Consider the following 57,671-nt stretch of genomic DNA (forward strand, 5'->3'; position numbering starts at 1 on the left):
CATACAATAAAACTAAGTTACCACTGCTTAAAAATTGCTGAAGAGGACAAGCAATGAGAGTCGCGAGCGCCACACCTATAACACCATAAATATGCCCACGATAATCCCCGAACAAAGTACCACGACGCTGCCAGTTCGTCTTTTGCGATACGATCTCTGGGGATTGGTACACACACACTTCAAGTGGTAAGTTGGATTCTATCAACTGGTGGTAAAGGCGTTTTTTCCAAAACCCCCAGCGACGTTTGGCCCCACTGCCTACCAACACGGTATTCACTCTTTGCTCTTCTAGATAAGGTAGGATGGCAGCACAGCAATTCTCACCCCTTAACGTATCTACTTGCGCTCCCAGATCTTTCGCAAGATTCATCACATTATTTAAGTGCTTGCGTTGTATGGCATTTTGGGTAATGCCTCTATCCACCCATACGACACACCAGGCTATCTGGCGTCTTTCAGCAATTTGTCGTCCAAGACGAACCAAATAACAATGATCGCTGCTGGCGCTGACCAAGACAATTAACTTATCTCTAATAGCGTATTTTTGAGCGCTACTTCCTTGCATTAAGGCTGTCTCTAAATAGCTATCTACTTGATGCATGGCTCGTTTCATTGCAAGCTCACGCAACGCAGATAAATTGGAGAGCGAAAAAAAAGTATCTAACGCCACTCGCGCGTATTCAGGAAGGTAAACTTTTCCTTGCTTAAGCCGATCAATCAACGCAATGGGGGGCAAATCAATAAAGCGAATGTCATAGGCATCGTCGATGACGTTATCCGGTACGCTCTCGTGAACCGTCACCCCTGTAATTTGAGCAACCACATCACGTAAACTCAAAATATGCTGAACATTTACCGTGGTATAGACGTTGATTCCAGCCGCTAATAATTCAGCAATATCTTGATACCGCTTAGTATGGCGACTTCCAGGGACATTGGTATGAGCAAGCTCATCCACTAAAATCAATTCTGGTTTTTGCTCAAGTGCTGCATCCAAGTCAAACTCAGTTAAAACAGTATCATGATAATGGACTTCCTTACGTGGTAAGACATTCAACCCCACCATTATGTCTTGTGTCTCTTTACGCCCATGAGTTTCCAACAAGCCAACGAGCACCTCGACACCTTGCTGAACGCTTTCCTTTGCCGCGCTAATCATTGCGTAAGTCTTCCCCACACCAGGAGCTGCACCAATAAAAATAGTCAGCTTGCCCTGCGAAGATTGCTGTAACGCATTTAAAATGGCGTCTGCTTTTTGATCACGATGCTCTTCACTCATTTTCGCGCCCTATGTGGTAAGTGCTTCAACTAATCTTATCTAGTCATTATTTGGACTGAGTGTTATTAATATCGGAGAGTGTCTCTAGCGCTAAATTCAGCATCAAAACATTTACTCTTGCCTGACCAAAAATAGCCCATTGAGGGTGTTCAATGTGCTGATCAACTAATTTTTTTACCGCATTAACAGACAAATGCCGTTGCGCGGCCACCCTATCCACCTGCAACAAAGCTGCTGCTGGAGAAATATCTGGATCCACACCTGAACCGGATGCTGCCAATAAATCCACTGGAATTTGACTCGCAGTAACATGATCCGATGTCTGAATCGCCAAACTACGTTGCTCCACTTCTGCGCGCAATTTAAGGTTACTCGGCGCAAGGTTGCTACCGCCGGTAGACTTTGGATCATAACCTACTGCACTAGGGCGCCCATGAAAATAATCTGCACTTTGAAATAATTGACCAATCAATTTCGAACCAACAGGTTTGCCATTATGGTCAATCACACTGCCCGTTGACTGAAAAGGAAACAGTGTTTGCGCTACCATAGTGACACTACCTGTATAAATAATACCGCAAAGCACCAGCATCACTAGTGACATTCTGACAGCCAAAGCGATTTGTTTGGATAAACCACCTTGATGCCATTGAATAACACCCTCATGTAAATCGTCTGTTACTTTTGCATTCATGATCGTGGCTCCTAAAAAAATGAACTGATAATAACATCAAGTATCTTTATGCTAATAAAAGGCAACAACACACCACCAAGCCCATAGACCAGCATATTGTTTCTTAACAACTTCTCAGCCGTAATCGCTCTGACTTTAACCCCTTTCAATGCAAGCGGAATTAAAGCGGGAATAATCAAAGCATTAAAAATCAATGCCGCAATAACGGCCGATTGTGGGCTATGGAGATGCATCACATTGAGTGTTCCAATGATTGGAATCGCGGTGACAAAAATCGCCGGCAAGATAACAAAATACTTTGCCACATCGTTTGCAAGAGAAAAGGTCGTTAAAGCGCCGCGTGTAATTAATAGCTGCTTACCGATTTCAACAACGGACAGTAACTTCGCAGGGTCGGAATCCAAATCCACCATATTGCCAGCTTCTTTCGCCGCTTGTGTGCCTGAGTTCATAGCAAGCCCAATGTCCGCTTGTGCTAAAGCAGGCGCATCGTTTGTTCCCTCCCCCACCATGGCAACTAAGCGCCCTTTGGCTTGTTCTTCACGAATCAAAGCAAGCTTATCTTCTGGTTTGGCTTCGGCGATAAAGTCATCCACGCCGGCTTGCGCCGCTATAACCCCAGCCGTCACGGGGTTATCGCCAGTTACCATGACAGTGCGGACACCTAAGGCTCTTAGTTGGGCAAAACGCTCTGCAACACCTGGTTTCACCACATCGGATAAGGCAATCACCCCTAAAACGGCTGTATTCGAAGCAACGACCAGAGGTGTGCCTCCCTGTTTAGCCACTTTGCGGACCAGACCATCCATATCATCAGGCCAGGATAATTGGTGATCTCGCGCCCACGTCTTCATGGAATCACTCGCTCCCTTCATCATCAAAGAGCCGTCAACGAGCTGAACACCAGAAATACGAGTTTTCGGCGAGAAAGGAATAAATTCCGCATCCGCAGGCGCTTCAGGTTTATCAATGCCTTTGTTTTCCGCGAGCAAAACCACAGATTTCCCTTCAGGGGTTGGATCATCAAGGGACGACCACACCGCCGCTTTAATCATCTCGATGCTATCCGCATCTTTGGAGACCAGAAACTCCGTAGCTTGTCGATCACCAAAAGTAATCGTGCCTGTTTTATCCAGTAGTAAGGTATCAATATCACCAGCGACCTCAACCGCTTTCCCCGACTTTGCCACCACATTGGCTTTCAGCGCACGGTTCATGCCCGCAATACCAATGGCGGGTAACAAACCACCGATGGTCGTCGGAATAAGGCAAACCAGCAAAGCTATCAGCATGGTGTCATCCAAACTGGCTCCCATAAAGTGCGCCATCGCAGGCAGAGTCATGACAATCAATAAAAACACAGCACTTAGCGAAGAAAGCAAAACAGTCAGCGCTGTTTCATTCGGTGTTTTTTGTCGCTGAGCACCCTCAACCAAACCAATCATACGATCCAAAAAACTGTTACCAGGGTCATTCGCTACTTCCAAAACTACTTCACCACTGAGCAATTTTGTGCCACCGATGACACTAGAGTGATCTGTGCCAGATTCTCTCAATACCGCTGCCGATTCGCCAGTCACCGCAGACTCGTTCACTGTTGCCACTCCGACAATAATGTCACCATCAGCCGGAATATATTCGCCTGCCCTGACTTTGACTCGATCGCCTTTTATCAGATCAGCAGCAGCCACCCAGCTTTCACTTTCACCTTTGATACGACACGCCTTGAGAGATTGCTTTGCAGAACGAAGACTAGAGGCTTGACCTCGGCTTTTTGCCTCAGCTACTGACTCGGCCAAGTTCGAAAACCAAACTGTTAAAAACAAAATGATGGTCGTAATCAGCGCCATAGCATAAGGCTTATCTTGCACGGCTTGATATAGCGTCATGGCTGCACTTAACAAGGTACCCACCCAAACGATAAACATCACAGGGCTGGACGCCATTTTTAGTAAAGACAGTTTTTTTAATGAGTCCACGCTTGCTTGGCGCAACTCAGACATTGTCATGGTTTGAACTGTTTGATTTTTCATTGATTAATTCCCCACATGAACAGCAGACAATTGCAATGCTTCGCCGATAGGTCCAATGACTGCGGCAGGAAGAAAAGACAACACATTAATAACCAGGATGACGGCAATCAGCGTGACACAGAACGTTGGTGTTTCTAATGTCAAACCACCAGAACTGGCTGGAGTCACACGTTTTTTCGCCATGAGTCCAGCGATCATTAAGGGAATAACAAGAGGCAGGTATCGTCCTAACAGAATCATAAAAGCCGCACTGAGATTCCACCATGGCGTGTCATTTTTCAACCCTGCCATGCCAGAACCATTATTCGCAAACGCTGAGGCATACTCATAAAAAACCTGTGAGATTCCATGAAATCCTGGATTACTGTTCCCCGTAATACTTGGGAAAGACACGGCAATGGCAGTAATCCCAGAATACACAAGGCAGGCAGCACGATTAAGCTAGATAGCGGAGTCACTTCTTTAGTTTCAATTTTGCGTCCGAAAATTTCTGGCGTACGACCTATCATCAAACCAGATAAAAAGACCGCCAACCATACATAGACAATGAAGTTAACAAAGCCACACCCAACACCACCCCATATCGCATTAACCAGCATTCCTGAGCGCGCCATCAAACCACCGAGTGGATTGAAAGAATCCATCGAGGCATTCACTGAACCATTCGAAGTTTGTGTGGTTAATGCTCCCCATAAGGCGGAAAGTTCGGGGCCGAATCTCACCTCTTTGCCTTCCATGTTGGGACCCATTGCACTGGCTCCAACAAATGCGGCATTGGCTTGATTTTCACTGTAAATTGTCGCTGCTGTAAAAGACACACTGAGAATGGCCATAGTAGCAAAGGACATCCACGCAAATTTTTTGCGTCCAATCAGCCCCCCTGCCATAAAAACAACAGCAATAGGAATCAGAACAATGGCAATGGTCTCAATCACATCGCTCAAAGGCGTTGGATTTTCTAACGGGTCGGCGCTATTTGATCCATACCAGCCCCCACCATTGGTTCCTAGTTGCTTAATCGCTGCCATGGCAGAAACAGGGCCAACAGGAATTGCCTGCGATGACATGGATGACTGAGTATCCAGGGGCTGGACATGTTGCGCTCCGGAAAAAGTACTCGGCACACCTTGCCAAGCAAGCAAGAGCGCAACAATAAGAGACAAAGGCAGAAAGACACGCACTACGCCACGAACCACATCAACATAATAATTACCAAGGTCCCGCTCTTCTCCTTCTTTGGCTGTCTTATTATTCTTACCACCTGTCATGCCACGTAATACAGCCACGCAAATCGCCAACCCCATCGCCGGCGAAACAAATTGTAGTGTCACAATAAGAAAACCTTGGGATAGATAAGAAAGCTGAGCTTGACCAGCATAGTGCTGTTGATTGGTATTGGTAATAAATGATATAGCGGTATGCAATGCCAAATCCCAAGAAAGGGGCCCAATATGATCTGGATTAAACGGCAGTACTTGCTGGAATTTAAGAAGCAAAAACGCCACGACACCTAAAATCAGATTGCTCATCAAAAATGCCATACCGTAAGTACGCCACGTCATAGACTCATTTGGACTCACTCTCATCAGGCGATATAGAAGTGATTCAATAGGAGAGAAAAATCCATCGGTTATGTGTTTTTGTCCAGAAAACACTCCTGCCATATAGGATCCTAGTGGAATGGCCAACGCCACTGCAATTAGGCAGATCAGCACAATTTCAAACATAATCTTGCCTCTCTAAAACTTTTCTGGTGCAAACATTGCCACCATCAGATAAATAAAAAGCACAATGGATAGAACCAGCAGTAACCACGCCATTTTCTGTCTCCTCATGGATGTAGTAGATAAGGAGACAATAGAGATGAACGGCGTAAAATATCTAGATAGATATCTTGAGAAGGCGTAAAAAATCCATAAAGACTGACATAGCATCAAGCTTTATTGGTGCTGCATAGAGCGTTTATTGAAGAGGCTTATAGAACAAAATAGAAAATAAAAAAGCGCTTTTTAGGACAAGTCCAACAAAAAAGCGCTTTCATTGCAGTAAATATCGTAGAGCGCATCACGAACACCTTAGTAGGTTTTCTTATTTTTGCTCTTATCAGATGATTTTGCTGGTGCCTGAACTGAATGTTGAACGTATTCTTCTAAAATACCTGCTGTAAAGGCTTCACGCTCAGAAAGAGACGAAATACTCTCCGCTTCCCAGTTTATAAGGCGAATAAATACTGAATACTTTTTGATGTATTCATAGCCAACGTCTCGAACACTGATACCATGACTATCCATCAAATGTATCACTTGTTCTAGATTTTTTTGGGTTTCAAATTGTCCTCCTTCATTCGCAGCAATCAACAATCGCTGAATATGCTGAATGGGGTTCTCAGAGGCTTTAGACTCCTTTTTTGAAGCGCTGGCAGTCAAAAATTTGTCCAGCATCTCTTCGGTGTATATCTCTCTTTGATGGATATCGTCAATTTGTGCGGTTTCTCGCTCCAGAAGACGGATAAATAAACTTTTATTTTTTATATCGGAAAACTCTAAATCTTTTAAGGACAAGCCGTTGTCTTGCATAATATCCAGCACCGTTGCATAAGATTCCGACGACTCGGGACTCGAAGAAACAGCTAACGCAAGATGGTTACGTAGCTCGTGCATTATTTTCGCCGCACGATAATCTTCCTTACGCTGCAAATGCTGCTTAAAAGCCTCAACATGCTGATTAAGCGACTGTGTCAGCGACTCAAAGCCATGCAATGCTTCTTGCTCGTCTCGCAAGCTGGATAAACGAATACGAGCTCGTTCTTGCTCCCATGCCTCATGCGCTTTGGCGCGCGCTTGAAAGGCGCGTTCCATGGCTTCTTCAAAACTTTGCTCAATACGCGCACGCTCAGATCGTTCCTGTAATTCCTCTTGCTCTTGCTCTAAACGATAACTCTTTTTAACCAGCAACTTTTCTTCTGCCAGTTGCAACTGCTGTTTAAGAGCGTCCATCTGGGACTTCACTTTGGCCTCATCAAAATCTGCCAAGCGCTCATAAACCTTAGACCAGTACTTATCATCAGAAAAAGGAATGGTTGGATCGCTGGTTGAATATTGAGTTCTAAGAGTATCGGCAAATTCTTGTGTATTAGGGCGAAACGCCTGCGCTGCATCAATAACATTATCAGATGACATGGTTCCAGATGTCACATTTGTGCTCGATAAAGTGGATTCCTTTGAATCTGAAATAGGCTGCTCTTTATCTAAGTGAAGATCTTCCATCGGCTCCGCTACCTTTTCCTTAGGGGCTGTACTTTTATCATCATTTAGCTCTGGCGACTCTGCTGTTTGGTTATGTTCAGCTGACTGATTTTGCTTTGTATTTGTAGTAGGGGCTTCATCATGGGCCTGTTCACTATTACTCTCAGCATCAGCGTCCGACACTTTGAACTCAAAGTCGTCCTTTTCCTGTGCTTTTTTTGCTCCTGATTGCTCACTGTATGAGTGTTTAACCGCTTCTGCAAAAGGATCTTCCATTGATGAGTTAGCCCCCTCAACTAACCCTTCTTCAATATCATCTAAAATGGTCCTTACCGACGCATAAGCCTTACTCGGATCAGCCGTCTTTTCACTGAAGCGACGCTTAGAAACAGATTCTTGAAACACAGGATTAATCGGCACTTCTTTAGCGTGTCTTGGTGCCGCACCGCCCCAACTGACACGATATAACATGCTGGTATCACACAATTGCAGAATGGGTAATTCCCGCTGCAGTATAGAATATTGTCGAATCAAAGATTCCGCATGACGAAGCGCAACCACTGATTCACTTGAGTTCGTAGAAGTAGCAAGGTTAAGTAACTTAACAACCTTACTAATGGCTTTCTTTCTTCTGCGTATATTCATACAAATTGCCTTTCCAATATCAGCCAGTGTCGTCCATTAGTTAATAATACAGTTCACTATCGTCATCGGGTAGCGTCAAATCGTCTGACAATAGTGACCTAACCTTCTGCAAAATACTCGCCAATTCTTCTTGGGAATACGCAATGGCAGGCAGCTTTCCCCAAACAGGTTCAGGCCAAGAAGCATCGCCTTCAAATCTAACAATATGATGATAGTGGAGTTGCGTTACTTTATTGCCAATCGCGGCAATATTTAGCTTGTCAGCGGAAAAAGCATCGTGCAAGGTTTCACTTAACAGGCAGCTTTCTGCCATTAACATGCTGCGGTCCTCTTCAACCAACTGATATATCTCACTAATACCATTGCGTTGAGGTACTAGTATAAACCATGGATACTGGCGATCATTAATGAGTCGCACTTGGCATAATGGCAAATAACCAATCAAGACAGAATCGCGTTCTAGAGTGGGATTTAACTCAAACATCTTATACATTCCTATTTACATCAAAGCCTTTCATAAGCACTATAGCACTCCTACATTAAAATCACCCAAAGACTTGGAGTCAGCATGACTGATATGCAATGTGTTTTGGACGTACAAGCCAAATTAGCAGAATGCCCTCGCTGGGATGAACGCACCCAAACGCTTTATTTTGTTGATATTGATGCTTTCAAACTACACGCATTTGACATTAATGCAAACACCTTAGAAACTCGTCAATTCGATGAAGAGATTGGTTGCTTCTCGCTTTCTGAAACAGAAGGCTTTATTGCCGCCTTCCGGTCGGGTGTATACCAATTTGACGACTTCAATGGATCATTAAAGCCTTACTGGCTCGCAACTTACGATCAAAAAACGACACGCTTTAATGATGGTCGTTGTGATGCGAAAGGACGCTTTTTAGCGGGTACTATGTACAGCCCAAAAGATGCTTTTAAAGGAGCATTGCATCAATTTACAAATGGTCAGCAGCTCGTTCTCGATCAGGCTGCCTGGACATCTAATGGCCTAGCCTTCTCACCTAATAACAAAATCATGTATTATTCTGATACGCCTAATCATATCGTCTATCAATTTGATTATGATCTTGAGACGGGACAAGCCACCAACAAGCGAACCTTTATTGAGTTCCCCCGTGGCAATGGCCGTCCTGATGGAGCGGCGGTTGATAGCGAAGGCAATTACTGGTCAGCACTCTATCAAGGTCAGCGAGTGGTAAAAATCAGCCCTGACGGAATGATTTTAGAGGAGTATCCTGTTCCTGCTATTTACCCAACCATGGTCGCCTTTGGTGGCCCCGATATGAAAACACTGTTTGTGAGCACCTGCCGAGGCGCACAGACCGACGAAGAGTTACAACAATTTCCACAGGCTGGCGGTATTTTTGCCATTGATGTGGACATTGCAGGCTTAACTGAGCCACGCTTTGCTGGCTAAGACATTAACTTTATAAGACATAGACACTATTATCATGCGCGCAAGCAATTATTTATTTTCTACATTACGTGACACTCCAACCGACGCTGTTGTTACCAGCCACCAATTGATGGTTCGTGCTGGCATGATCCGCCAGATTTCTAAAGGCTTGTATACTTGGTTACCGACTGGCGTAAAAGTTTTCCGCAAAGTCGAGCGCATTGTTCGCGAGGAAATGCAAAAAGCTGGTGCGCTTGAAGTCATTATGCCGGGTGTACAACCGGCTGAGCTTTGGCAAGAATCCGGTCGTTGGCAAAAATATGGCCCAGAACTATTACGCCTAATAGACCGCCATGGTCGTGATTACTGCTTGGGCCCTACCCATGAAGAAGTCATCACCGAACTGGCTCGCAATGAACTCACCAGTTACAAACAATTGCCAGTGAATTTTTTCCAAATTCAAACCAAATTCCGTGACGAAGTTCGCCCTCGCTTTGGTGTTATGCGCTCACGTGAGTTCTGTATGAAAGACGCTTACTCTTTCCACATCAGCCCAGAGTCTTTACAAGAGACGTATGAGGTAATGCACAAAGCATACTGCAACGTCTTTGATCGTATTGGTTTGGATTATCGCCCTGTTCTCGCTGATACCGGCAGCATTGGTGGCGCTTACTCTCACGAATTCCACGTTTTGGCAGATTCCGGTGAAGACGACATTGCTTTCAGTGATGAGTCCGATTTTGCTGCCAATGTTGAGCTTGCAGAAGCAGTCACACCAAAAGAAAAAGCCAGTCCCGCCACCCAAGATATGACAGAAGTCTTCACGCCTGACTGTAAAACCATTCAGAAAGTGGCCGAGTTTCTAAAGCTGGATGTCACTCAAACAGTAAAAACCATGCTGGTTAAAGGTATCGACGAAAACGAAGAAAGCACCATTGTGGCCTTGGTTCTTCGTGGTGACCACAATATTAATGAACTGAAAGTTGAAAAACTAAAGGGTATCGTTGCCCCGTTCGAATTTGCCAGTGAGGAAGACATTTTCAACAAAATTGGCTGTGCACCAGGCTCTATTGGCCCACAAGGTCTGAAAGAAAAAGGCATTCGCATTATTGTCGACCGTTCAGCCGCGGTAATGTCTGACTTCTGTGCAGGCGCCAACAAAGACGACTACCACGTCACTGGCCTAAACTGGGACAGAGATTGCCCAGACTTTGAAGTGGCTGATCTACGCAATGTTGTCGAAGGCGACCCCTCTCCAGATGGTAAAGGTCACATTGTCATCAAGCGCGGCATTGAAGTGGGACACATTTTTCAACTGGGTCAACAATACGCAGAAGCCTTAAAAGCTACCGTGTTAGATGAAAATGGCAAAGCTCAGATCATGCACATGGGGTGTTATGGTATTGGTGTGTCTCGCATTGTAGCGGCAGCCATCGAACAAAACTTTGATGACAAAGGCATCCTTTGGCCTGAAAGCATTGCACCATTCAGCGTTGCCATTGTGGCGATGAACTATGATAAATCCGAAGCCGTACGTGCAGAGTGCGAACGCTTGTACACTGAGTTATCAGCAAAGGGTATCGATGTTCTTCTGGATGACCGTAAAGAACGCCCAGGTGTTAAGTTTGCTGACTGCGAGTTACTAGGTATTCCTCACCGTCTAGTGGTTGGTGACAAAGGTCTTGCAAACGGTACGTTAGAATACAAACATCGCTCTAAGGGCGAAAACCAAGATATAGCTCAGGCCGATGCGCTTGAGTTTATTGTTAAGCAACGAGCTTAAGCTTGACTCTCGGAAGCCGTCCAACCAAAAGTTAGACGGCTTCTCTCCCTCCCCTAATACAGTACGACAGATAACAGGAAGCAACATGACGACCATTTATCACAATCCTCGTTGTTCCAAATCCCGTCAAACACTCGCTTTGCTAGAAGAGAACGGCATTCAGCCCGAAGTGCGCTTATACCTAAAAGACGCACCAAGCATTGCAGAGATCAAAGAATTGATTGAACAGCTTGCTCTTTCTCCTATCGAGATGATGCGCACAAAAGAGTCTTTGTACAAAGAGCTTGGCTTATCTAAAGAATCGACAGACGAAGAACGTATTCAAGCCATGCATAGTCATCCGAGCCTAATCGAACGCCCTATTGTTATTCATAACGGTAAAGCGAAGATTGGCCGCCCACCCGAGCAAGTGCTGGAATTATTCTAATGGGTACCCCCTATGTTTTAATTTTGTTTTACAGCAAACATGGTTCAATTGCTGAAATGGCCAAACACATTGCTAGAGGCGTCAATAGTGTCGGTGGAATTGAGGCTAAAGTACGTCAAGTTCCTAATGTGTCAGAGACCTGCGAAGCAACCACACCTGAAATACCAGACGAAGGCTCTCCCTATGCCACATTAGACGAGTTGGCAGAGTGTTCAGGCTTAGCACTTGGTTCTCCATCGTATTTTGGCACTATCGCAGCACCACTTAAACACTTTATAGATCAAACCTCCATGCTTTGGTTGACTGGCCGTTTGATCGATAAACCCGCATGCGGATTTACAAGCGCAAGCAGCATGCATGGTGGCCATGAACAGTGTCTTCATTCGATGATGACGCCACTTTTACATCATGGCATGGTTTGGACAGGTTTGCCTTACAACAATAAAGCACTCCTTAGCACCACCGCAGGTGGGACACCTTATGGTGCAAGCCACCTTGCCAGCAATACGGACGAGCACCAGCTGACAAATGATGAGAAATCTCTATGTGAAGCACAGGGCAAACGCATTGCCGAGATGGCCATAAAACTGGCTAAATAGCCTCTCATTGATCCTCATCTCAAAATTACTCAATAAAAAAGGCGCAGTGACATCGTCTGTCACTGCGCCTTTTTATTTATCTCATCACTATGTAGATTGTTAGATACTTAAAATCTTGGTAACTCAATGTCTTTAAAAAGCTGCTCAGCATCTTGTCGATTAGTGGCTTCCATTGCCGCAACAACGATATCTTTGGTTAAATGAGGCGCAAATGACTCAATAAATTTATACATATAGCCACGAATAAAGGTGTTGCTACGAATACCGATTTTTGTGCAACTGTCTTCAAAAAGATGCGAAGCATCGAGGGCTACCAAATCAGAATCTTGCTCAGGGTCAAAGGCCATGGATGCCACAATACCCACCCCCAAGCCGAGACGAACATAAGTTTTAATGACGTCTGAATCGGCCGCAGTAAAAACGACATTTGGATCTAAGCCTGCCTCTTGGAACGCTTGGTCCAATTGAGAGCGTCCGGTAAAACCAAAAACATAAGTCACAATGGGATGCGCAGCTAATGCCTCTAAAGTCAATTTGCTCGATTGGGCTAGCGGATGCCCTTTGGGTACAACAACGCAACGATTCCACATATAACAAGGCAGCATGACTAGATTACCGAACAATTCTAGCGCCTCGGTCGCGATAGCAAAGTCCACTACACCATCATTTGCCATCTCGGCAATTTGCATAGGCGTCCCTTGATGCATATGTAGCGTTACATCTGGATAACTATCAATGTATTCGTGAATCACTTTCGGCAAAGCATAGCGGGCCTGGGTATGCGTTGTGGCAATATCCATGGCACCTTTGCGCTCATCGCTAAACTCATTCGCAACACGTTTAATATTTTGCGTTTGATTTAAGATCTCACCCGCTAGAGCAATGATTTTTTCACCTGCTGGGGTAATGTGGGTTAAATGTTTGCCGCTTCTTGCGAAGACTTCAATCCCCAGCTCATCTTCAAGCAAACGGATCTGCTTACTTACGCCAGGTTGTGAAGTATAAAGGCTTTGCGCGGTGGCCGAGACGTTCAAATCATGACGTGCTACTTCCCATATGTATCTTAGCTGCTGTAACTTCATCGGACACCTTATTCTAAAAAGAGTTAAAAACATAATAAAATATTACTTTATAGAATAGTAAAAAACCTCTAGTGTTTCCAGTTCGAATCGCCATAAAGACAGAGTACGATGGATTTTATTTGGTATATTTTAGCAGGCTCTGTTGTAGGGCTTGCCATTGGCATCACGGGAGTGGGCGGTGGATCGCTTATGACACCACTATTACTACTCTTTGGTTTCCCTCCCCATATTGCCATTGGAACAGATCTTATGTATGCAGGGATCGCCAAAAGCACAGGCGTTTATTTACATGCTAAAAAAGGCAATGTGAATTGGCGTATTGTTGGCGCTATGGCGGCTGGCAGCTTACCAGCCTCACTTATCACTATATGGCTACTATCTCAATTTGACAAGCCAGATAACTACCAACATATATTAACGACGACCTTAGGATTAATGTTGTTAATAACAGCACTTGTCATTACTTTTCGCAGTAAGTTACTAAGCAGTTTTGATTTGCGCTTATCGCAAAAAAGCAGTTTAAGACTGATTTTTGTTTGTGGCATTGCACTAGGGGTGTTAGTAACGCTGACTTCTGTCGGTGCAGGGGCGCTCGGTACCGCAATTATGATGATCCTCTTTCCCGTTATGCGAGCCAAGAACATCGTTGGTACCGACCTCGCTCATGCGGTACCACTTACATTAATCGGGGGAATTGGGCATCTGCTGCTTGGTAATGTGGACTATACCCTACTGGTCGGCCTTTTAATTGGCTCCATCCCAGCGATTTACCTTGGCACCTATGCATCCAGTTATCTTCCTAACAAGGTGTTGCAACCTCTTCTGGCCACGGCATTAATGGCATTTGGCCTAAAATACCTCTTCTTTTAAAAAAGAACCTAAAAATGAGGTGTAAGAAGGTTCATAAAAGACGTAAAACACGATAATGTTCCAACACGTAAAAAATAGTAACTAGGAATCCCTTGTAATGAGTAATCGACACCTTGAGGACTTAAATATTGCCTCATTCTCTCCTTTAGTCACGCCAACAGAACTAAAGGCTGAGCTACCTGTTAGCGAGTCCGTAAGCAAAGCAATTGCGCAATCTCGTGAAACAATAAAAAACATCATGGATGGTAAGGATCACCGACTTGCCATTGTCATCGGGCCCTGCTCTATTCATGACCCAGAAGCCGCCCTTGACTATGCAAGACGCTTGAAAGCATTGGCTGAAAAAGTAGATGACTCAATTTATATCATCATGCGTGCCTATTTTGAAAAACCAAGAACCACGGTCGGCTGGAAAGGCCTTATTAACGACCCCAACCTTGATGGCACCTTTGATATTAATAAAGGCTTGCGTATCGGTCGTAAGTTATTAATTGATCTTGCGGAACTTGGTTTGCCATTGGCCACCGAAGCCCTTGATCCCATTTCCCCCCAGTATATTCAAGACCTGATCAGCTGGTCAGCCATTGGCGCTCGTACAACAGAATCACAAACGCACCGAGAAATGGCGTCTGGCCTATCTGGCCCTGTAGGCTTTAAAAATGGTACAGATGGCTCAATGACAGTAGCAATCAATGCGATGCAGTCCGTTTCACATCCACATTCCTTTTTGGGAATTAATGAAGCAGGCCAAGTCACGGTTGTTAACACCAAAGGCAATGACTACGGACATGTTGTCTTGCGTGGCGGTGGCGGTAAACCCAACTACGAAGCGCAATTTGTCATTGAAGCAGAAGAAGCGCTTGCCAAAGCCAACCTGAAAGCGAACATCATGGTAGATACATCCCATGAAAACTCTAGTAAAAAACCAGAACGCCAGGTCATCGTCGCCGAAGACGTTACTCAACAAATTCTCGATGGTAACCAATCCATTATGGGATTAATGATTGAAAGTAACATTGGCTGGGGTAATCAAAAAGTCCCCGCTGAGAAAAAAGACCTCACCTACGGTGTATCCATTACAGATGCCTGCATCGACTGGCAAACAACGGAGCAAACAATTGGCGACATGGCCAATGCATTAAAATCTGTGTTGCCTAACCGAAATCGCTAATTAACACCTTTATAGCACGTGTTTCAAAACGAAAAAGGGACGATATTTTTATCGTCCCTTTTTACATGCAACTGTATTGTCCTGTGCATACAAACATAAGCCCCCACAGGATAAATTCAATACGATAACAGTCGTTACATAAATGCATTATCCGTAACGGTATGGTCGGTTGCATCTTTTACAGCAGTTAACCCTGCTACTTTTTCAATCAAGGTTTTCTCAACACCTTCTTTCAAGGTTAAATCAACAGCACTACAGCCCTGACAACCACCGCCAAAACGAAGCACTGCCACTTGGCCATCTATGACTTCTACCAAGGTCACCTCACCACCGTGGGCGGCAAGGCCTGGATTAATATCCGAGTACAGAACATAATTAATTTGATCTTCGATTGGGCTGTCTGCTGAGACTTTTGGCATCTTGGCGTTGGGGGCTTTAATGGTTAACTGCCCTCCCATCTTCTCTGTGGCATAGTCTATATAGGCTTCATCTAAAAAATTCACTGAATTTTTCTCAATGTAGACTTTCAATTTAGGAAGATTCAAAATTTCGTCTGTCTCATTCACTTCATCAGGACGGCAGTAAGCAAGACAAGTCTCCGCATAAGGCGTACCTGGTTGTTGGATAAAAATACGCACAGCAATGCCCTCTACACCCTGTTTTTCCAGTAGTGAAGCAAGGTAATCTTGAGCGCCATCAGTAATAGTAATATTCATAACAACCCTTCTAAATCAGTCATTCATCTAATGGCACCATAGTAACGCAGATTGACTATAAAGCCAAAGACCAACTAAAAAAGTAGGGTATTTTTCCACTATTCACTTTGCTTAAACGGTTAATGAGAGGAGTTAATTAATCGAATAAGCCTTATTAGAAAAATCGCTAAAGATATAGATAAATATTCATTTTTAGAATAAAGGAAATTTGCTAGAGTAGCACAATTAAAAATTTATTAACCACGGCTTATTCTCTATGTACCAATACGACGCAATTGACCAACAGCTTGTTAATGAGCGTGTAGCACAGTTTCGCGACCAGACACGCCGCTACTTAAATCAAGAACTAGGTGAACAAGAATTCTTACCGCTGCGCCTGCAAAATGGCCTTTATATACAGCGATATGCGCCTATGTTACGCATTGCTATTCCCTACGGTATGCTTTCTAGTGATCAACTTCGAACGTTAGCGGGTATCACTCGCCGCTATGACAAAGGTTATGGTCACTTCAGTACTCGCCAAAACTTACAATTGAATTGGCCAAAACTTGAAGATGTGCCAGATATTTTGGCTGAGCTTGCTCAGGTGCAAATGCACGCCACGCAAACCAGTGGTAACTGTATTCGTAATACAACAACAGACCAATACGCTGGCGTTATCGCGGATGAAGTCGTTGACCCCCGCCCATACTGTGAATTGATTCGCCAATGGTCTACTTTCCATCCTGAATTCGCTTTCTTACCGCGTAAATTTAAAATTGCGGTAAATGCTACAGAATCGTCTGACCGCGCTGCAGTTCAAGTGCACGACATTGGCCTACAAATTAAGAAAAATGACGCAGGTGAAATCGGCTTTAAAGTCATTGTCGGTGGTGGCTTAGGCCGCACCCCAATGGTGGGCTTAACCATCAATGAGTTTGTGCCACGGGAAGATTTATTAACCTATCTAGATGCCATCATTCGCGTCTACAACCAAAAAGGCCGTCGCGACAATAAATACAAAGCTCGCATTAAAATTTTGGTTAAAGCCATGGGCATTGACGAATTCCGCAAACTAGTCGATGCAGAATGGAGCCATATCCGAGGAAAAGAAAGCACGGTTCCAATGAGCGAGTTCACACGGTTACAAAGCTTTTTTACTGAACCAAATTATGAAGCGTTAACAGACAATCCTGAAGTACTTACTGCCAAGCTAGCGGACAGTGCAGGCTTTGCTCGCTGGTTTGAGCGTAACACCTTTGCCCACAAAAAACCTGGCTACCGTATTGTCACTTTATCACTGAAAAAACCAGGTCAAGCCCCTGGTGATGCCACCGCAGAACAAATGGAGAAAGGGGCGGATTTTGCCGATCAGTATAGTTTTGGTGAGCTAAGAGTTAGCCATGAGCAAAACCTTGTGCTTGCAGATGTGCGTCAGGACCAACTAGTTGAGCTATGGGAAGCGGCTAAAGAAGCCGGTTTTGCAACCCCTACCTTGGGGCTACTAACGGATATGATCTGTTGCCCAGGCGGTGATTTTTGTGCGTTGGCTAATGCAAAATCCATCCCGATCGCAGAACAAATTCAAGAAACATTTAGCGACTTGGATTATTTATACGATTTAGGCGACATTGACTTAAACATTTCAGGCTGTATGAATGCTTGTGGTCACCATCATGTTGGTAACATCGGCATTTTAGGTGTTGATAAAAAAGGTGAAGAGTTTTATCAAATTTCCATGGGCGGCTCCTCTGGACATGACGCCAGTATTGGCAAAATTCTCGGCCCTTCATTTGCACAAGAAGAAATCAGCAGCGTGATTCAAAAGCTGATGGATGTCTATGTAAGCAATCGCACAGATGAAGAGCGTTTTATCGATACCTTCCGTCGTATAGGAATGGCACCATTTAAAGAGGCCGCATATGCTAAAGTTAATTAAAAATGGCAAGATTATCGACAATGAGCAAATCTGGATTCGGGATAATGATACAGCCGTGTCTAGCAACGCTATTGTACCTTTAGCGAGATGGCTTGCAGAACGTGAAGTCATTGGTAAGGTTGCCGGCATTTGGATAGATGCAGGAGAAGGTGTGGAACAGCTAGAAGGCGTAGATCTTGCTCAATTCTCTGTCATCGGCATCAATTTCCCAGCCTTTACTGATGGTCGGGGCTTCAGCTACGCTCGACTATTACGAGAACGCCTTAACTATCAAGGCGAAATTCGAGCGTTAGGAGATTTCATTCCAGACCAGCAAGGTTATCTTTTGCGCGTTGGCTTTAATGCCTTCCAGTTCAATGATGATGTGGATCTGGAAAAAGCCTTGTTACTAAACAAAAGCTTTTCTGTTGGTTATCAAGGGGATGCAATAGATCCCAAACCGATGTTTTTGCGTCGTTAAAGATTAAATTTTTTGTCAGCACTCTAATAAAAGGCCCATTCTTGGGCCTTTTTCTATTGCGTATTTAGGCCTCGCTGATTATCGTAGGAAACGGGTCAAAGTGATTGATTGTTAAAGGGTCTTAACGTGTCTAAAAAAAGCATAACTTGCCTTCTTGTAGGGTTGTTACTATCAGGTGTTGTACAAGCTACTACTGTCTACGTATCTGACGTTCAATTTGTTGCCATCCGTCAAGGACAGGACAATAGCTCACCCGCCGTCGAGCGAGGCATTAAAAGCGGTACACCATTACAAGTATTGGAGAAGAGTAATGGCTATACAAAAGTAAAAACCCCGAGTGGGAATGTAGGTTGGGTGGCCGACTACTTTTTAAGCGATGATCAAGTGACACGGGAGCAAGTGATTCAGCTTCAAGAACAGCTCACTAAACTATCGCAAAGTAAAGTCGACTTAAATAAGCAATATGATGAAAGCCAGCAGAATGTTGCCGCGCTGACAACACAAGTGTCAAATCTTGAGAAAGACAAAAAACAATTGACGCAACAACTTGCTTCAATGAAAACGCTAACCGATAAAGCTAAGACAATTGTCGAGAAAAACGACAATGTTACCTATCAAATTGATACACTTAAGCAGCAGTTGGCCGCCGCCAAAGCTCAGGCTAATAACAAGAGTGATAGCACTCAGCAAAAATGGTTTGCTATTGGAGTAGGAACACTTCTTGGCGGCGTCCTTATTGGCGTTCTCATCCCTTTGACTCGTCGTAAAAAGCCTAGTTCGGGAACATGGGTATAACATAAAGTATCATTCTCTAAGGGAAACAAATGGAAGCATCCATCGTACACTCCTTCTTTTTAATTTTTGCAGGAGCGGCTGTTGTTGCTTCCATTGCTTTATATACAAGGCAACCCATGATTATCGCCTATATTGCTCTTGGAGCATTGTTTGGTCGTTATGGGCTATCTTTAATCACTGAGCCAAAACTCATGGATCAAATGAGTCATATTGGCATCATTTTTCTGCTCTTTCTCCTTGGCTTGGATATGCAGCCCAGCCACCTCATCAACATGTTAAAAAAAGCGGCTTGGATTGCCCTATTAAGTTCCATTGCCTTTGCTGCTGTTGGCTACATAGTCGCCATTGCTTTTGGCTATACGAAAACAGAAAGCTTGATCATTGGCATTGCTATGATGTTCTCAAGCACCATTGTTTGTATCAAGCTATTACCAACAACGGTCCTACACCACAAGCATACAGGGGAATTAGTCGTCGGCTTGTTGCTTTTGCAGGATATGATTGCCATTGGCGTTTTGCTGGAGCTGAATAGCTTCGCCGCTGGCGGGGATGGCTCGGCCATGCAGTTCCTGAAACCTCTTGTTGCCCTCCCCCTACTCGTAGGCGGTGCTTTCCTATTCGTGAAGTATATTTTGATAAAGCTAATCACCAAATTTGATCGATTTCACGAATATATATTTTTAGTATCAATTGGCTGGTGCCTCTCAATGGCGGTTTTAGCTGAGTATTTAGGACTGTCAGCAGAAATGGGCGCGTTCATTGCTGGCGTTGCACTTGCAACCAGCCCCATCTCCCAATACATTGCGACACATTTAAAACCACTAAGAGACTTTTTCTTAATCCTATTTTTCTTTACCATAGGCGCCAGTTTTGATTTCAGCTTATTAGGAGTAGTAATAGTGCCAGCCTTAATACTGGCCATTAGCTCAATGCTGATCAAACCTGTTGTTTTTCGGTTTTTATTGAAAGGCATTAAAGAAGACCCGAGTACGTCTTGGGAAGTGGGCTTTCGCCTAGGCCAAGTCAGTGAATTTTCACTGCTTATTGCCTACCTTGCTGCCAATATTGGCTTAATAGGCACAGCGGCCTCAAATGTGATTCAAGCAACGGCCATTTTAAGTTTTGCACTATCAACTTATGTCGTTATATTGAACTACCCGAATCCAATCGCAATTTCAGATAAATTGCGCAGAGATTAGGCCAGATTTTCATGTCGATTTAAGATTTTTTACAGCTCCAGGCGCTTTTATAGAAAGGTTTGGAGTGGACTCTTTCTTTCGTCACATAAAATATAATAGAATAGCGCGAAATACCTGACTGCTAACCAAAAAGTCTTGTATAATAGCGCGCAAATTTCGTCCTCAATTATTTAGAGTAATGTAATGGCTGACTTATCAAAATACAGAAACATCGGTATTTTTGCTCACGTTGACGCGGGCAAAACCACCACAACAGAACGTATTCTTAAACTTACCGGTAAAATTCATAAACTCGGTGAAGTTCACGAGGGTGAATCGACTACTGACTTCATGGAACAAGAAGCTGAGCGCGGTATTACCATCCAGTCTGCTGCTGTTACTTGTGAGTGGAAAGGTCACCGCCTAAACGTAATCGACACACCTGGACACGTTGACTTCACAGTAGAAGTTTACCGTTCTTTGAAAGTTCTTGACGGTGGTGTAGGTGTATTCTGTGGCTCTGGCGGTGTTGAACCACAATCAGAAACCAACTGGCGCTATGCCAACGAATCTGAAGTAGCACGTTTGATTTTCGTCAACAAACTAGACCGTCTAGGTGCGAGCTTTTACCGTGTAACTGACCAAGTGAAAAAAGTACTTGGCGCTACTCCTTTGATCATGGTACTTCCAATCGGAACGGAAGATGAGTTCTCAGGTGTTGTGGACCTTCTAACTCGCAAAGCCTACATTTGGGATGAAACGGGACAACCAGAAAACTATGAAATCAAAGATGTCCCTGAAGACATGGTTGATCAAGTAGAAGAATACCGTGAAATGCTGATTGAAACAGCAGTTGAACAAGACGACGACCTAATGATGGCTTATATGGACGGCGAAGAGCCTTCCGTAGAAGAACTAAAACGCTGTATCCGTAAAGGCACTCGTGATCTTGCTTTCTTCCCTACTTACTGTGGCTCTGCCTTCAAAAACAAAGGCATGCAACTTCTTCTTGATGCGGTTGTTGATTACCTTCCAAACCCTACTGAAGTAGACCCTCAAGATCTTACTGATGAAGAAGGCAACCCAACTGGCGACAAAGCAATCGTTGATGCGAAAGAGCCATTAAAAGCACTAGCATTCAAAATCATGGATGACCGTTTCGGTGCCCTTACTTTCGTACGTATCTACTCAGGCGTATTGAACAAAGGTGACACGATTCTAAACAGTTTCACAGGCAAAACAGAACGCGTAGGCCGCATGGTTGAAATGCAAGCGGATGACCGTAACGAGATCTCTTCTGCTCAAGCTGGTGATATCATTGCAATCGTTGGTATGAAAAACGTACAAACTGGTCACACCCTATGTGATCCTAAACACCCTTGTACACTTGAAGCCATGGTCTTCCCAGAGCCAGTAATCTCTATCTCTGTTACACCAAAAGATAAAGGCGGTAACGAGAAAATGGGCATTGCGATCGGTAAGATGGTTGCAGAAGATCCAACATTCCGTGTTGAAACAGACATCGACTCAGGTGAAACCATCCTTAAAGGGATGGGTGAACTTCACCTAGACATCAAAGTAGATATCTTAAAACGTACTTACGGTGTAGATCTAATCGTTGGCCAACCACAGGTAGCTTATCGCGAAACGATCACGAAAGAAGTTGAAGACACCTACACTCACAAGAAACAATCCGGTGGTTCAGGTCAGTTTGGTAAAATCGACTACCGTATCAAACCAGGTGAAGTGGGTTCTGGCTTCAAATTCTCTTCTTCTGTTGTGGGTGGTAACGTACCGAAGGAATTCTTCCCTGCGGTTGAGAAAGGCTTTAAGTCTATGATGGAAGAAGGCGTACTTGCTGGCTTCCCTGTTCTAGACGTTGAAGTAGAATTGTTCGACGGTGGCTTCCACGCGGTTGACTCTTCTGCGATTGCCTTCGAAATTGCTGCGAAAGGCGCGTTCCGTCAATCTATGCCAAAAGCTGGCCCACAATTGATCGAGCCAATCATGAAGGTTGACGTGTTCACTCCAGATGACCACGTTGGTGATGTTATTGGTGACTTAAACCGTCGTCGTGGCATGATCAAAGACCAAGAGAAAGGTTTGACTGGTGTTCGCATTAAAGCAGACGTACCTCTAGCTGAAATGTTTGGCTACATCAGTACTCTACGTACTATGACATCTGGTCGTGGTCAGTTCTCTATGGAGTTCTCTCACTACCTACCATGCCCTAGCAACGTAGCAGAAACCGTTATTGCCGCTCAAAATGAAAAGAGAGCTAAAAAAGACTAATTCATAGCCTTTTTGCTAAACTTAAAAAGCCGATGCAACCGCATCGGCTTTTTTATTTTCTCATATTCTCATTCAGTGCATCTTTAATTTTTGGAACTAAAAAAGCCGACACATTCGACATGTACCGGCTTTGATTAGAATCATTCAATCTGGTTTATATAGCTAGAAAGGCACTGGATACTCTTTTAGAACAGCCATAATGTCACTAAGAGCCTCTTCAGACAACACCATATCAAACGCCGCCATGTCCTCTTTCAATTGCGCTAAAGACGTGGCACCAATAATAGTGGAAGTAACTCCGTCAACCTGATCACACCAAGCCAAAGCCAACTGAGCAGGAGTCATATTATGCTTAGCAGCCACTTCCAAATATTGGGTAACCGCCTTTTCTACCAATGGCGTGTCTCGGAAAAGACCATTACGTTGAGCGTACGTCCAGCGACTCCCCTCAGGCCGAGCACCATTTAAATATTTACCCGTCAATGAACCAGCAGCCAGAGGAGACCAAGGTAAATAGGCAACATCTTCATGTATACAATTCTCAACTAAGTATGGCCAATCTTTTGTATGTAACAAACTAAACTCATTTTGAATAGAAGCAGCGCGGGGCAAATTATGCTTATCACTCAGTCGGATAAACTCATTAATTCCCCAAGTTGTATCATTTGATAGACCAAAATGACGGATTTTACCCGCTTTAATACAAGCTTCTAACCCCTGAAGGATATCCAGCATTTGTATGGACTGTTCATCGCGGTCCACATTAGTAAAACGAACAGCACCAGGAAAATGTTTAGAGAAATGGGGCGTTGTGCGATTTGGCCAATGTAACTGATATAAGTCTATATAATCTGTTTGTAAACGTTTTAGAGAAGCATCAACCGCTTCAATTACAGCTTTGCCTGAAATATTGCTTCCATCACGCACATGAGACATACCAGGACCAGCAATTTTCGTCGCAAGAATAAAGTCTTGACGGCGCGATGGCTGGCGAGAAAGCCAATCGCCAATGATGGTTTCAGTTTTCCCATAAGACTCTTTAGTTGGCGGCACAGAATACATTTCCGCTGTATCCATAAAGTTAACACCATTATCTAAAGCATACTCAATTTGCTCATCAGCATCCGCTTGAGTATTTTGTGTGCCCCATGTCATGGTTCCCAAACACACTCTTGACACTTCAAGCCCAGTACGACCAAGCGGTACATATTTCATTGTTTTCTTCCTTATATTTGGTTACACGCATGCAAGGCATGCCAGATAAAATATCATTAGCCAATGTAATAAAAGTGACTGCTTTAAGCCAGTTTCATAAATGAAAACAATGAGGAGTGCTCTACTGCACTACTTTACAATATCAATGAAACCAGCCTGCGCAGAAAGATGAACTCGCTAATTTTGCTCAGGTAACGTCACATTAAGCTCCAATACCGAGCAGTCATCAGTGTTTTCGAGCTGAATTTGCACATCTTCACTGCCAATCTCAACATATTTGCGGATCACATCAATGATTTCCTGCTGCATTTGAGGGAGGTAATCTGGTTGATGACGCTTACTGCGCTCATGAGCCACAATGATCTGCAAACGATCCTTTGCAACCGAGGCGGAACTGGGCGCTCTCTTTGCCTTAAAATAATCAAAAATGCCCACATTAACCCCCTAATAGCCGTTTGAAGAATCCTTTTTTCTGTATCTCCAAGAAACGCAAAGGACGTTCCTCTCCCATTAATCGATCGACCGCATCCGTATAAGCCAGTCCCGCTTCGGATTCTTGATCCAAAATAACAGGTGTTCCCTGGTTAGAGGCCTTTAAGACAGCTTCGGATTCGGGGATAACCCCCAACAAAGGAATAGCAAGAATATCTTCCACATCGCTCACACTCAACATCTCCCCAATAGCAACGCGCTCGGGATGATAGCGAGTTAGCAACAAATGCTCTTCAATAGGCTCTTTGCCTTCTTCTGCACGGCGGGATTTACTTTGCAAAATCCCCAAGATGCGATCTGAATCCCGAACAGATGATACTTCAGGGTTTGTTACAACAATCGCCGCATCAGCAAAATATAAGGCCATTTGTGCGCCTTTCTCAATACCGGCGGGTGAATCACAAATAATGTATTCAAACTCTTTAGACAACTCATCTAATACAGCCTGCACACCTTCTATCGTTAAAGCGTCCTTATCTCGTGTTTGAGAAGCAGGCAAGATAAATAAATCCTTAGTGCGCTTGTCTTTTATCAACGCCTGAGAGAGGGTTGCTTCTTTGTTTATCACATTAACAAAATCATAAACGACTCTGCGCTCACAACCCATAATCAGATCTAGGTTACGCAAACCCACATCAAAATCGATAATAACCGTTTTATGTCCTTTTAACGCAATGCCAGTCCCTATTGCCGCGCTGGAGGTGGTTTTACCCACTCCGCCCTTGCCTGAGGTGACCACGATGATCTTTGCCAATGCTGTATCCTCCGATCACTCACTCATGAGTGGATCTCAATAAAAATGAAAAATAGTGACTAAAGTGGTGTTATATCTAAGCTATCGTCGATTAATACAACTTGTGCGGGCTCTTTCCAGATAATTTTTCTTAATGCATCACTCAGCATGAAGTTACCCGCAATAGAAACCAACTCGGCTTCTAAACTTTTACAAAAAATCCTAGCCTGGGTATCGCCTTTTGCCCCAGCCAACGCCCTGCCACGCAGTGCGCCATAAACATGAATATTGCCATCTGCTAATACTTCAGCACCAGCACTGACTTGGGTTAAAATAATTAAATCCCCTTCTGCATACACTTGCTGCCCAGAACGAATTGGCTTAGTAATCACCTTAGTTGCTTGAGGCACTAAACGCTCTTCAACTACGGTTTTAACGACCACATCAGGGCTCGTTTCTTTTGGCTTAGCTTCCGGTATCAAAATAGGGCGTGCCTTACTTGCAGGCAACATAGGTATTCTAGCCTGAGAAAACCAAGTTGGCTTATTTTCTTGATCACAACGCCAGCCAATGACCCCCAGCCCCAAGTCAGCTAGCGAAACGATCAACGTATCAAAAGCATCAAGGGGTAAATCCTGCTCTAACTTAGAGAGATCAATAATAATAGGTGCTTGATTAAAAAAATGTGGCACTTGTTCAATCTTTTCTCTTAATTGAGCAACAATGCTGTCTAACGACAAAGTTTGAATTTCGAGTAAAATGGTCGTTACGACACTTCCTTTTAACTGGAAGCCTAAGTCTGTCATGCAAACTGTCCTTTTTTCGTGCCCTATAAACGCTCAACAAGATAAGTTTTGTGCTTAGAGACTAAATGAGTTGTTAAAACACTTATTCTATCAAGCCTGTCGATTAAAGAAAGACATCAAAGATAAGTCTTTAGCATCCATCAATCTTTATTACACGCCCTATAATAGTGCCTGATTAGTCACTCTTTGTACAATAATGAATAGCCTAACAACTCATTGATTTTACTAAAAATTTAAAGCTTATTTACAAGGTTGTTCTAGTACATCTGGGGAAAACTTTTGCTTCATTAAAACTCATAGAGCGCTCATGTGTTTGCAGATAAGCAAAGTAATACAAAAGTTAGCTCCCCGTGCCTTGCACAGCAAATTCTGGCGATAAGCGACTAACCCCCAAACCACTTTGCTTGGTTAGGCGAATTTGCACGGGGATCCGTTCTTTTAACGCCGAAATATGGCTAATAATACCAATGGTTTTACCAGAAGACTGCAAGTTATCCAATGCATCCAAAGCGGACTCCAAGGTTTCACTATCCAATGTGCCAAACCCTTCGTCTAAAAACAATGAATCAATGCTGGTTTTATGGGAAACCAAATCCGACAGCGCTAGTGCCAACGCCAAACTCACCAAAAACGATTCACCACCAGACAGAGTTTTAGTATCCCGCGAGGCATTAGCCTGCCAAGTATCCACCACGGCAAGTGCTAACGCTTCTTCGGATTTACGTTCTAGCTGATAACGACGATGCAATACAGTAAGGTGCTGATTCGCCAAGTATACAAGATGGTCCAACGTTAAACCTTGGGCAAAACGTCTAAACTTAGCTCCATCGGCCGAGCCAATTAAGTAGTTCAGCTTATCAAGATGAATCATGCCATCACGACGCTCTTGCAACTCTTTCGCCGCCTCTTTGGCATCTTCCCGACGTTGTAGCTCCTCCTTGATCTGCTGTGAAACAACGCCCCATTGACGATATAGACGTTGCCGCTCTTGCTCTAACTCAGACACCTGATCAGCAAGTGTGGTTAAATCCACATCAGCTTTTTTCGCCTCTTCTGGCTGAGTGGCTTGCAGCCCTGTTAATTGTTTTTCAGCTTGCTTTACCAACACATCAGCTTTAGAGGATGCCTCTTTCAGCATTTGGTGAGTGGCTTTTAATGACGCCATTTCATCTTGTGTCAAACACGCTTCATACCAAACCGCTTCAGTTTCAAATCCGGCTTGTTGCAAGGTAGCAGACCAATGCTTTTGAGCCGTATCAACCTCGGCTTTTAATATATCAAACGCTTTTGTCAGCGCTTCGACCTTTGCCTTATTCGACGTCAAGACTTGCTGCGCTGTTTGGCATTGCGCTACCAGCGTTTCATACTGCTGCTTCGCCTCTTCAAACTGAGCCTGAACACTGGCTTTCCACTCATTCAGCTCCTTGCCATCTAGAATTTCCGCAATGTCTTGTTTTACGGATGTGAGTTGCTGATCCAGTATCATGAACTCCTGCTCAACGCTTGCTAACTGTTGAGCCAATTCAGCTTTGCCGTCATTGAGCGTTTTAATCTCAAAGCTTAGCTGTTCCAGTTGCTGATGCTGTTGGTCGTAATGACTTTTCGCAGAGCGCCAATCCTGCATGGCGTGCTGCAGGGCTTCGATACGCTCAGAAACTGGCATCGCCATGAAGGCTTCTGGCAAGTCAACTGCGCGCATCGATTGCTGCAACGCCATATCTCCTTGCTGAAGCGATTCACTCAGCTTAGCAATGTTGTCATTTACCCCTTCAATAGACTGTGCCAATAATAGCCTTTGAGACTCATGCCTAGAGACTTGCTCACGCTCTGCTTGCAACTGCTGATTCAAGGTTTGCCATTGAGATTCCAATTGTGCTTTTTCTTGCAACAAAGGTTGTAGCTCAGCAGCAATTTGCTGTTTCGCTTGCCAATCCGCTTGTAATGCCGATACAAAAGCACTCACTGCATCATGACTCAATACATCCAACTTTGCATCTGGTGATAGAATCTGACCAAGATTTATTAGCTCGCCTTCTTGCTGGGCTAATTGCTCAGCCAGTTGCGATTGCTGGGCAGTCAGCATATCCAATTCACGCTTAGCAACCTCGTTATCCGTCTTACGCTGCTGGCCTTCTTTGGTAAGTATGTCGATCTCTTTGCGAAGTGTCTCTAATTCTGCCTGGCTCCCTGAGTCTGTCTGATAATGCGCATTCTCAAGCTGATGATGAACAGAACCGCATAAAGGACAAGGATCGTGCTCACTCAATTCGTCGCGCAAACGCGTCAAGGCCGTAATCTGACGTTCGGCTTCAACCAACTTTTCTAGGCTCTTTTGATGACGCATTTTGTCTTTGTAAAAGGCTCGCTGCTGCTCCAATTGCTGATGTTGTTCGATTAGATTGCTATTTAGCATCGCGAGCTTTCGCTTAAGCTCTTCTTGGGAATAGCGATTGTTCGCAACGGTTTTATGAAGCTGTAAAAAGTAGATCGAATCTTGCTGGCGTAATTGTGCTTGCTGATATGCCTCTTGCCACTGAGCGAGCTCAGTTTGCTCAGTTAATCCCATTATCTGAGCCTGCAACTGCTCTAATCGCTGAGTGATTTGCGTATACTGAGCGTTCTTCTGCTCAAAACTTTGATTGGCTTCAGCAAAAGCCTGCTGCGCCACTTGATGCTTGTTAGCTTTCTCTGCCAGCTCATTTTGCAATTGCGTCAGCTGCTCTTGAGTATTAGAAAGCGACTGAAACTGATGGCGCCAGCCAGTCAATTCTGCCTCAACTTTTTCCCCATTGGGCCACTGATCCAGCTTAGCTAACGCCTCTTCACTGGCTCTGGTTAACGTTTCGAACGCCGTCTGTTTTTGTTGGCTTAGCGTTTCTTGCTGGCGAAGCTTATCTTTATGCTGCTGAACACGCGTTTGTACCGTTTTATGCTGCTCTGTAAGGCTTTCTTCTTTGGAAATCAACGGCTGAATTTGGTTAGCAATAATCTCTTTCAACGATTCCCATTGGACGATTTTTTCTTCAAAAACGACTTTGGATTCGCTCTGCTGCTGTTCAAGCGTTTGAAACTGACTTTCGCTCTGGGTTAGCGTCTCTTTTGCTTCTTGCCACTCAACTTCTTGGCTTGCTAAACGTGAGACTAACGCTTGTTTTTTATCAAACTCAGCCATTAAGGCATTAGCCTTTTCTGCTAGTTCGAGCTTGTCTAATTCTGGCTGAAAGGCGTCTAGTGCTTGTTTGGCTTCAACATGACTGTCTTGATAACTTTTAAGTTCCGATTCCGTTTGTTGGAACTTTTGATACCAATCCAGCAGCATCTTTTTCTGCTTATAGAGCGTTTCAGATTGTTGGTCTTTGGCTTTAAAGCCATGTTCCTGCTCTTTTAGTGCCGTAAAGTCTTCATCACTTAATAGCTTTCTTTGTGTATTGACCGACTCCAGTGCTGCAATGGCTTGTTTTTCCTGCTTATGCTTTTCAAACACCCATTTGGAAATATCGCCGTAAACTTCCGTGCCAGTCAGCTCCTCAAGCAATTCTGCTCTGTCGTTGGCTGTAGCATTTAAGAAAGCAGAAAAACCGCCTTGAGCAAGGAGCATGGACTTGGTAAATCGCCCAAAATCTAACCCTGTCAGCTCAGCCACTTTGGCAATTTTTTCATTGATTTTGCAGGTAATAATGGTGCCGTCGCGTTCACTTAATTCACAAACAATAGGTTGTAAATTACCATCGCTTAAACCACGGGAGCGACGTTGGCTCCAAAAGGCACGATAGCCTTTGCCCTTGATTTCAAATTCCACTTCCGCCAAGCATTCCGCCGTATGGCGCGTCATTAACTCATTTTGTGTAGGTGAGACTTTTAAGCGCGGCGTTTCATGATAAAGTGCTAAGCAAATGGCATCCAGCAAGGTCGATTTACCGGATCCGGTGGGACCGACAATAGCAAACACGCCGGCGTCATCGAACGGCGCTTTGGTAAAATCAATCTCCCATTCGCCTTTTAGAGAATTTAGGTTTTTAAGACGGAGTTTACAAATCTTCATACATCACTCTCTTTGCTTTCTTCCATCTCAACCAAACAGGATTCAAATAATGAGGTAAGCTGCTTCGTCTCTTCCTCATCTAGTGTCATGGCACTGGTTAGGCTTTGTTGAAACACATCCGCCACCGTCAATTCTGACAAGGTTTGGCGCTGTTCAAATGTCGATGAAGCTGGCACATCGCTACGCTTACGCATCACTCTTAACAGTTCGATTGGCCTCTCTTCGATCGCTTCCATCAAGCGCTTTTGTACATCGCTTAAGTAATCATCCGCCACCACAGTGACTTCCAGCCAAAGGGTTTTGTCTGCTTGCACCTCGATTTCAGCAACCGACTTCAGCACCTCATCCAAACTGCCTTTGAGACTCAACATAGGCTGAAAATTGGGAATGGTCACCAAACGAACAGGGCCCACTGGCTCAGAAAAAAGATCGTCGATAAAACCGTCTTCAGATAATAACTCGCTGTCGATGATGACAAGCGATTTATCTCGACCTAACTCATCAAAGCTCAGAGGAATGGGTGATCCGCTATATCGATAACGACCACTGCTATTGATGGCTTGAGCACGATGAATGTGCCCCAGCGCCAAATAATCAAAGGCAGGAAACACAGAGGTGGGTAGCGCTTCTAACGTACCTACATATAAATCACGAACCGACTCACTTACTTGCCCGCCCATGGTTGTTAAATGGCCTGTACCAATAATTGGAACAGGCTGCCCCAAGGCTTGATTCTTTTTTTCAGCCAGAGCAAACACACCTTGGTAAAAACCTGCAATCTGCTGCATCAAACTTTGCTTTTTCTCTTGTTCAGATTGCCCTTGAATACTGGTCATAACGTCTCTTGGGCGTAAATACGGCACAGCACATACCCAAGTGGCGACTTCACCCTGTTCATTGAATAAAGGTACAACATGGGAATCAAGAGCATCTGGTGTGGCACTTGCCAAGACGTGAGTGCCAAGATAGGACAGCAAACTTTTCGATTCATTAAGCATGCTCACTGAATCGTGATTCCCTCCCACAATTACCAGTTGGCAATCCAATGCTTTTAAATCAAGTACTAGCTGATGGTACATTTCTCGCGCATAGCTCGGTGGTGCACCAGTATCGAATACATCCCCCGCGATAATCATTGCGCCTATGGACTCTTGCTTTATCAAGGCAAGTAGCCACTTAATAAAAGCCTCATGTTCATCTCGACGAGACTTACCCATAAAATGCTGGCCTAAGTGCCAGTCGGACGTGTGTAGTATTTTCATTTAAAAATGGTCCATGATCTTTATTCAGTGTGGTAAACGCACGATATGGATTTGATTAGGCCGGATATAAAAGGCACTCAGCAACTGATTCCATTCTTCTTGGGTCAAACCAGCGGCTTGTATAATGATCTCGATATTTGAGGTATTAATGGCATTAAACGCTATAGCCAATTCTTCTTGAAAAAGCGGACTGTTTTCGGACAGAGAATTGTTGGCTGTGAACACAGATCGCCCTAAAAAATTCGCTCCCACTGAGCCCAAAGCCGTTTCCCAATAGGGTGAAAAGTGCTCTGTGGCAGAGTCACAAATCAACCAAACAGATCGTTCAACCAAATCAAACTCGGTTAATAAACGCCCTTTTCGCTCACCGAGCCGCGTTCTAACAACAAAAGAGTTGATTTCAGAATTCGTAATAAGTGACCATTGTGAGGCGTTCACATCGCGTTTTGAGAGTAATAACACCAGTGGTTCGCCAGCAGAGTTTAACGCCATGCATTCTATGGTGGTTTTATTCGCATCTGAAAGTTGCAACTCAACAAAATCCCCAAATGCATCATCACTGGGCCCAAGCAACACCAACTCCACTGCTGTCTCGTCAAGGAAACGACGCTCTAATACTCGAAATAAATCTTCTTGACTAGGTAAGTGTCTACTTAATATCAGCGGTTCTGAAACGCTAGACTGACAGGATAAAATCGTCCTATTCGACGTTTCATCATAAAGCGCACAAGCCCCGCAAACACCCGCCCGACAGCTAAAATTCATATCAACATGATGAGATAAACAAGAGGTTAATAGATTATCACCCACCTCAGCTTGAAAAGATTGATCATCCACCTGAATGGTGACCGAAGAAGCATCCATAGACATTACCCAACAATGGTTTCAGCCTATTATGCCACAGCCAGACAAGCCTGTGATGTCTACAGAGCGAGAAAGGAAAACAGCCAATCAAAAAAATGGCCACCTTAAAAGATGACCATTTCTATAAAAATTCGATAAATCTAGCGATACTAGGTTACCTGTAATGCTCAAACGCCCAACTTACGACAATACGTGTTTAACTTAATCAATCCAGACTCAAGCTCAAATTTTTGAACATTGGGGCTTTTAAACTTGAATGCATTGGATATATGCGTCTTAATCATCGCCGCCATGCCCTCAAAACCTTCTGGCACCGATGCCATCATACCGTCCATCATAGAAACAAGAGACTCTTGCTTTTCTTCCATTAGCGACGGATCTTCGTACACGTCCCGCAGCAACTGAACAAAAACAGAAAAATTGACCTCTTCCATAACTTGCTATCCTTAAACCTACCTAAAACCTCATACCCTATGAGTTTTCAGACTTATCAGCAAGTTTAATTCGCTCAAATAGCCTGTTATAACAGTCATATTATGTTGGTCTAGGTGGTAGTAATACACCTCGTCTTGTTTGATCAAGGCAACCGAATGGAATTCATTGGGGCAGCTGATGTACTAGGTGTATTGCCCGTTTAGGTATTCCCCTAGCAGTTGGTTACCATCCCAGATAAAGTCAATTTTGCCTTGTTCGGTATATTTGGCAATAGACGGCCCAGTGGGTCGTAGTCGTATTGGGTGCAAAACTACTGTGACTAACCTTGAGAATTATACTTATCTATCATTTCTTGAGACCCATCCCAATTAGGAGGAGTTCTTAGCTTTTTGACTCTATTGCTATTAATTATAAGCCCTCCTAAAAGTAGAGAATAATCATTACTAAAAAAGAACTTTCCCTTTAACCCATCATCAGATCTATACCCAACGATATTGATCTGAGTAGAATTCTCTTGATCAGTCATAGCTTCAAGAGATGTGATAAGCTCTTGAAAACCTAGAATATTGCCCCCTGACTTTTTAACACTTTCTTGATGAATTTTGAGAGTTGACAACTCGCTTTTAACATCAGACTGTACACTACCACAATCTGAATAAACAAGTTGAGCATGATCATTATTCAATATCGACAAAGCTTTCTGTACCCAATTTTCAGGATATCTATCTTTATTTATCATCTCTATTATTTGACTAGTAGAAATCATGGTTTATAAACCTCTAATCCCTCTCTTACACCTTTTAGTAACACTTCCTGCTCCCCCCACTCATCGGGAGACCAAGCCCAAGACCAAGAGGCCCCCTCAGGAGGAGCCCCCACTTGCGTTCTCAAAACAACTCCTAAATTATCATTTTTCATCGCGAATTTGCGCGCGATCTCAGGGTCACGGGTCCAAGATGTATATGGACTATTCGCTGAATTACTACCATAGTTATGTTCTTCTGGTGAAACCGTTCCATTAACATCGCCAGGAACTACTTTTCCTTGCACAGCATTCTCATAGTCTGGGTGGCCAAAGTAAACCCCTCTGTATAAATATTTCCCTTCTTCATGTGGGGGAAGTTCAGCAAAGCTTTTTTTATTTTCCTTACAACTCAACCCCATCGGATCGACCCAGTTCACTGGGTTAGGTGCGTATTGATAGTGGTTGATGCCGCCGACTATACCAATCGGGTCTTGATGGATAAAGCGTTGTTGTTTTGGGCAGTAGTAACGAAAACGGTTGTAGTGAAAGCCGCTTTCTTGGTCGCTTTCCTATCTAAAAAGCAGCCCTTGAAAGGTAAGCGATTAATACTCGGCAGTATTGATATAACCGACCAAGTATTAGCGTTTAGCGAGCTTCCATGGCAGAAGGGATTCGATTTGTTCGACTGTTTTAGCATACGGTAGTTTGGTCAGAACCGTATGAAGATACCCGTAAGGCTCCAGTCCGTTTAGCTTTGCCGTTTCTACGATGCTGTAGCAGACTGCACTGGCCTTCGCTCCTTGCGAACTGTCCGCAAACAACCATGCCTTCCTCCCCACAACGAACGGGCGGATAGCATTTTCTGCCAGGATATTACTGATACGTAATTCGCCATTCGTGCAGTAGACGACGAGTTTTTCCCACTGGTTTCGCATATAAGTGATCGCCAAGCCTGTCAGACTGTCTGCGGGAACTTTGTTGGCATTATTTTCGAGGAAGATTTTCAGCTTATCTAGGAGCGGGACGCTGTGCTCCTGACGATAGACGACGACTTGCTCCGGTGTGTATCCCGTTTTTTCTTTCAGCTCATTTATCTGACGCTCAATATGATAAAGCTTATTCATATACCCGAGTGCGGTATCTGCTTTGCTGACTTTGGCTTTTTTACCTTTCGGCTGCGCCGCTTGCGCTTCGATAAACTTCCGTCGGGCATGATCCATACACCCCACCGGAGTTAACCCGTATTGCTTGCAGGCAGCGTTATACCCCGCATAACCATCGGTTTGCAGGTAACCTTTGAAGCCTTCAAGCAAAGTGATTGGAACCTCTTGGCTTCGGGACGGATCGTAGTGGAACAGCACACTCCGTTCATCAGGCGGGCCACCGAGTGATACCCACATCTGCTTATCGGATGTGGCAGACTTACCGGGCTCTTTCAACACCTGGATGCGGGTTTCATCCATCGCAATGATATGTCCTGCATTTTGATGTTCTCTGAGCAGATTCACCAGTGGCTGAAGTACCTGTGCGGATTTCATCACATAATTGGCCAGTGTCGCTCTGGAGAGTTCGCCACCATAACGGCTCAACATTTTTTCGATACGGTAAAGCGGAAGTCCATCGACATATTTAGATGTGATCACATGAGCAATCAGACCCGTACTTCCCAGAGAGCCAGGTAAGGGATGCTTCGTCGGCATTGGTGCCGTCACCATCGTCTGACCGTCTTGCGTATCGAAGACCGCTTTTTCCTGAATGTATTCCAGTACACGAACTTTGGCGGGTACGATATCCAGCTCTTCTTTTACTTTGGCGAAGAAAGTGCTTTTTGCGCCCATTTTTTCTTCGTCAGTCAGGTACAGGAAGATTTGCTCACGGGGTAAGTCGCTGGATAAAGGTTTACGGCCACGAGGTTTTGATGTGTTTTTCTTCTTCTGGTCTTCATCCTGTTTTTCATGAGCGTCAAGCACAGGGTCGGTACACAGTTCTGCTTCGTCAAACAACAGGAACTGGTCAGGATGGGTTTTCTCGCTCGTTGGAGCAAAGCGTTTAATTTTCAGGTAGCGAACGACTTCTTCCAGAATGGCAATTCGTTCTTTTTGGCGTTGATTTTCAGCTTTCTGCTCATCTAACTGAGCACGAAGTTGCTCGATTTTACTCAGGTTTTCAGAAGAGGAAGTCACGATTCAAATTACCTTTAACGCCTTATTTTAACAGGGTTTATTATATCAAAACCCTGCGGATAAGTCGCTAAAATAAGGACTCATATTCCAGTTTTTTATGCCCCTTCATCAATGAGACATCGTAACCATCGAGCAGCCAGTTGATCTGCTGACCAGTGAGTTGAATGACTTCATCCGTTCGCCTGGGCCACTTGAATTTCTCTTCGGCCAACGCTTTATAATAGAGCACGAAGCCATTATTTTCCCAGAAGAGACATTTGATTTTGTTGCGCCGTTTATTGGTAAACGCATACAGGTGGCCACTGAATGGGTTGTGGCCTAACTCCATTTCAATGAGCGCACTGAGTCCCCGGTGTGATTTACGAAAATCAATCGGATCGCGATAAAGATAGACACAACTCAGGTGTTGGGCCGGTCGGAGTGTCGGCTGCATTTATCGAAGCTCCCTGAGAAGTTGGGCAACGACCGAAATATTAGTGGCACTGACATCCGAGATCTGCGTTCCGTCGGGCAAGCAAATCGTCGGCCCGGAATGGGGGGATATCCGCGTTTCGAATTGAGCGACGACGAATCCAGACTGTGTTTCACATTGGTTAACCTGCTGAGTGGTGTGATACTTTTGTTTCCAGTAAGTGAACTGGTGAGGGATAAGTCCATGATGACGACAATAGTCAACTTGAGTTTGTTGGGTTTGCATCCATGCCTGGATGTGTTCAAACCAGATTTCCGGTGATAGTGACATAGTGAAGCTCTTGTTGTGGCAATGACTACGGTCATTATGCGTCTTCACTGGAAATTGGGAATAATGTCGAGAATTAAGCGCTTACCTTGAAAGCGAATCGGTTGATAAAAATCGCTCGGTGCTTGGTTGTATTCTTCTTGTGTGCGTTGCTTTTCTAGCGCTTTGTCTTCGTAGCCATAGGCATTGGCGGTGTTTTCCCATACTACTTCTGCGGCTTGATTTGTAACGAAGCGCGGTGTATTAAGTTGATCTAGGTGGTAGTAATAGATGCCATCTTGTTTGATCAAAGCAACCGGATGAAATTCATTTGGACGATTGATGTACCAGGTGTATTGTCCGTTTAGGCACTCGCCTAACAGCTGGTTACCGTCCCAGATGAAGTCGATTTGGCCTTGTTCTGTGTGTTTAGCAGTATGACGACCGAATGGATCGTAGTCATATTGAGTCAATAAGCCATCATTCGAAAAGCTGGTTGAAGGCATTAAACGCTCGTTGCGTTTTGATGCCAACGCCCAGTTCGCTGATTTGGTTACCGCAGTCGTCGTAATCAAAGTCAATATCGGCGAAGCTAAGCAGCCTATCATCTTCGGTAACTAAAACATACAATTTATCTAGCAATCACATTATTAAGGCTTGGACCTCAATGTTAAATATTCTTCAAAAAAATTTTCAAAACTATCGGATATTTTACGATCTACCTTTCTACTAAAAAGGTTATAACTAACAATCGGAAACTCATCTTGAGTTTTAGAGTTACTAGCATCAATACACCAACAAACCTCATCATCCCTAAAAAAAATAACAGCAAGTTTTTCCGGAAGTTGGTAGTCTTCCCTAACAGTTAAAGTATCTCCGTAAACAGTGCCACCTGAATCGTTTAAAGCGTCATTATTTTCTATACCTGAAATCTCAGCTTCGACGACTCCTCCTCCCCCATATAATTTTAAGAACTCCTTAAAAGATGCTGGCAAATTAAATTCCAATAAATCTTCTAGAATTTTAATTTGATCATCTGTTGCTGAGCCTAACCAATAGATCTCGCTTCCTGTTTTTTCAATAGTTGCTATTAAGTTCGTATAATCATTCATAAAACACCTTATTTAAAATCCTCAGACCTTAATTTCCAATAGCTATTTCGAAACTTTTCATATTGGTACTGCAACTTGGAATTATTTCTAAAGCTATTACCATCCTCTATAAGACCATGCAACTTGACATGATGCTTCTTGTGAATAGAGCTCGTAAGCTCAACCATAGGCCCAGGCTCTTTTCCTAAAACATGATGTAAGTTAATTTGCTTACCATCTGGACCAATAGGCGCATAACCTTCATTCATTAAGTCTAAATTAGTCCACCCCTCATCAACTTTTTGCCTAATACTTTTATGCACACTTCTATGGACATTCTCTGGCGCTTCAGGAAATACATCAACATTATTTTTATAAACTTTCCGACCCAAGACTTCTGTAGCATTAAATTTACTATCCTTTATTTCGTCAGGTATAGATCCTAAAGCTCTATTATTACCTCCCCCCATCAACCCAACATCAATAGGTTTCCCCAAACTTCGCCACTCATCAATACTACCATCGCCTCCATTCGCTAGCCAAGTACGATAAGCAATGTCTTCCTGAGCATCGTATGTAGACCAAGTATCACCATTAGATCCAACAGCATTAAAAACCGTTTCATCACTGTACTTAGAATAAACAGTTCCATCTGGAGCCTTTATTTCTTCAAGCGGACCGCCTGTGGATGATGAATGAAAGGCTAAAAGCAAGGTTGTAGGTGCTTTAGCTAAAAACGGCAACAATCTTGATATTACTGTTTTTTCAGCGATATAAGCCGAGTCATTAGCAGCCGCCTGAACCGTAATCTTAGTGACATTAATAGGTTTTAGATTAGTTAACGGGCTTGATGGCGCCACCCTTGCTAAAGCTAAAGCGCTTGCTGCCGCACCTTCCTTACAACTCAACCCCATCGGATCAACCCAGTTAACAGGGTTAGGTGCGTATTGATAGTGGTTGATGCCGCCGACTATACCTATCGGGTCTTGGTGGATAAAGCGTTGTTGTTTTGGGCAGTAGTAGCGGAATCGGTTGTAGTGAAAGCCGCTTTCTTGGTCGAAGTACTGTCCTTGGAAACGTATCGGCTGATAGAAGTCTTTGCTTTTGCCTTCTCGTTCAGCATGTTGCTCGCTATCTTCGTAACCATAGGCGTTAGCGGTGTTTTCCCATACCACGTCAGCCTGTTGGTTGGTGACAAAGCGCGGTGTGTTGAGTTGATCTAGGTGGTAGTAATACACCTCACCTTGTTTGATCAGCGCAACCGGATGAAATTCGTCTGGGCGGTTAATGTACCAAGTATACTTTCCGTTTAGGCATTCGCCTAACAGTTGGTTTCCATCCCAAATGAAATCAATTTTGCCCTGTTCGGTATGTTTGGCTATACGACGGCCCAGCGGGTCGTAGTCGTATTGGGTGAGGACCCCGTCTTTTGCAAAGCGGGTGAGTTGGTTAAAGGCGTTAAACGAACGCTGTGTTTTAACACCTACACCCAGTTCGCTGATTTGGTTACCGCAATCATCATAGTCGAAGTCGATGTCGGCGAATTTGAGTAATCGATCCCCTTCCGTGACCGCTTGGATAGACGGATCATTCTCTGCAAATGCGACAACGCTTTCTTCACTCTCTGCCGTGCTTAGGTCGCCTTTGCTCTCTTCTTTCTCATTAGGATGACTTTTTGCTTCATCGCTCTCAATCGCGGTGCGTTGGGCGATGGGGTTGCCCACACTATCCCACTCAAATTCGGTGCGTTTGCGCTGTGAACTGTGTGATGGATGGCCTTGCGTATAAGCCACGCTTTCTTTAATCAGTTGCCCAAGAGCGTTGTATGCAAAGGCTTCTTGCTTCGCTTGTGCGAAGTCACCTTCTTCTTCCTGTGATGTTTGCGTTTGGCTTTGTCGGCCGATCAGCTGATCGATACCATCGTATTGGTAAGCACACTGATCATAAAGTCGTTGCTCTGGATGCGTGAGATTTTGCAGTGTTAAACGATGGAATACATCAAAGGTTTGCTCTAACGCAATGTGGTTACCAAAGGTTTGTTGGATAAGACGGTTTTGTTTGTCGTATTGGAAAACGGCTAACGTTTGCGAAGAATCTCCTTCGCTTAATTCAATGGCCGTTAGTTGGCTATGTTGGTTGTAACGATAGTGAAGCGTTTTACCATCGGGTAATGTTAAACGTTTACGGCGGCCAAATTCATCGTATTGATAATGGAGCGTATGTTGTTGGGCGCCTTGTGTTTGTTGACTGCTGAGCAGTCGATTACCCCGATCGAATGTCTGTTTTAAGGTGACCTCGGGATTATGCGCACGAACAAGGTTGCCATTCACGTCATATTGATAGCGGTTGGTATTGTTGACGATCTGTTGATGAGATTCGCTACGACCTTGTTGAGCACTGGCTTGTTGAGCACTGGCTTGTTGTGCGATGACACGGCCCATGACATCTCGTTGGATATTAACAATACGCTTGTCGCTTTCTTTGAGCGAGATTAACCGATTGTTGCCGTCGTATTGGTAGCGCTGCTGTTTGCCATCGAAGCCGGTGATCTGGATAGGGTTTTCATTGGCATCGTAGGCAATTCTGTAGTGAGCATCGTCATCTCGACGAATGCCCGTTAGGTTACGCTCTTGGTCGTAGGTCAGATGTAAGGCACTACCATCAGGCTGGATGATGGCGCTCGGTTGGCTCAAGCCTTCAAAGGTTTGTCGCGTGATTTCGCCTTTGTTGTTTTTACTGGCGATAAGACGACCCGCCTCATCGTAGTCAAAGTAGGTATGTTGTTTATCGTCAGGCGCGTTTTCATCAAAGGCGACGGTTTCAATCAGTTGACCCCGTTCATTACGTTTGTACTGAACCAGTAATCCACAGTCAGATAAGGTGGCATTAATGCGCCCTAAGTTATCATAGCTGTAGCGGGTTAAGCTGTCGTTTTCTTGTTTCGCCAGCAATTCACCTTGCTCATTCCAACGGAATTTGGTGACTTGACCATCGACGGTAATGTGTTGACTCAAGTGGCCTTGGTTATCGTAACTGTATAAAGCAGAACGGCCATCTGGCTGGGTTTCACTGAGCAGCAAACCGGACACATTGTACTGGCGTGCAATGGTGGTTTTATCTGGTAGAACAGTAAGGATGCGCTGTCCTAGTTGATTGTAGGCAAAGGTGGTTTTATTGCCATCGGGGGTAGTAACAGATTCCAGCTGCCCGTATGGCGTATAGGTCAGGTCGGTTGTGTTGCCCTGAGGGTCGATTTCGCGGATTTTTTGACCATTTTGGTTATACACATAACGACGTATATTGCCATTGGGGTCCGTGTGCTCGGTAAGTTTGCCTTGTTCGTTGTGAACAAAGTGCTCCCGATTGCCCCGTGAGTCAATACTGGTGGTTGTGCCTTTTTCAGGGCCGTATTCGAATTGGTAGCAGTAGGTGTCATTATCGCCCCATTGTTTGATGCATTTTGCATCATGGGCATAGCTATCCCACTCGAAATGATGGCTAAAGCCACTGGCGCGAGTTCGTTTGGTAATGAGGTTGGCGGCGTTGTAGGTGTAACGCTCGGTTTCACCCTGTTGGTTGGTGGCCGCGATAAGGTTGCCGGTCTCGTCGTAGTTGTAGTGAGCCAACGGGGTCTTAGAAGTGACAAACTGCTCTTTCTCATTGACATGATACGCTTTGACATCGACCAGCCAGCCTTGTGCATTATAGTTGAGTAAACAGCCACGGGCTTTGTTGACTTCAATCCGCGCTAAACGCTCCTTCGCATCATAATAAAAACGTGTGCTTTGGCCTGTTTCGTTGATGATTTTTTCAAGCAACCAAGCGGATTCCCCCGCTTTAAAGGTCAGATGTTCATCCTTGGGGGTCACTAAGACTTGCTTACCATTGGTTTGGTAATGCAAGGCTAACTTGCTACTTAGCTGATAACTGGATTGGCCAGGCTTAACCTTTTCGAAACGATGGGAAGCACCATGTTCATCATGGTATTCGAGCCAATAGGTGCCCTTTTGCTTTGGGCCCACTTTCGGTGGAGGAAGATAGTGCTCCGTCAAACGCACCATAAAATCATGGCGCCAGCCATTGCCCAAGGCCGTTTGCTGGTTTGAGTGAGAAGAACGATACAAACGACGCCATACTAAGGGGCGGCTTCCTGCTAAGGTAAAGTCGACAAGAGGGAGAATTTCTTCTCCAGTCAACATGGATACAGGGTCAGAGCGGCATTCTTGCTCGGTAATCGGCGTTTCACTTGAAGTATTGTTCGCGACGGCACCAGTGCTATTGACGCTGGCTTGAGTGGCTTTTTTACCGACGACTTTTTCCGGTCCCTTTTTCTTTTTACTCTGAGTATTGCTGTCATCGCTAGCGGATAAAGTGTGTCGCACATTTTGATGATAGCAGGTAATCAAGCCCTTCGTGAAAGCGGACTTCAACACTCTAGCGGTTGCCGCTCCTTTCGCGTCGCGTGGACAATCTATACCGACAGCTTGCAAAAGCTGAATAACATTGAGGCGCTCGGAAGGGTCAGAAACCAGTGTCGGTCCAATCTCTGCAATTTGAGCGTTGGCAGCTTCGGGGGTGTCCGTGGCCACCTGATGGTACCCAGAAGGTACACGACCTTCTTCACCTATCAGGTAAATGGGGTAGCGACTTCCCTTTAGTACAACTGAATAACGATCCATTAACTGTGTGCTTCCTCATTTGTCCATACATATGACCCAACAGCTTGATGAACAGATTGCTCTTGAGAAATCATTAATGCATGCTGTGAATCACGGTAACAAGGGTTATTTATGAGTGAATATAGGTTAATAACCCCACTCATTGCTCCAATTTTTCCCAACAAGTAAGCAGGAAAAACATAATCAATATCCTCACTTAAATGCGGAGCGAGCAGTTGCAAGCTATGTAACCAAGTATCTCCATCCTGAGCAACCCCATTCCCTGGTGAAAAAATTATATCTATTGGTACCGCCAAGCCTTCTGACGCATCCAGAAATAATGCTTTAAACGCATCGTGTTGTATAAAATCAATGGTGGTTTCGTAATGAAAAAAGCGTTGTGACCAACCCGCTGGCGATATTTCAAATTTTGCAGTCAAACCACCTACACCGTAATAACAATACTCAGCACTTGAATTTGCTAAATAAACACCATCTACCGCAATAATATTTGCCTCATCTATCCCTTGCTCAGCCATCATTTTTATCGCAGCATCCATACCACTAGAACCTTGAAAAAATACAAGTTCAGGCGTTGTGGAGAAAAGTTGATTAAATGTTTCAATCACAATCTCCTTTTGTTGATACTGAAATGCCCAAGCAGGCAGCAACCAAATCGTGGGCAGACTAGTGTCTTGTAATAACGGGTATAACGACTTTGCTTTCATAATGCAATCGTATGTAAAAGCCTGCCATGTCATCTCTCCAGAAACAACGTCGCACTCTAAGAAGCTCCCTGTTAGAACATCATCAACAGATAAAGCATGTGGCAACGAAACATCTGCAATTGATATTGAAAAAGCAGTCATATTTATGCCGCTCCAAGCGTTTCCTCAACAGGCTGCAAGGATTGCTGCGCCGTAAATAAATCGATCAACAAGAGGTTCGAAAAACTAACAGCACGCTTGCTTGCTCCATTAAATTTTGAAACTAAAGGATAACCACTTATCACCCGCTGATTAGCAAAATCGTCCTCATACTTAGGCCAATTCAATGCAAACTCCTGCTGAAAGCGTTTGATAGCACTCTGCTCTCCTTGCCAAGCGGCCAACTGAACATCAAACTCAACCAAGTTATCAAGAGAGCTACCTAGTAGATTCCGCAATGCTCGGAGCAGTATGGATGGAGTTTCAGATTGAGCAAGAACAGAATTAATTAGAGGCGCATGTTTCACCATACCACCTCTTACTAATACACATAACGCATCCTCCGCTGACAAAACATTGCTCGCAACATTGCCAATAACATTTAGTTGACTGGGCGTTAACACAAGTAAGAACAGTGACATGACTTTTGTATCTAGTAAGCCCTCTTCCACTAGATCAGTAAACATACGCAATATGGCATCACTAGAGTGTTGCTCTGACCTATTTAACCAAGGAAAACAGTCATAAAGCTCATGGATTGATTCTTCATTATTTGTCATGCCCATCAGCTTACTAAGCCGCAATTCTTTATCCGATACAGCATCACTTAGCAGATGATGTGAACCCGTGATATCAACAACGCCCTTAAATAAGCCCTGAAGCTTTTCAGAAAAATACAGGGCATTGATGTATTCTGCTTTTTGTTCGTCGCCCATTTCATTTATTAAAAAAGCAGCGGCATCGCTCAGAATGCTCTCGTCCAAGTTAGACACCAGCAACTCAGACAGCTCGCCAAAATCCAAAGCGCTAACGCCATCCGCTTCCTTACCATCTGTTCTGTTTTTTTGGTTAACCAGCCAATATTCTTTCGTGAGCTGTTGCCTACACAAAGCATAATAACCATGTGAAGAGAAAGGACTTACCCTTGCATCACTCAATATTTGTAATTGACGATAAAATCGATCAACAAAAACAGATAACAAATCAGCCACCTATCAAAACAGTTGGGTTACCTACTACCACTTTTCCACCATGAGAAGTAGCATCCCCAAGCCTAGCCGCAGGCTTACCATTAATGGTCACCGAGCCTGAACCAGCACTAATGCTATCAGGCGGTCCGACACAGACTGCCATATCACCTTTTCTTGCCGCAGGCATACCACCAATGAGCACATTAGGAGATCCTACAGCCACAGGGCCACCAACGTGCGGCACTGTCCCCGTCGTTTTAGGGCATACATGCATACTACCAATTGTCGCAGCAGGCTTTCCCATATGACTCTCCTTATCCTGTGATAAATGTTATCTACTGTTCATAAAGAGGAATAACCAAGAGCTTTCCTGAAGCTACGAAATAAGCAAGCTCATCGATCATCCCTTCTGACGTCAAATCTGAAATAGAGGCATTAGAAGCTGTCACATGCAGATACAGAGTTGAAACAATGTTGGTATTATTCAACCTCGGATGTAAAGTAGAAAAAAATTGAGCAGCAAAATACCCATTACTCACTTTTAGGTGAGTAAAAGCAGGGCTTAGAAGAGGGTCATCTGGTCGATTGATCGGCAAGCAAACAAGGTGAGGAAGACCATATCGACAGTAAACGATAAAACCAGCATTGAGAGCAGACTTCATAACCAAGTGAGTTGTGCTGTCTATAATTTCCATATTATGTACTTTAATCTAATTAAGTTTAATCGATCCAGCCGATAGACTAATGGCGCTTCCATTGACTTTTACATTACTTCCCTTGATATTTATATTGCTGCCTTCAATAGTAATATCGCCACTACTAGACATTTTTATTTGAGCAGAACCTGTTTTAATAACAATCTCTTTACCTGCTTCAATATTTAAAACCTTACCAACCTTTAAGGTATCATTCTCCCCAATATCAGAAGACCGATTCATTTTCACTTTAAGGGTTTCGTTATTACCTATCTCAGTTTTAACATCATGATCAACTTTATCGTTACGATCATTTTTGACATAAAGCTGTTGATCTTTCTCTGCTTGCAAATAAACAAGCTCATTGCCTTTTTTATCTTCAAAACGCAACTCATTAAAATTATCCGCCCCGCCCTCTTTTGTTGAGCGAGTTTTAATACCACTCTGCGTTTTTTGTGCAGGCAGGTCATACGGTGGCATGAGGTCAGCGTTATAAACAGCCCCGCTAATAATGGGCTGATCAGGGTCACCGTTTATGAAATCGACCAATACTTCTTGACCAACACGGGGGAAAAAGAAGGCCCCCCATTTTTTGCCTGCCCAGTTCTGAGCAACGCGAATCCAGCAAGAACTTTGTGAATCCTTTTTCCCCTCTCTGTCCCAATCAAACTGAACTTTTACACGTCCATACTTATCAACCATGATTTCATCAGCACTGTCCCCTGTAACAATAGCAGTTTGAATGCCTTGAATAGTTGGCTTTCTTTTAACGGCCTGAGGGCGATATGGAACCTCTTTAGGGACACACTCAAAATGATTGCTGTACACCTCACTAATGGATGAAGTTGATCCACCAGACTGATTCGGCACAGAAACCGTAGTCAGCATAGAAGTAATAACAAAACTCTTACCTTCTAAACGAGGGTCTTCATGCTTTTTAAAACTAAATAATTTACCAACACTGAAGCTACGACAATCACTTTTGCCACTACTCAGTTTCATGTCACGCTGTAGTGACTCAAGCTGAATTGAAGCTAGATTTGCTGCACGAGCATTATTTTCATCTTCCCCTGTATATTCAAAGACTTCAGTTGAAGATTGCGTGGGTAATGTTGATTTCTTTTGTTCACCGTCTGGGTAGCGGGCAGGCTGCTTAAAATCATAGCCCACACGTTTGAAAGAACCTGGAGCAAGACTTAATCCACCCTGCCAACTTGATACATGCGGATCACTCAAGTGCCCCGTTGAATAGGCGACTTTAGATTCATCACACTCTTTATAGGCCGTTGCGTCATCGGATAGAACAAGGGTGTGGTTACTTTTAGTGTGCTCAAAAAAGTAGAAAATACCTTCTTCTTGCAATAAGCGCTGAATAAAGTCAAAGTCCGTTTCTTGGTACTGAACACAATATTCATATTTGGGGTAAGTTTTGGTTGTCTGGTCTTTAAAAGCGACATTATGCTGACCAAACAAGTCTGAAAAAATGTCTTTGATCGTTTTCTTCTGATAAATGCGGCTATTCTTACGATTGCGCATTGAAGAGGCATAAGGAACAATAATGACTTGATAGTCAATAAAGTTCTTTTGCTCGTTTGTATCGGCTACTCTTGAGCCTTTTGAAATCAGGTCGCTTACAATTCCGTGGAAATAACGCTCACCATCATTCTTTGAGTTTTTAACCAATATACTAACAGGTTTACCTAATAGGTCTTCGTGAGCGATTTGACGACCTAAAGCATAAACAGAAGCTGAAATGACAAATAAATCCGACATTGCTTCTTGAGCAACAATTCTAGATAAATACAGCGCATCCTTACCTAGAGGGGTGTTGATCTGTATGACGTTATTTTTTTGCGTTTCGTTTTGCATTCCTTGCCTTACCCATCAAAAAAACAAAAAAAGCTCTGAGCTAATACCCAGAGCCCCTTTAGAAGTAGAAGACAACAAATTACATTTGTTGACCTTTCGCACCGCTGTAACCATAAACAAGAGGTGCAGAAATTGCGTTCTTGTCATCTGTTGGCGTAACAGTCATCATCATTTCAGTATAACTGATAGTGATGGTTTCATAAGGACGATCGTTTTGAACAGAAACTGAATAGCTAGAAATCATAGCGTCAGTCAATTCAATTTTCATAATTTCTTCTACTTTGTCACCTTGCTTAGTGATGTGGAAAACAGCAGGCTGACCTTTACCGATAGTCGCTTCTTTAAAAAGATCAGGAGAAGCTTTATCTTGAAGTTTAGTGATTGTCACATCACCAAGGCGAGTCGCACTTGACTCACGATCCATCGATGTACCAGTATGGGAACTGATTTCACGGCTTACGTTCCAATCCATAGAAAGCACTGTAATCATATCCTTGAAAGATTCAGCCGTCGCTTCGCCTTTGATTGAACCGTATTTTAGATAAGTATTAGCTTGCATTTGATAACGCTCCTTTATTTAATTTTCGCATCCGAAAACTGGATACTTATAACTTTGGTTTCCCAAATTCCCTTTGAAATCATTATCTTTTATATTGCAATGAAAGGAGTACGCTTAATCCCCTTCCTTGGTTAAGACAATGTCTCAAAATGTCCTTCTTATGAATTAAGACAGGGGAATTATAAGGTCGAGCTTAGGAAGAAACAACCCTATATCCCTGTCTTTTTAACATCCTCATTTTTTACTAAATTCAATTACTCATTTACAAAAACTGAAAACTCATTGTCAACCAATGACAAGCTGACTTTATCAATTTTTTTGTTTTCAACCATGCTACTTAATAACACTTCAGACAACAAAGGCAGTACTTTATTTTGCAATATTGCGTGAATGTTACGAGCTCCTGAACCGGCATTCTGGCAATTGTCAACAATATGACTCAATATTTCATCATCATAATCAAAGACACAATCATAGTTTGATTGAATTCTGTTTTTAATTTTTATTAATTGAAAATTAGCAATTTCTGAAATGATGTTATTACTTAATGGTATATATGGAATGACATTGACTCTACCTAGAAAAGCAGGTTTAAAAGCGGCTAATAAGTCATCTTGCAATGCATTCTGTAGCCCCTTAATACTAGGTAAGGCTTCTTCATCCTCAAAAAGCCCCATGGTAGTATCTGTCCCTACATTAGACGTCATAATAATGATTGTGTTTTTAAAGTCTATATCACGACCTTCGCCATCTTTTATCATTCCTTTATCAAACACTTGATAAAAAATATCATGAACGCCAGGATGAGCCTTCTCCATTTCATCCAATAAAATAACGCTGTAAGGCTTTCTTCTAACGGCTTCAGTTAAAATGCCACCTTCACCATATCCGACGTAACCTGGAGGAGATCCTAGCAACAAAGACACTTTATGCTCTTCTTTAAACTCCGACATATTGATCGTGGTGATATTCTCTTCACTACCATACACTTCTTGAGCAAGGGTAAGCGCCGTTTCTGTTTTACCGACACCACTCGGACCTGTCAGCATGAAGATGCCATTCGGCCTATTTTCATCTGCCAATTGGGCTCTTGAGGTCTGCACCACTTTGGCAATAAGATCAAGCGCATGATCTTGACCAACCACCCGCTGCTTCATCGTTTCAGCCAAGTTCAGAACACCAAGAATTTCATCCTGTTGCATTTTGCCAACAGGGATGCCGGTCCAGTCAGAAATCACTTGCGCAATCACTTCTTCATCAACTTGCCAATGAACCATATTACTGGCAAAAGTAGACAACTCTAGCTTGCCGTCTTTGAGAGATTCTAAAACACTCGCATCAGGTGTATCATCATGACTTATCTTATTAAAAGCATCAGACAATTTGGAAACAACTGCCCTCTCTTTTTCTAGCTGCTCTTGTAAAGGCAACAATGCCGTTTGCAAATTTGCTGACTCTTCCTTCAACGCCGCAATTTTAGCACTATGATCAAGACCAGATTTTTCTTCTCTCAATAACATACTTATTTGCGAATCGATATCCGAGATGTTGTTTTCAAGCTGCTCAATGGCATTCGGAACAGAAGCCTGACTCATCGCGACTCGCGCACAAGCCGTATCAAGCAAGCCCACTGCCTTATCAGGTAATTGTCTGCCAGTGATATATCGATGAGATAAGTTGACCGCACTCTCAAGTGCTTGCTCAGAAATAAAGACACCATGATGTTTTTCCATCACAGGCACTAATCCTCGAAGCATAGAAATCGCTTTTGCAGGCTCGGGTTCTTCGACCTTAACCACTTGGAAGCGACGAGAAAGAGCCGCGTCTTTTTCAAAGTATTTTTTATACTCAGCCCATGTGGTTGCCGCAATGGTTCTTAATTCCCCCCTGGCTAACGCGGGTTTTAGTAAGTTTGCCGCATCATTTTGCCCTGCCTGACCGCCACTCCCTATCATGGTATGAGCTTCATCAATAAAAATAACAATAGGATTAACTGAGTTTTTAACCTCTGTGATTAAAGTCTTTAAGCGGTTCTCAAACTCACCTTTCATCCCCGCTCCCGCCTGTAACAAAGCAAGATCAAGACTATGAATTCGCACATTCTTCAGCACATCCGGTACAGATTGTTGCGCGATTCTGAGTGCTAAACCTTCAACCACCGCCGTTTTTCCGACACCGGCCTCACCGGTTAATATGGGGTTATTCTGCCTGCGCCGAGTTAGAATATCGATCATCTGCCTGATCTCAAAGTCTCGTCCCAAAATGGGATCGATTTTTCCATTTTCAGCTTGGGCCGTTAAATCAATCGTAAACTGATCTAGACTGGGTGTCTTGCTCGTGGAGCCGGTTGGTTTTTCAGTTGAGTCTGAAACGAAATTAGATTCTTGAGATTGAGATACGATTTCTGGCCAAGCGTGCAACAATTGACCTGGATCTATTTTATTGAAGTGCTTGCTACACCGAGTGAGTATGCTCGACAGGGTGTCATCTTTTATTAATGTATAAATAACATAAGCACTTCTGATTTGCGTATCGGTAAATTCAATGCTTGTGCTCAACCATGATTGTCGCAATAAAGTGGTTACATGAACGGACAAGCTAGGAGAAGACTCACTCCCCGTCTTCAATGATTCTAAAGATCGATTTAGATCATTTTTGACCGCATCAGCATCCACATCAAACGCACTTAAAATCAACCTAACATCGTCAAGCTGATGTTCTAACATGGCAAACAACCAATGCTCTAGCTCCACAACAAAATGGCTACGGCTATTACAAATAGAAACCGCCTTCTCCAAACTTTGTTTACATTCAGGGCTAAGTTTTTCAACCAGTTTATTCAATGTCATAGAAGACATATATTCTTCCTTATTAAAGTGAGTTATCCTTTACGAGAAAGATGCAAGAACTTTTTAGTATTCACTCGACTAAAAGCCAAAATACCGTTTCCTCCTAGTGCCACATCTTTCTTATTCAGCCTAGCAATATCAGAATTATCAAACTCAGACTCAACAAAAATTCTGAACTGAACACTATTTCCTACATAATCTCTAATAATATTACAGGCAAATTTATATGATTCACCATTAGGGAACAATTTTTTAAGCTGTTGTGAGTTTTTTGGAAAAATATGAACATTAATAAGTGTCGAAACATCCCACATACGACTTCCAATGAAGGCGTTCACTCCAAGCTTAGCATACTGCCCTTCAAATGAACTATGACTTGCTAATCTTGTCTGCTCAGAAGGTTTTAGATACTGCCACTTACCCACCAACTGATCTATTCTAACATCACATTCCAAATAAGAAGTCAAAATATTTTTCAGATCTGATACATTTTTAATTTTCCTAAAAAAAAGCCCTGAAAAGAACAGATTATGGTTAGATTCACCACCACTTAATAGCGACAGAATTTTTGTATGGGCATCTTGGTGGCTAGCGCTATTTGATAAATTAAGAGAGTGTTTATATTTTTTCCATGAACGATAATACAGCGATATTAAACGGTGATTGAACATGTCATAAAAATCACGCATTGCCGTATCTTTATACTTCATTCTTAACAAAACTAGTTCACTGTAAAATTGTGGCATCACCCCAGAAGACCCAGTTAACCCCATAAAGGAAATATCCACTTTAACCCTTTCAAAAGCATTGGGGTCGCCGACCGGTTCGATTCGACTAATAGACGTCCCTGGGAAACCAAATTTTTGAGTAGATGAAAATCTCACAAGCTCATTTTTAGGATCACAATCGTAGCCCACTTTTCTATAAGCCATCTGCCCCTTATCTAACTGCCTTTCTATTAGGTAAATTGCCTTATAAAAATCTAGTTGTGACGCATTGACTAACAATTGCTTCATCATAATAATACCTGTCCACCCACTCGAGCAGGCCACTGATGATAAACTTGCTCTTGCTCCTTCAGCTTCAAACACACCCTTGTGAAACTGTTAATGGCTGCAAATTGCGAGAAAAAGTGCTCTAGAACAGAGGCAAAAAAGAACACACCACTGCCCGAAAAGTCATCATTAGCAAAGGTAATTTCAATATCACTACCACTTGCAAAACATACCCGCCCTTTTTGCACCACACGAGCGGTTGATGGCTCAATAACCACTTTATAAATATTATTAATTAATGCTTTGCTTTGTGGTGATGCTTTAAAGTCATAGAGCCTCAACACTTCTTTTAATCGCTCACAAGCATCAGGACCAGTAAAATAATCGAGATTCAAATGATTGATTAACTGCCAACGCGTGGCATCCCCGAGTATCGGCCTGACAGCATGGGTCGGTGGAACCAAACAGCGTATCTTTTTAATAATATCGCCTTTTTCTGGCATCATTAGCCCTAACTCATCATCCCCAAAGGGTAAGCTGGCAGGTAGGTTTCGATTACTGCATTTTGCACGGACAGTAATAACCGTCTTATCAATGTCCTCATCCAAATGTGCATTGCCAAAAGAGGCATCGACAAGAGAGAGGTATGTTTCGGTTCCGGCCTCTACGTATCCTCCTGCCCACATAGCCGTTTCCCTTCTAATGTGCCAGAATAAATCTTTGCTCCCCTGATACTTAGGGTGAGTTTGGCCATAGAAAGGGGCGGCAACTTGTTTGTTGCCTTTTGAATCAAAAACAACTACTTCCTCAATACTGATGACTTCTGATATTTCAGCATCCATATATCGAGGCGATAATTTATATTCGTACTCACTCAGTTGCGGCCTAATTGGCTCAATTTCCTGTTCAAAGTGATTGATGATAGGAGTACAACCTAGCAAAAAGCTCTCGCTATCAATTTGCTTTTCTAGCTCAGATGAATCGGTATCAATGTAAAAAAATATGCTAGTAGAGCCAGACTCCTTAGGTAACAGAGCCCTAATGTCTTTCAGCTCAAAAAACCTGAACTTTTCCGGAAATACAAAATTTTCAACCAGCATCCTAAAACCTGAGGAAGCATGATGAGAGTATGGTACAACCGTTTCAGTGTCTTTGAACCCAACAGAATGAAGCTGCTCTTTCGATAAATATCGAACGCCTTCTTGGCCATTATCGAAAGCGACACCAATACAATTTTTAAATAATAACTCATATATTTTTAAGGCATGATGCCATTGACCATTAATATAAAATCTTAAGTTATTTAAATCGGATTCATATAGAGACACGCCTTCATACTCGCAAACCACATCCAGCTTGAAAATTGATTTAACTGGTTTCTCCCACTTCGACTTTGGAGCGACAAAAGGCGCATTTTCAAATTTTGCAGACTGTATCTCGACTGGCCATAAATTTGTTTCAAAACACGTTTTAAACTTGCAAGACTTCATGCCCTCTGCATTCGACTCAACTTCTGCTCCGATAGGGACAACTACCCCTGTTGTCGAGAGGTTCTCGGCCTCAAGCTTAATAATGGACATGGAAGGTATAGTCGCTTGATAATCAGGAAACATTTGCCCCAGTAAGGCATCGGTTAATTCAGGAAAACTATCTTCAAGCTTTTGTCTAATATTAGCTGTCAAAAAAGCAAATGACTCAACCAGACGTGAGACATGGGGATCCTCAATAGTATCACCATTAAGTTTTAGCCTACCTGCTACTTTCGGATACTTTTCGGAGAACTCCTTACCCATTTTTCGAATAAAAGATAACTCTCGATTATAATATTTTAGTAATTCATCATTCATAAAGAAGCCTCAATTATTTTCATCCCTAAATTTATAGGCTCAACTTCTGAGTTAAAACTGATAAATTCAGGCTCCGGATCCGCATAGAGCAAAGCATTTATTCGTAAGTTCAGAATTCTATTAAGGGGAAGCTCTTCATCAGTAAACACTTCAACCTCAATAAATCTCGGCTCAAATTTCTCAATTGTCTTTTTGACGATATCACATAATAAATCACGGCCATCACTAGAGCTAACTGACATACTGGAAAAATCCGGCAAGCCATAGGATAAAATCGACGTTGATAGCTCTTGGTATTGTTCCGGCCAAGTATGCCATTGGATTCTGGCATTTAGTAACGCTTCAATATCCCGCCGAATGTTCCTACGCAAATCGGAAATACTTATCCCCTCGGTTCGAGAGGGTGAGTCTTGTACATCCGGATCATCGTCAATCAGACGATCAAGAATGGAGGCTTGAAGCTGTTGCTTGCTCTCTATCATGATTAATCTATGGCAACCTCTTTATCCTTTGAAATACTCAAATCAGAGATCAGCGTTGCTTCCTCATTAATAAAAAGCATCTTCATACCACGCCCTAAAGTGACATTATCAGAAAGCTCATCCCATTCCGTTATTTGACCAAGTTTCTCAATATCACTTGTCGATTGGGCATATACCAAGGGCAAGTGAGCAGTGCCTGTTGGCCCATCTTTTATGGTCATTTCAACTCTAAGCCAGATGTTTTCCAAGAGAGAATCAACTGGCTCAACCTTCAGGGTTTCAATCTCGCTAAAACGCGCTAAATAAAACTCACCGTTAGTACCTAATACCTCTAAATATGGATTGAGCACATCGTCTAAATCACGAATCAAGCTCTGGGGCTCATCATCACTTACAAAATCAAAACGCAATGATTCAAGCTTCGCGCTCATTTCGTCCAACGATTGCGTATCACCCTCTAGTTTTGCTAGATGCATATCAAGAAACAACGTATCTAACTCATCAGCTTGATGAAACAACTTTGGAATACTTTTCCCATTGTAGAAATCCCTTCTAGACTGCTCAGCACGAATGAGATGCCTAAGGTTTACCGCCCCCACAGCAAACTCGGGTTGTTTCTTCACCATAAAATCAAGCTGCTTATCTGCGCGATCTAGCTCACCATCGATACATAACAACTCGACATATGCGCTTCTGATATCAAAATTTAAAGGATCGTCTTTTAGCAGCTCAGTACAGTAATCGATCGCTTCAGATAACTTACCATTTTTGATAAATTCGAATATTTTTTTCATGTATTATTCCTTAATTTGATGATGCGGGCTTAGCTCCGTAATCAGCCGAATGCTAGACACCATTTGATCCAATTGAAAATGAGGCTGAAGTTGAAGAAGAGAAAAAAAATGTCCAGGCCTTGACTTATTTTCACTGACTTTGACTTTGGCATTACTAAGCGGATATTTACTTCTTACTTGCTCTGACGCTGAATCTGAGGCGGTGGTATAGTTATTTATCCAAGCTTGCAAATCTCGTTCACAAGCCTGTGCCGTGGTATAGCTGCCAATACGGTCACGAGCTAACACTTTTAAATAATGAGCAAACCTAGATACACATAGGATATATTGGAGCATAGATGACAAACGCGCATTAACATTAGCGACATTACTGTCATAGTTTTTGGCCAACTGTGCGGATGCATTACTATAGAAAACAAGATGTTCTGTATTAGTAACAGAAGATACTGGGATAAAACCTAGCTCAGATAGTTCTTTTTCAAGCTTTGTCGTGACAATAAGATCAACAGGCGGTTTCCCTTCTTTTTGGTAAGAATCATTTTTAAAGTAATCCTTAGCAATACCCGTCACCATTCCCTTTGATATTTTACCAGGATCCATTCCTCGTATATGACCAAACCAACCACTTGCACAGTAGGCTCGTATCAGTGTTGAGACAAAAGGAAAAGCGGCATTCCCCCATAGCATATCTTTATCTGAATCATGGATATGCTCGACAAAATAAAAGCTCTCAGAGCGCTTTCCATTATTCAAATATGGGGATCTAACCAATACCCGCGGCAACGTTAAACCGACAAAACGAGACTCTTCCATACTACGGAAGCTGCGCCAGTTAATATATTCTGGCTGCTCGAATTGTGTAAATAAATCATACGCATGACCTAACTCAGAAAAAGCATCCACGCCAAACAAGCTTGAATCACCAGCACATACAAAAGGCGAAAAAGCGGCAGCAGCGGTTTTTGATATCTCTTTTAATGTAGCAATATCATTATATAAAGAGCCATTGGATTGGGCATTGCTTATTTCATAATTACCAATGACAACACCAAAAGGCTCGCCACCAGGATGGTCAAATTCACTTTGATAGACTAATTTAAAAAATGCGCTCTGATCGAAATCAATTGCCTTACTAACATCTCGGGACAATGTCATCCAATTACAATTCAAAAGTTTAATCTTAACTTTTCTTTCATTATCCATTTGCTCAGCTTGGGATAACAACCAAAAAAGGCTACGCCAACCAGATTCTAATTTTTTAAATTTTTCTTCATGAATAATGATATTGATCTGCTGGCAAAGTTTTGCATCAATATCGGTAATAACTTTCTGTATATAGGAGCTGACAGATTCCTTATTCCAAATTAAAGGCGAGTCTGAAGAGCTTTCGAGCCAAAGTAAAAGCGCTTTATTGAGATCTTTTTCATTAAGAAATCGATCCAATAAGGAGTCACTATCACTTATTCTATACTCAGTTTGTCTTCCAAAAGCTGAGTTTTGACTTATAAACGAAAACTCTTCAACACTCATGTACTACATCATCCTTAATTTTAACGCTTAAATCGCTTTTTCTACTTAACCAACTTCAGGTATCTTAGCGACTAAACGTAATGAGGACGTTAACTCTTCCATTTGCAACCAAGGCTTAAGCCAAGCAACAGCATTATAAGCCCCTGGTTGACCAGGAATTTCCTTAACCCGAACTTTAGCGTCGGCTAATGGATAACGAGCACGAATATCCTGACCACCACCTTCTGTTGCATTCACATAAGATAAAATCCAACGGTTCAGCCAAGCTTCAACGTCTTCAGCTTCCATGAAACTGCCGATTTTATCGCGCGCCATTACTTTTAAATAATGTGCAAATCGAGATGTCGCCATCAAATAAGGCAACCTAGCTGAAATAGCGGCATTAGCCGTTGCATCAGGGGTATCGTATACTTTTGGTTTCTGACAGCTTTGACCACCAAAGAAAACCGCATAATCAGTGTTCTTATAGTGACACAAAGGTAAAAAGCCTAGTTTACTCAGTTCTGCCTCACGACGATCGGTAATACCAATTTCAGTTGGGCATTTCAAATCAGGGTCACCATCATCGCTGGTAAAAATATGAGTAGGCAAGCCTTCTACCTTACCACCCCCTTCCGCACCACGAATAGCAGTACAGAAGCCATATTGAGAATAAGCTTTGGTCATGTTAGTTGCCATCGCATAGGCGGCATTACTCCAGCAGTAATCACCATTATCGGTACTTACAGAACGACCAGCTTTCGGTTCTATTTCAAACTCTTCGAAATTAAATTCTTCAACAGGTTTAGAGGCTGCTCCATATGGCAGACGAGATAAGAATCTAGGCATAGTCAAAGTAACAAAGCGTGAGTCATCGCTTTCTCTAAACGAACGCCATTTAGTGTACTCTAATGATTCGAATACTTTTTCTAGATCCCGAGGCTTAGTCAACTCTTCCCAGTTGTCAAAGCCAAACAAAGAAGGGGAAGAAGCCGAAACAAATGGACAAAAACCAGCCGCAGCTACGTTGGACATCAAGCTAAGCGTTTCAATATCTTCAGGGTGATTCGTAAATTCATAATCCCCTACTATCGTGCCGTAAGGCTCACCACCTGGCGTACCGAACTCAGACTCGTAAATTTTCTTAAACGTTTGACTTTGGTCAAACTCAACTGCTTTACTCAAGTCTTTATGAAGCTCTTTTTTCTTCATATTCAGCACGCGAATTTTCAGTGTCGAATTGGTCTCAGAGTTCATCACTAGATGATGAAGACCTCTCCAAGTCCCTTCCAGTTTCTGAAATTGATCAGTGTGCATAATGGCGCTAAGTTGCTTCGATATTTTGTTATCGATCAAATCAATCGCTTCATTAAATGTCACCGTCATATTCTTGTTCCACTGAACAGTACCTTTTAAGGCTTCCTGTGTCAGGGTTTTTAACAACTCTTCTGCTCGACTAGATTCAGTCTGCTTGGTCGCACCAATCGCCTGCTCCAAAAGAGAGACACTTTGCTCAACAACCGTTTCCGCACCGCTTAAAGCTTCTTCCGTGCTCATTTGTCTTCCTCCTCAATGCTTAATTCCTTCGCCATTGCTTCGAGGCTAGTTGTGTTACTTAGCACCTCTTCCAAAACATTTTCCAACTCTTCGGATCGATCTATTTTGGTCATGAGATCACGCAATTTATTACGAGTCTCCATCAACTTACGCAAAGGCTCAACTTGATTTACAACGGCTGCTGGCTCAAAGTCACTCATTGTTTTAAAGTTTAAGTCAACTGCAAACTGACTATCGTCATCCGTTAAAACATTATCAACTTTCATTGAAAGGCTTGGGCTCATTCGTTTCAAAACATCATCGAAACTATCACGATCAATCTGAATAAATCGTCTATCTTTCAATGGTTTCAACGCCTCTGTATTATCACCAGAGAAATCCCCCATTACCCCTACAACAAAAGGAAGCTCTTTTTTTACAACAGCCCCTTCCGTTTCTACGTCATAAGTAATATGAACGCGAGGCTTTCGAACTCGCTTTAGATTGTCATGAATGCTCATTAGAACTCCTTTTACTATGTTTCAGTTTCGCTGACTCGAATACCAGACAGCTTAAAATAGCCTGTTCTAGCATCATTGTCTGTAATTAATTCATCCAACAATTCAGGAAGAGATAGTTTGCTCCAACGTATCACTTGCTCAATGGTGTAAGACATTGGTGAGTGCGGCTCAGTCTCTCTAAAATAAGCCGCAATTTCAGATAGTTTTTTAATAGCACTGGCTCTTGAGTCAATTTTTCCATTATCTGAACGTGATTCAGACACAGTCTCA

At 43.2% G+C, this 57,671-nt stretch carries 50 protein-coding genes and 2 pseudogenes (2 of these 52 cut by a window edge); 11 read left to right on the forward strand and 41 right to left on the reverse strand.

Annotated elements, in window-relative coordinates; translation table 11 throughout:
• The 7 genes and pseudogenes from MSP8886_RS15455 to MSP8886_RS15485 all read right to left on the reverse strand — a co-directional run.
• A protein-coding gene (locus tag MSP8886_RS15455; RefSeq protein ID WP_067018049.1) for an ATP-binding protein crosses the window boundary here: on the reverse strand, positions 1 to 1,279 show its start. Its footprint begins 1,385 nt before the window's first position; the window shows 1,279 of its 2,664 coding nt (coding positions 1-1,279); its start codon is at positions 1,277 to 1,279; the stop codon falls past the left edge of the window.
• Between the two features lie 46 nt (positions 1,280 to 1,325).
• Entirely contained in the window at positions 1,326 to 1,973 is a 648-nt protein-coding gene (gene kdpC, locus MSP8886_RS15460) for a potassium-transporting ATPase subunit KdpC (RefSeq protein WP_083200983.1), read from the reverse strand.
• Positions 1,974 to 1,984: 11 nt separating this feature from the next.
• A complete protein-coding gene (gene kdpB / locus MSP8886_RS15465; RefSeq protein WP_067018050.1) occupies positions 1,985 to 4,006 on the reverse strand; it encodes a potassium-transporting ATPase subunit KdpB in 2,022 nt (673 codons plus the stop codon).
• A gap of 3 nt (positions 4,007 to 4,009) precedes the next feature.
• A pseudogene (gene kdpA / locus MSP8886_RS15470) lies at positions 4,010 to 5,733 on the reverse strand (potassium-transporting ATPase subunit KdpA).
• 12 nt (positions 5,734 to 5,745) lie between these two features.
• Positions 5,746 to 5,940 carry a K(+)-transporting ATPase subunit F gene (kdpF, locus tag MSP8886_RS22815; protein ID WP_083200984.1) on the reverse strand — a complete coding sequence of 65 codons (195 nt, stop codon included), beginning with the start codon at positions 5,938 to 5,940 and terminating at the stop codon, positions 5,746 to 5,748.
• Between the two features lie 141 nt (positions 5,941 to 6,081).
• Positions 6,082 to 7,896, reverse strand: coding sequence for a DUF2786 domain-containing protein (locus MSP8886_RS15480; RefSeq protein ID WP_067018054.1), 1,815 nt, complete (start codon positions 7,894 to 7,896; stop codon positions 6,082 to 6,084).
• A gap of 40 nt (positions 7,897 to 7,936) precedes the next feature.
• Entirely contained in the window at positions 7,937 to 8,380 is a 444-nt protein-coding gene (locus MSP8886_RS15485; protein ID WP_067018057.1) for an HIT domain-containing protein, read from the reverse strand.
• Between the two features lie 84 nt (positions 8,381 to 8,464).
• Here MSP8886_RS15485 and MSP8886_RS15490 point away from each other — a divergent pair, with 84 nt between their 5' ends.
• The 4 genes from MSP8886_RS15490 to wrbA all read left to right on the forward strand — a co-directional run bounded on the left by MSP8886_RS15490 (position 8,465) and on the right by wrbA (position 12,122).
• Positions 8,465 to 9,334 carry an SMP-30/gluconolactonase/LRE family protein gene (locus MSP8886_RS15490; protein WP_067018059.1) on the forward strand — a complete coding sequence of 290 codons (870 nt, stop codon included), beginning with the start codon at positions 8,465 to 8,467 and terminating at the stop codon, positions 9,332 to 9,334.
• Between the two features lie 34 nt (positions 9,335 to 9,368).
• Entirely contained in the window at positions 9,369 to 11,096 is a 1,728-nt protein-coding gene (locus tag MSP8886_RS15495) for a proline--tRNA ligase (protein WP_067018060.1), read from the forward strand.
• An 85-nt stretch (positions 11,097 to 11,181) separates the two neighbouring features.
• Positions 11,182 to 11,523 carry an arsenate reductase (glutaredoxin) gene (gene arsC, locus MSP8886_RS15500; protein ID WP_067018062.1) on the forward strand — a complete coding sequence of 114 codons (342 nt, stop codon included), beginning with the start codon at positions 11,182 to 11,184 and terminating at the stop codon, positions 11,521 to 11,523.
• Positions 11,523 to 12,122, forward strand: a complete 600-nt coding sequence (wrbA, locus tag MSP8886_RS15505; protein WP_067018063.1) for an NAD(P)H:quinone oxidoreductase — start codon at positions 11,523 to 11,525, stop codon at positions 12,120 to 12,122. Before arsC ends, wrbA begins: the two co-directional genes overlap by 1 nt.
• A 107-nt stretch (positions 12,123 to 12,229) precedes the next feature.
• Here wrbA and cysB read toward each other — a convergent pair whose 3' ends face one another.
• Positions 12,230 to 13,204, reverse strand: a complete 975-nt coding sequence (gene cysB, locus MSP8886_RS15510; protein ID WP_067018065.1) for an HTH-type transcriptional regulator CysB — start codon at positions 13,202 to 13,204, stop codon at positions 12,230 to 12,232.
• 108 nt (positions 13,205 to 13,312) lie between these two features.
• On the opposite strand from cysB, the gene MSP8886_RS15515 reads away from it, so the two are divergent.
• The gene (locus MSP8886_RS15515; protein WP_067018067.1) at positions 13,313 to 14,074 is read left to right on the forward strand and encodes a sulfite exporter TauE/SafE family protein; all 762 of its coding nucleotides are present in this window, start codon (positions 13,313 to 13,315) and stop codon (positions 14,072 to 14,074) included.
• A 97-nt stretch (positions 14,075 to 14,171) separates the two neighbouring features.
• Positions 14,172 to 15,245, forward strand: coding sequence for a 3-deoxy-7-phosphoheptulonate synthase (locus MSP8886_RS15520; RefSeq protein ID WP_067018069.1), 1,074 nt, complete (start codon positions 14,172 to 14,174; stop codon positions 15,243 to 15,245).
• Positions 15,246 to 15,379: 134 nt separating this feature from the next.
• On the opposite strand, the gene nfuA is transcribed toward MSP8886_RS15520, so the two are convergent.
• Complete coding sequence (gene nfuA, locus MSP8886_RS15525) at positions 15,380 to 15,961, reverse strand: Fe-S biogenesis protein NfuA (RefSeq protein ID WP_067018071.1); 582 nt, start codon at positions 15,959 to 15,961, stop codon at positions 15,380 to 15,382.
• A 256-nt stretch (positions 15,962 to 16,217) separates the two neighbouring features.
• Between nfuA and MSP8886_RS15530 the strand changes: the two genes are divergently transcribed.
• The 5 genes from MSP8886_RS15530 to fusA all read left to right on the forward strand — a co-directional run bounded on the left by MSP8886_RS15530 (position 16,218) and on the right by fusA (position 22,604).
• A complete protein-coding gene (locus MSP8886_RS15530) occupies positions 16,218 to 17,879 on the forward strand; it encodes a nitrite/sulfite reductase (protein WP_067018073.1) in 1,662 nt (553 codons plus the stop codon).
• Complete coding sequence (locus tag MSP8886_RS15535; RefSeq protein ID WP_067018075.1) at positions 17,863 to 18,339, forward strand: DUF934 domain-containing protein; 477 nt, start codon at positions 17,863 to 17,865, stop codon at positions 18,337 to 18,339. Before MSP8886_RS15530 ends, MSP8886_RS15535 begins: the two co-directional genes overlap by 17 nt.
• Positions 18,340 to 18,465: 126 nt before the next feature.
• Positions 18,466 to 19,134 (forward strand): TIGR04211 family SH3 domain-containing protein, encoded by a 669-nt coding sequence (locus MSP8886_RS15540; protein ID WP_067018076.1) that lies wholly within the window; start codon positions 18,466 to 18,468, stop codon positions 19,132 to 19,134.
• A 29-nt stretch (positions 19,135 to 19,163) separates the two neighbouring features.
• Positions 19,164 to 20,333: a cation:proton antiporter domain-containing protein gene (locus tag MSP8886_RS15545; RefSeq protein WP_067018077.1), complete on the forward strand. Its 1,170-nt coding sequence runs from the start codon at positions 19,164 to 19,166 to the stop codon at positions 20,331 to 20,333.
• Positions 20,334 to 20,516: 183 nt separating this feature from the next.
• On the forward strand, positions 20,517 to 22,604 hold the full coding sequence (gene fusA, locus MSP8886_RS15550; RefSeq protein WP_067018078.1) for an elongation factor G: 2,088 nt from the start codon (positions 20,517 to 20,519) through the stop codon (positions 22,602 to 22,604).
• Positions 22,605 to 22,766: 162 nt separating this feature from the next.
• Here fusA and MSP8886_RS15555 read toward each other — a convergent pair whose 3' ends face one another.
• The 32 genes and pseudogenes from MSP8886_RS15555 to tssA all read right to left on the reverse strand — a co-directional run.
• Positions 22,767 to 23,819 carry an aldo/keto reductase gene (locus MSP8886_RS15555; RefSeq protein WP_067018080.1) on the reverse strand — a complete coding sequence of 351 codons (1,053 nt, stop codon included), beginning with the start codon at positions 23,817 to 23,819 and terminating at the stop codon, positions 22,767 to 22,769.
• A 177-nt stretch (positions 23,820 to 23,996) separates the two neighbouring features.
• Complete coding sequence (gene minE, locus MSP8886_RS15560) at positions 23,997 to 24,254, reverse strand: cell division topological specificity factor MinE (RefSeq protein WP_067018081.1); 258 nt, start codon at positions 24,252 to 24,254, stop codon at positions 23,997 to 23,999.
• Position 24,255: 1 nt separating this feature from the next.
• Complete coding sequence (gene minD, locus MSP8886_RS15565) at positions 24,256 to 25,065, reverse strand: septum site-determining protein MinD (protein WP_067018083.1); 810 nt, start codon at positions 25,063 to 25,065, stop codon at positions 24,256 to 24,258.
• Between the two features lie 59 nt (positions 25,066 to 25,124).
• Positions 25,125 to 25,850, reverse strand: coding sequence for a septum site-determining protein MinC (gene minC, locus MSP8886_RS15570; protein WP_067018085.1), 726 nt, complete (start codon positions 25,848 to 25,850; stop codon positions 25,125 to 25,127).
• A 340-nt stretch (positions 25,851 to 26,190) separates the two neighbouring features.
• Positions 26,191 to 29,892 carry an AAA family ATPase gene (locus tag MSP8886_RS15575; RefSeq protein ID WP_067018087.1) on the reverse strand — a complete coding sequence of 1,234 codons (3,702 nt, stop codon included), beginning with the start codon at positions 29,890 to 29,892 and terminating at the stop codon, positions 26,191 to 26,193.
• Positions 29,889 to 31,154 (reverse strand): exonuclease subunit SbcD, encoded by a 1,266-nt coding sequence (gene sbcD, locus MSP8886_RS15580; protein ID WP_067018089.1) that lies wholly within the window; start codon positions 31,152 to 31,154, stop codon positions 29,889 to 29,891. Before sbcD ends, MSP8886_RS15575 begins: the two co-directional genes overlap by 4 nt.
• A gap of 24 nt (positions 31,155 to 31,178) precedes the next feature.
• Positions 31,179 to 32,018, reverse strand: a complete 840-nt coding sequence (locus MSP8886_RS15585; RefSeq protein ID WP_067018091.1) for a 2Fe-2S iron-sulfur cluster-binding protein — start codon at positions 32,016 to 32,018, stop codon at positions 31,179 to 31,181.
• Between the two features lie 167 nt (positions 32,019 to 32,185).
• Positions 32,186 to 32,452: a hypothetical protein gene (locus MSP8886_RS15590; protein ID WP_067018093.1), complete on the reverse strand. Its 267-nt coding sequence runs from the start codon at positions 32,450 to 32,452 to the stop codon at positions 32,186 to 32,188.
• Positions 32,453 to 32,772: 320 nt separating this feature from the next.
• Positions 32,773 to 33,219, reverse strand: coding sequence for a hypothetical protein (locus tag MSP8886_RS15595; RefSeq protein ID WP_067018094.1), 447 nt, complete (start codon positions 33,217 to 33,219; stop codon positions 32,773 to 32,775).
• Positions 33,216 to 33,503, reverse strand: coding sequence for a hypothetical protein (locus tag MSP8886_RS22570; RefSeq protein ID WP_245659116.1), 288 nt, complete (start codon positions 33,501 to 33,503; stop codon positions 33,216 to 33,218). The genes MSP8886_RS15595 and MSP8886_RS22570 overlap by 4 nt, the downstream gene beginning before the upstream one ends.
• A 117-nt stretch (positions 33,504 to 33,620) precedes the next feature.
• Positions 33,621 to 33,752: pseudogene (locus MSP8886_RS22680) on the reverse strand (RHS repeat-associated core domain-containing protein); the annotation flags it as partial.
• A gap of 84 nt (positions 33,753 to 33,836) precedes the next feature.
• Positions 33,837 to 35,381, reverse strand: coding sequence for an IS66 family transposase (tnpC, locus tag MSP8886_RS15605; RefSeq protein WP_067018098.1), 1,545 nt, complete (start codon positions 35,379 to 35,381; stop codon positions 33,837 to 33,839).
• A 67-nt stretch (positions 35,382 to 35,448) separates the two neighbouring features.
• Complete coding sequence (gene tnpB, locus MSP8886_RS15610; protein ID WP_067018100.1) at positions 35,449 to 35,814, reverse strand: IS66 family insertion sequence element accessory protein TnpB; 366 nt, start codon at positions 35,812 to 35,814, stop codon at positions 35,449 to 35,451.
• Positions 35,815 to 36,123: an IS66 family insertion sequence element accessory protein TnpA gene (gene tnpA, locus MSP8886_RS15615; RefSeq protein WP_067018101.1), complete on the reverse strand. Its 309-nt coding sequence runs from the start codon at positions 36,121 to 36,123 to the stop codon at positions 35,815 to 35,817.
• Between the two features lie 44 nt (positions 36,124 to 36,167).
• A complete protein-coding gene (locus tag MSP8886_RS15620) occupies positions 36,168 to 36,707 on the reverse strand; it encodes an RHS domain-containing protein (protein WP_067018103.1) in 540 nt (179 codons plus the stop codon).
• A 42-nt stretch (positions 36,708 to 36,749) separates the two neighbouring features.
• Entirely contained in the window at positions 36,750 to 37,211 is a 462-nt protein-coding gene (locus tag MSP8886_RS15625) for an SMI1/KNR4 family protein (protein ID WP_067018105.1), read from the reverse strand.
• 8 nt (positions 37,212 to 37,219) lie between these two features.
• Positions 37,220 to 41,869: an HNH/ENDO VII family nuclease gene (locus MSP8886_RS15630; RefSeq protein WP_067018107.1), complete on the reverse strand. Its 4,650-nt coding sequence runs from the start codon at positions 41,867 to 41,869 to the stop codon at positions 37,220 to 37,222.
• Complete coding sequence (locus tag MSP8886_RS15635; RefSeq protein WP_067018109.1) at positions 41,869 to 42,717, reverse strand: hypothetical protein; 849 nt, start codon at positions 42,715 to 42,717, stop codon at positions 41,869 to 41,871. The genes MSP8886_RS15630 and MSP8886_RS15635 overlap by 1 nt, the downstream gene beginning before the upstream one ends.
• 2 nt (positions 42,718 to 42,719) lie before the next feature.
• Positions 42,720 to 43,757 (reverse strand): hypothetical protein, encoded by a 1,038-nt coding sequence (locus MSP8886_RS15640; protein ID WP_067018111.1) that lies wholly within the window; start codon positions 43,755 to 43,757, stop codon positions 42,720 to 42,722.
• A gap of 1 nt (position 43,758) precedes the next feature.
• Positions 43,759 to 44,049, reverse strand: a complete 291-nt coding sequence (locus tag MSP8886_RS15645) for a PAAR domain-containing protein (RefSeq protein WP_067018113.1) — start codon at positions 44,047 to 44,049, stop codon at positions 43,759 to 43,761.
• 31 nt (positions 44,050 to 44,080) lie between these two features.
• A complete protein-coding gene (locus MSP8886_RS15650) occupies positions 44,081 to 44,440 on the reverse strand; it encodes a hypothetical protein (protein ID WP_067018115.1) in 360 nt (119 codons plus the stop codon).
• Between the two features lie 15 nt (positions 44,441 to 44,455).
• Positions 44,456 to 46,309, reverse strand: a complete 1,854-nt coding sequence (locus MSP8886_RS15655; RefSeq protein ID WP_067018117.1) for a type VI secretion system Vgr family protein — start codon at positions 46,307 to 46,309, stop codon at positions 44,456 to 44,458.
• 79 nt (positions 46,310 to 46,388) lie between these two features.
• Positions 46,389 to 46,868, reverse strand: coding sequence for an Hcp family type VI secretion system effector (locus tag MSP8886_RS15660; RefSeq protein WP_067018119.1), 480 nt, complete (start codon positions 46,866 to 46,868; stop codon positions 46,389 to 46,391).
• Between the two features lie 254 nt (positions 46,869 to 47,122).
• Entirely contained in the window at positions 47,123 to 49,726 is a 2,604-nt protein-coding gene (tssH, locus tag MSP8886_RS15665; protein ID WP_067018121.1) for a type VI secretion system ATPase TssH, read from the reverse strand.
• A gap of 23 nt (positions 49,727 to 49,749) precedes the next feature.
• Entirely contained in the window at positions 49,750 to 50,736 is a 987-nt protein-coding gene (tssG, locus tag MSP8886_RS15670) for a type VI secretion system baseplate subunit TssG (RefSeq protein ID WP_067018123.1), read from the reverse strand.
• On the reverse strand, positions 50,733 to 52,559 hold the full coding sequence (gene tssF / locus MSP8886_RS15675; protein ID WP_067018125.1) for a type VI secretion system baseplate subunit TssF: 1,827 nt from the start codon (positions 52,557 to 52,559) through the stop codon (positions 50,733 to 50,735). Before tssF ends, tssG begins: the two co-directional genes overlap by 4 nt.
• Positions 52,556 to 53,041 (reverse strand): type VI secretion system baseplate subunit TssE, encoded by a 486-nt coding sequence (gene tssE, locus MSP8886_RS15680; RefSeq protein WP_067018127.1) that lies wholly within the window; start codon positions 53,039 to 53,041, stop codon positions 52,556 to 52,558. Before tssE ends, tssF begins: the two co-directional genes overlap by 4 nt.
• 2 nt (positions 53,042 to 53,043) lie before the next feature.
• The gene (locus tag MSP8886_RS15685) at positions 53,044 to 53,835 is read right to left on the reverse strand and encodes a type VI secretion system accessory protein TagJ (RefSeq protein ID WP_067018128.1); all 792 of its coding nucleotides are present in this window, start codon (positions 53,833 to 53,835) and stop codon (positions 53,044 to 53,046) included.
• A gap of 3 nt (positions 53,836 to 53,838) precedes the next feature.
• Positions 53,839 to 55,365: a type VI secretion system contractile sheath large subunit gene (gene tssC, locus MSP8886_RS15690; RefSeq protein ID WP_067018130.1), complete on the reverse strand. Its 1,527-nt coding sequence runs from the start codon at positions 55,363 to 55,365 to the stop codon at positions 53,839 to 53,841.
• A 45-nt stretch (positions 55,366 to 55,410) separates the two neighbouring features.
• Complete coding sequence (gene tssC, locus MSP8886_RS15695; protein ID WP_067018132.1) at positions 55,411 to 56,901, reverse strand: type VI secretion system contractile sheath large subunit; 1,491 nt, start codon at positions 56,899 to 56,901, stop codon at positions 55,411 to 55,413.
• Positions 56,898 to 57,401 carry a type VI secretion system contractile sheath small subunit gene (tssB, locus tag MSP8886_RS15700; RefSeq protein ID WP_067018134.1) on the reverse strand — a complete coding sequence of 168 codons (504 nt, stop codon included), beginning with the start codon at positions 57,399 to 57,401 and terminating at the stop codon, positions 56,898 to 56,900. The genes tssC (MSP8886_RS15695) and tssB overlap by 4 nt, the downstream gene beginning before the upstream one ends.
• Before the next feature lie 14 nt (positions 57,402 to 57,415).
• Positions 57,416 to 57,671, reverse strand: partial view of a type VI secretion system protein TssA gene (tssA, locus tag MSP8886_RS15705; RefSeq protein WP_067018249.1) — the 3' portion only. The gene runs 860 nt beyond the window's last position; the window shows 256 of its 1,116 coding nt (coding positions 861-1,116); its start codon lies beyond the right edge, outside the window; its stop codon occupies positions 57,416 to 57,418.

It is taken from the genome of Marinomonas spartinae (assembly GCF_900089775.1).
Classification (GTDB): domain Bacteria; phylum Pseudomonadota; class Gammaproteobacteria; order Pseudomonadales; family Marinomonadaceae; genus Marinomonas; species Marinomonas spartinae.

Coding starts and splice junctions, on each gene's coding strand:
- kdpC (WP_083200983.1), bottom strand. CDS start 1,973: ATGAATGCAAAAGTAACAGACGATTTACATGAGGGTGTTATTCAATGG.
- kdpB (WP_067018050.1), bottom strand. CDS start 4,006: ATGAAAAATCAAACAGTTCAAACCATGACAATGTCTGAGTTGCGCCAA.
- kdpF (WP_083200984.1), bottom strand. CDS start 5,940: ATGCTATGTCAGTCTTTATGGATTTTTTACGCCTTCTCAAGATATCTA.
- MSP8886_RS15480 (WP_067018054.1), bottom strand. CDS start 7,896: ATGAATATACGCAGAAGAAAGAAAGCCATTAGTAAGGTTGTTAAGTTA.
- MSP8886_RS15485 (WP_067018057.1), bottom strand. CDS start 8,380: ATGTTTGAGTTAAATCCCACTCTAGAACGCGATTCTGTCTTGATTGGT.
- MSP8886_RS15490 (WP_067018059.1), top strand. CDS start 8,465: ATGACTGATATGCAATGTGTTTTGGACGTACAAGCCAAATTAGCAGAA.
- MSP8886_RS15495 (WP_067018060.1), top strand. CDS start 9,369: ATGCGCGCAAGCAATTATTTATTTTCTACATTACGTGACACTCCAACC.
- arsC (WP_067018062.1), top strand. CDS start 11,182: ATGACGACCATTTATCACAATCCTCGTTGTTCCAAATCCCGTCAAACA.
- wrbA (WP_067018063.1), top strand. CDS start 11,523: ATGGGTACCCCCTATGTTTTAATTTTGTTTTACAGCAAACATGGTTCA.
- cysB (WP_067018065.1), bottom strand. CDS start 13,204: ATGAAGTTACAGCAGCTAAGATACATATGGGAAGTAGCACGTCATGAT.
- MSP8886_RS15515 (WP_067018067.1), top strand. CDS start 13,313: ATGGATTTTATTTGGTATATTTTAGCAGGCTCTGTTGTAGGGCTTGCC.
- MSP8886_RS15520 (WP_067018069.1), top strand. CDS start 14,172: ATGAGTAATCGACACCTTGAGGACTTAAATATTGCCTCATTCTCTCCT.
- nfuA (WP_067018071.1), bottom strand. CDS start 15,961: ATGAATATTACTATTACTGATGGCGCTCAAGATTACCTTGCTTCACTA.
- MSP8886_RS15530 (WP_067018073.1), top strand. CDS start 16,218: ATGTACCAATACGACGCAATTGACCAACAGCTTGTTAATGAGCGTGTA.
- MSP8886_RS15535 (WP_067018075.1), top strand. CDS start 17,863: ATGCTAAAGTTAATTAAAAATGGCAAGATTATCGACAATGAGCAAATC.
- MSP8886_RS15545 (WP_067018077.1), top strand. CDS start 19,164: ATGGAAGCATCCATCGTACACTCCTTCTTTTTAATTTTTGCAGGAGCG.
- fusA (WP_067018078.1), top strand. CDS start 20,517: ATGGCTGACTTATCAAAATACAGAAACATCGGTATTTTTGCTCACGTT.
- MSP8886_RS15555 (WP_067018080.1), bottom strand. CDS start 23,819: ATGAAATATGTACCGCTTGGTCGTACTGGGCTTGAAGTGTCAAGAGTG.
- minC (WP_067018085.1), bottom strand. CDS start 25,850: ATGACAGACTTAGGCTTCCAGTTAAAAGGAAGTGTCGTAACGACCATT.
- MSP8886_RS15575 (WP_067018087.1), bottom strand. CDS start 29,892: ATGAAGATTTGTAAACTCCGTCTTAAAAACCTAAATTCTCTAAAAGGC.
- sbcD (WP_067018089.1), bottom strand. CDS start 31,154: ATGAAAATACTACACACGTCCGACTGGCACTTAGGCCAGCATTTTATG.
- MSP8886_RS15585 (WP_067018091.1), bottom strand. CDS start 32,018: ATGGATGCTTCTTCGGTCACCATTCAGGTGGATGATCAATCTTTTCAA.
- MSP8886_RS15590 (WP_067018093.1), bottom strand. CDS start 32,452: ATGGAAGAGGTCAATTTTTCTGTTTTTGTTCAGTTGCTGCGGGACGTG.
- MSP8886_RS15595 (WP_067018094.1), bottom strand. CDS start 33,219: ATGATTTCTACTAGTCAAATAATAGAGATGATAAATAAAGATAGATAT.
- tnpB (WP_067018100.1), bottom strand. CDS start 35,814: ATGCAGCCGACACTCCGACCGGCCCAACACCTGAGTTGTGTCTATCTT.
- tnpA (WP_067018101.1), bottom strand. CDS start 36,123: ATGTCACTATCACCGGAAATCTGGTTTGAACACATCCAGGCATGGATG.
- MSP8886_RS15620 (WP_067018103.1), bottom strand. CDS start 36,707: ATGATAGGCTGCTTAGCTTCGCCGATATTGACTTTGATTACGACGACT.
- MSP8886_RS15625 (WP_067018105.1), bottom strand. CDS start 37,211: ATGAATGATTATACGAACTTAATAGCAACTATTGAAAAAACAGGAAGC.
- MSP8886_RS15630 (WP_067018107.1), bottom strand. CDS start 41,869: ATGGATCGTTATTCAGTTGTACTAAAGGGAAGTCGCTACCCCATTTAC.
- MSP8886_RS15635 (WP_067018109.1), bottom strand. CDS start 42,717: ATGACTGCTTTTTCAATATCAATTGCAGATGTTTCGTTGCCACATGCT.
- MSP8886_RS15645 (WP_067018113.1), bottom strand. CDS start 44,049: ATGGGAAAGCCTGCTGCGACAATTGGTAGTATGCATGTATGCCCTAAA.
- MSP8886_RS15650 (WP_067018115.1), bottom strand. CDS start 44,440: ATGGAAATTATAGACAGCACAACTCACTTGGTTATGAAGTCTGCTCTC.
- MSP8886_RS15655 (WP_067018117.1), bottom strand. CDS start 46,309: ATGCAAAACGAAACGCAAAAAAATAACGTCATACAGATCAACACCCCT.
- MSP8886_RS15660 (WP_067018119.1), bottom strand. CDS start 46,868: ATGCAAGCTAATACTTATCTAAAATACGGTTCAATCAAAGGCGAAGCG.
- tssH (WP_067018121.1), bottom strand. CDS start 49,726: ATGTCTTCTATGACATTGAATAAACTGGTTGAAAAACTTAGCCCTGAA.
- tssG (WP_067018123.1), bottom strand. CDS start 50,736: ATGATGAAGCAATTGTTAGTCAATGCGTCACAACTAGATTTTTATAAG.
- tssF (WP_067018125.1), bottom strand. CDS start 52,559: ATGAATGATGAATTACTAAAATATTATAATCGAGAGTTATCTTTTATT.
- tssE (WP_067018127.1), bottom strand. CDS start 53,041: ATGATAGAGAGCAAGCAACAGCTTCAAGCCTCCATTCTTGATCGTCTG.
- MSP8886_RS15685 (WP_067018128.1), bottom strand. CDS start 53,835: ATGAAAAAAATATTCGAATTTATCAAAAATGGTAAGTTATCTGAAGCG.
- tssC (WP_067018130.1), bottom strand. CDS start 55,365: ATGAGTGTTGAAGAGTTTTCGTTTATAAGTCAAAACTCAGCTTTTGGA.
- tssC (WP_067018132.1), bottom strand. CDS start 56,901: ATGAGCACGGAAGAAGCTTTAAGCGGTGCGGAAACGGTTGTTGAGCAA.
- tssB (WP_067018134.1), bottom strand. CDS start 57,401: ATGAGCATTCATGACAATCTAAAGCGAGTTCGAAAGCCTCGCGTTCAT.